Source organism: Staphylococcus sp. OJ82, assembly GCF_000294465.1.
Lineage (GTDB): Bacteria > Bacillota > Bacilli > Staphylococcales > Staphylococcaceae > Staphylococcus > Staphylococcus equorum.
In genome coordinates, this window is the sequence record NZ_ALPU01000005.1 from 57,672 (window position 1) to 115,000 (window position 57,329).

Here is a 57,329-nt window from a genome sequence, read left to right on the forward strand (position 1 = left end):
ATAACTTTTAGTAGGGAATAAATAAAGGGGCGTGTTAACTTGTTTTCTTTTCGCCCAATTTTTAAGTTCTTTGCGTGCTGACTTAATGCTTTTTAAAGTGAATCCAATCTCGGTTGCATAAGCTTCCACTTTGTTTTTTCCTAAATCTTTTTGAAGTGCGTCGAGTAATTCATTTTCATGATTTTTAATACTTTTACCCAAGAGTTTGAGTTGTTTTTTTCTAAACTTAAGATCTTTGGTTTCGTGAGTATTAAAATATTGTTTACTATTATGGAAAGTTTGCTCTATTGAATTCAAATGATATTCCTCCTATTATGAGATGTCGCTATGCTTATGCAAATGGGTAAAAAACTGGAACATATTTACTATGTTCCAGAATACTGAGCGGTTAGGTGTTTAGTTTCTTTGTCCACTCAGTGTTTATCATATACTATTAAACGACTTCGTTTAAAGCTTCTGTAATTTGAGGTACAACTTGTTTTTTACGAGAAACTACTCCAGGTAAGAATGCAGTATTGTTTTCAAGTTCAACATTGAAAGCTTTACCTACTTTGTCTGTTTCAGGTCCTACTACTAAAATTTTAGAATCACTATTAATGATGTCAGTCACGACTAACACAAATAAATCATATTTTTCATTTGCACTTGTTTCTAACATAGCTTTTGTTAATTCTTCTTGACGTGCAAAGACTTCATCAATATCCACAGTATTAACTTGTCCAATATGAGTTGAATAATCTCCCATGTTGAAAGATTTTGCATCCATAGATAAGATATCTGAAATTGATTTGTCTGTTGTAGACGCACCTGCTTTTAACATATCTAAACCGTAAGATTCTAAGTCAACATTGGCGATCGCTTTCAATGCTTCTGCAGTTTGCACATCTTCTTCAGTACATGTAGGTGATTTGAATAATAAACTATCTGAGATAATTGCAGAAATCATTAAGCCAGCAATTTCAGGTTTAATTTCAAAACCGCGTTCTTTATACATTTTGTATAAAATTGTTGCTGTACAACCAACTGGTTCAGCACGGTAATATAAAGGTGCTGCAGTTTCAAAATTAGAAATTCTATGGTGATCTACGACATGTTGAATTGTAGCGTCAGCAATTGAATCTGCGCTTTGTTGGAATTCATTATGGTCAACTAAAATAACATTTTGATCAGCTAGATTATCGTTAAGTAATTCTGGCGCTTCTACTTTGAAATGATCTAAAGCAAATTGCGTTTCAGGACCTATTTCGCCTAAACGGTAAGACGCAGCCTCCGAATTACCTGTTTGTTGTTCAAAATCTGCCATGATGATGGCAGATGCAATAGCATCTGTATCTGGATTTTTATGTCCGAAAATATAAGTTTTTGCCATATCTAAATTCTCCTTATTTATATAGTTAATATTATTTTATCATGAGTTTGCATAGTTATTCTACTTCAGCACCTAAGGAATTTTTAAAATGATCTAAAGCCCAATCATGACCTGTTGGATTAAATGAAGCAACGCCTTTATGAGAAATACTGATAGAATAACCTAAATTATAGGCAGTAATCGCTGTATGTAATACACAAATGTCGGTACATACACCAACAATTTCTAAATGTGTTACATTTCTTTCTCGTAGCAAAATATCTAACGAAGTACCGCAAAAAGCATCATAACGTGTTTTATCTAAAAAATGTATGTGATCATTAAATAATATATTTTGATAGATATCATTTACTTTGCCGTAAAGTTCTCTCCCAGATGTTCCTAGAATATTGTGAGGAGGGAAGAGCTTGTTCTCAGGATGATAACTATTTTCTTCAAAATGTAAATCCATCATAAAGAAAATGTTCTGTTGTTTTTTATTATATACTTCAATTCTTTCCACAATATAATGTTCAATTTGCTGGGCTGGAATGCCACAAGTCATTTTTCCGTTATCTGCAACAAAATCATTTGAATAATCCACTACAATAAGTGCACTTTTTTTCATAATTTGTGAACACTCCTAATATTAAAGATAATAAGTATTATATACTAAGTAGATAAATCAATAAAGCTACAACAAACGCGTTTGAAAATTCTTAATTAAGTTTATTATAAAGTATTGAGAAAGAGAGGGATTGTCCTATGATGATTAATGCAAAGGAATTTGGATTAAAAGGTAAAAGTAAAAGCGCAGATACACGAGCAATGCAACGTGCATTGAATTATGCAAAAAAATATCCTTCGATAACAATATATGTACCTAAAGGTGAGTTTCATATACGCAAGTCACTGGTTATTTATGAGTCTACAACATTATTGCTAGATAAAGGCGCAGTTCTTAAAAGATGTGGGAAAGATGCCTTACTAAAAAATGGTAGAAGGTTTAAACCTTACTATGGTTATAACGGCAACAGCCATATTTATATTGCAGGAGGAACATTTGATATGAATGGCTATGATTTCCCTTATAATAATACAGCAATGTGTATAGGACATGCCCAAGATATTCAAATTGTCGATGTGACCTTTAAAGATATTATAGGTGGTCATGGACTGGATGCATGTGGGGTAAATGGATTATATATAAATAATTGTAAATTTTTAGGATTCAATGATAGTGATGGGACAAGAACTTTTTCAGAAGCAATTCAGTTAGATATTCAAGTACCAGGTGCGTTTCCTAAATTTGGGACGACAGACGGAACGATTACAAAAAATGTAATAATAGAAAATTGTTATTTTGGCAATTCAGATACGCCTACGATGCAGTCCTGGAACAGGGCGATTGGTTCTCATGCAAGTCGTTATAATCAATTTTATCAAAATATCCATATTCGTTTTAATACATTTGAAGGGATAAAGCAATATGCACTAACACCTTTAAAATATAAAGATACGTATATTCATCATAATATTTTTAAAAACTGTGCTGGTGGTGTTCGTTTTTTAGCAGTTAAAGATGGTAAAAATGCAAAAGATTTAAAAGGGAAACAAAGATCAACTCAAGCAGGGTGTAATTTAAATATTTATCAAAATAAATTTGTTGGAACGATAGAGAAATATGCAATTCGGATTCAAAGTTATAATAATATAAAACATAAAAATATTTTTATTGCTCAAAATGAGTTTGATGAATCGCCACCTAAAATGTATTTGAAAGACATTAAAAATTTATTTTTATCTTATGATGATAAAATTTAAAATAATGTTAAGTCTAATTAAACAGGATTAGAATGCTACATTGACATTATAAAGGATGTGTTTGTAAGCGGTTTAGCATTGATATTTCATTAAGATTATATTATGTTATAAACTAAGAAATGTTATGAATATTCAGAAAAGTAACTTTAGAGGGGGACGAATATGAACAATTTGAACAAAGGGGATATGAGAAGGTCACAATATTTAATGTTTTTTTCTAACAAGAAAGAAAAGAAGTCTTATAACAGTGGACAATTAATAGGCTTAATATTGGGGCCACTATTATTCGTTTTAACATTACTATTTTTACAGCCTGAAGGTTTATCAAGTAAAGGTATATTTGTTTTAGCAATAACACTTTGGATTGCAACGTGGTGGATTACTGAAGCTATTCCGATTGCAGCAACGAGTTTGTTACCATTAATATTGATGCCAATTGGACATGTATTAAGTCCAGAAGAAGTTTCATCACAATATGGTAATGATATTATCTTTTTATTCTTAGGCGGTTTCATTTTAGCGATTGCCATGGAAAGATGGAATTTACATACCCGAGTTGCTCTAACGATTATCAATACATTAGGGACAAGTACAGGAAAGATTTTACTAGGATTTATGATTGCGACAGCCTTTTTATCCATGTTTGTGTCGAACACTGCCGCTGTTATGATTATGATTCCGATTGGTTTAGCAATTATTAAAGAAGCCAGTGAATTAAAAGATAAAGGCATTAAAGATTCAAGTATTACTAAGTTTGAGCAATCCATAGTTTTAGCAATTGGTTATGCCGGTACAATCGGTGGTCTTGGCACGTTAATTGGGACACCGCCTCTGATTATTTTAAAGGGACAATATCAATCTGCATTTGGTGAAGAAATTAGTTTTGCTAAATGGATGATTATTGGTGTACCAACGGTTATTGTTTTACTATTCTTAGTTTGGGCATACATACGATATATAGCTTTTAGACATGATATGAAAGCATTACCAGGTGGTAAAGCGTTAATTAAAAGAAAATTAGATGAATTAGGCAAGATGAAATATGAAGAGAAAGTAGTTCAAGCTGTGTTCATGCTTGCTAGTTTCTTATGGATAAGCAGAGAGTTTTTACTGAAAAATTGGACATATACTTCAGAAATAGATGATGGAACTATAGCTATGTTTATTGCAGTCTTACTCTTTTTAATTCCTGCGAAAAATAAAGAACAACATAAACGTATTATAGATTGGGATGTGGCTAAAGATTTACCATGGGGTGTATTAATTCTCTTTGGTGGGGGTCTAGCGCTAGCGGAAGGGATATCATCAAGTGGTTTAGCAGCATGGCTTGGCGATCAGTTGAAACTGATAGAAGGTGTGAGTCCTTTAATCATTGTAATAGTCATTACCGTATTTGTACTGTTCTTAACTGAAATTACATCTAATACTGCAACTGCAACGATGATATTACCAATTCTTGCAACATTATCAGTTGCAGTAAACGTTCATCCGTTATTGCTGATGGCACCTGCTGCAATGGCGACGAACTGTGCATTTATGTTGCCAGTAGGTACGCCACCGAATGCAATTGTATTTGGTACAGGACGTATTAGTATTAAAAGAATGGCGTCTGTCGGCTTTTGGATAAACATACTAAGTATTATCGTTATAGTACTCGTTGTTTACTTCCTAGTACCACCAGTATTAGGTATAGATGTAACCAAGCCATTGCCACTTAAATAATAATATAGATAAATAAAACTCTCCATTTCTAAATAATGAAATGGAGAGTTTTTGGTTTGTTTAATTGAGTTATATAAAAATAAACTTAACTTAATTTATTAAATGAACCAATAATTGAGACTTGGAAGTCTAGCGTGTTTAAAATTTTAATAACCTTAGCCAAATCTTCATTGATTGGTGTGTCTGCTTGTACAAAAAAGTGGTACATTCCGAGTTGTGTTTTTAAAGGTCTAGATTCAATCCAAGACAAGTTAATATTAAATAAAACAAAAGTATTTAATATGCTTGCTAATAAACCAGGTTTATCAAATTGAGGCGTGATGAGCAATAATGTATCGCTCGCATCCTCTACATCCTCGATGCTACTCGGTTGGTTACTAACGACTAAAAAGCGCGTTACATTATGTGGGAAGTCTTGTATGTTTTCCTCAATAGGTGAATAGCCGTATGCTTCACCACTACCTAAAGGTGCAATGGCACCAACGTGATTAGTTATTTTTTCCAAACTTTTGATTGTACTGTCTACATAGTCATACGTGAACCCTTGCTTTTGTATGTACTGACTCGTTTGACTAATCGCAGGCGCAATAGAATAAACTTTTGAGATATCATTTACTGTAGCACCTTGAGAACCATACAACGCGAATTGAATATCTAAATGAAGTTCACCTTGTGCAAAAATATTTTGTTGTGTTAATGCATCTGCGACAATATTAATCGTCCCTTCAATTGAATTTTCAATTGGTACTACGGCGATACTGTTATCATCGTTAGAAACAGCTTGTACTACTTCGTACAGGTTAGATTTGGCTTCAAAATCCATTTCAGATTCTGATTTATATTGTTTTGCTGCTAAGTATGAAAAGGTCCCTTTTGGGCCTAAATAATAAAGTTTCATGTGACGTTACCCCTTGTTTATATGTGTAAGGATAGAGTGTTTAATGGAATGGACAACCCGTAGATGTTGATTTCTTATAAAAGAAATTAGGTTCTCGAATTTCATTTTTATAACCATGATGATAATTTGCCACCAATGTTGGAGATAACGAAGGTGATAACCATGACCATTTACCAGTAACATCTCTTCCTTCTTTTGTTTCATTCTTTTCAAATCGTTCAAACTGCTTAGAAGCAGTCAAATGATCAACAATAGAGACGCCTTCATTTTTAAAGGAATGATACACTGCATCGTTTAGTTCGACAAGTGCACGATCTTTATTGAAAGAATTATTCTTAAGTGTATCAAATTCAAATGCTTCTGCAACACTTTCTAGCAAATTATAACGATAACTATCTGTAAAATTACGAACAGCAATCTCATTTACCATATACCAACCGTTAAATGGTGCTGTTGGGTATGTAATGCCGCCAATTTTTAAATCCATACTTGATATAATAGGAACGGCATACCATTTTAAACCGAGTTGTTTTAACTTTGGATAGCGGTCATGTGTTATAGGAACTTCCCTAATTAATTCTGGGTTATAAGTATGATATTTTAAATTACCTTCAGGCATCTTATAAATTAAAGGTAAGACATCAAAGTGAGTATGTTCTCCTGTCCATCCAAGATGTTCAGCGAGTTGCGTTATACTTCGTTCAGCAGGGTCGCCTAAATCTGAATAACCTGCATATCTGATTAATTGATTATTATAAATTTGTGGTGGTTGGTGCTGTGAAAAGATAGTGATATAAGGTTTGATTTTTCCATTATTTGTTGCAGTTGTTATGTGATTTTCAATTGTAGCTATAAATTCATCTTCAGTTTGAATATCTCTTGCGTCTGCTACAGTTAATGAATTCCAAAAAAATCGACCAATACAACGATTAGAATTCCTCCAAGCCAATTTAGCACCATAAGTAAGTTCTTCAATTGTATGTTCATACGTGCCATTTGTTTGAATAGCAATTTCAATTTCTTTAATTCTATCTAATGTAACATGTTCATCGTAACTTAATTCTTTATGCATTGTTTTAATAAATGATTTAGCTTCATTTAACATATAAACACCTCACTTAGTATTATAAGTGATTACAGTTAATTTATAATTATAAAACTATAAATGTCACTACTTTGTCGTTAGTAATGTCACACTTTTATCAAAATTTAAAATAATGAACAATAGCAAACTGAAAATGTTGCACGAATGCTATTAAATAGGATGGTATTTCAGGTGCTAACAACGTTTCTTTTATGCTAAACTAATAGAAAAGCTGATTGGAGAGATTTTTGTGTACCAATACGAAGACGATACATTAGTATTGCATAATGATTTATATCAAATAAATATGGCTGAAAGTTATTGGAATGATGGTATTCATGAACGATTAGCAGTCTTTGATTTGTATTTTAGAAATATGCCATTCGACAGTGGCTATGCGGTTTTTAATGGATTAAAGCGTGTGATTGAATATATAAATCAATTTCATTTTTCAGAATCAGATATAGAATATTTAAAATCTATTGGCTATCAAGAGGATTTCTTGAGTTATTTAAAAGACTTGAAATTTACTGGTAATATTCGCTCAATGCACGAAGGTGAGCTTTGTTTTGGTAATGAACCATTAATGAGAGTAGAGGCGCCACTAATACAAGCTCAATTAATAGAAACGATGCTATTAAATATAGTGAATTTCCATACTTTGATTACAACAAAGGCGAGTCGTATTCGACAAGTTGCGCTGGATGATATGTTAATGGAATTTGGTACACGCCGTGCGCAAGAAGCGGGCGCAGCATTATGGGGAGCCAGAGCATCATACATTGGTGGCTTCAATTCTACAAGTAATGTAAGAGCAGGAAAGTTATTTGGCATTCCAGTATCTGGTACACACGCCCATGCAATGGTGCAAACATATGGTGATGAATATATTGCTTTTAAAAAATACGCCGAGCGACATAAGGACTGTGTGTTTTTAGTAGATACATTCCATACGCTAAAATCTGGTGTTCCAACAGCAATTAAAGTTGCAAAAGAATTAGGGGACAAAATTAATTTCGTAGGTATTCGATTAGATTCAGGAGATATTGCTTACCTTTCTAAAGAAGCGCGACGTATGTTAGATGAAGCTGGATTTACAGATGCCAAAATTATTGCTTCAAACGATTTAGATGAACAGACAATCACGAGTTTGAAATCACAAGGTGCAAGAGTTGATTCATGGGGTGTAGGTACTAAATTAATTACAGGCTATGACCAACCAGCACTTGGTGCAGTTTATAAGCTCGTTGCTGTTGAAGATAGTTCTGGCGCATATGTTGATCGTATTAAACTCTCAAATAATGCAGAAAAAGTAACGACGCCAGGCAAGAAAAAGGTATACCGTATCATTAATAAAAAAACGAACAAAGCTGAAGGAGACTACATTACATTGGATCATGAAGATCCATATGAAACGACGCCGCTTAAACTTTTTCATCCTGTCCATACCTACAAGATGAAATTTATAAAATCATTTATAGCGAAAGATTTGCATCATGATATTTATAAAGACGGTAAATTAGTATATGATTTACCAAGTGAACAAGAAGCACAAACTTATTTGAAAGAAAATCTTACCTATTTATGGGATGAAAATAAGCGTCATCTTAACCCACAAGAATACCCTGTAGATTTAAGTACAGCATGTTGGGAAAATAAACATAAACGTATATTTGAAGTCGCAGAACATGTAAAGGAGATGGAAGAAAATGAGTAATTTACAAGAAATCATTGTTAAAGAAATGAATGTCCAACCAATGATTGACAGTGAACAAGAAGCGCGTAGCATAATTCAATTTATTAAAAGCTATGTACAATCTCACTCATTTATCCAATCTTTAGTGTTAGGTATTTCAGGTGGCCAAGATTCCACTTTAGCTGGTAAACTGTGTCAAACTGCAGTTAATGAGTTAAAAGAAGAAAAAATTCATTGCCAATTCATTGCTGTTAAATTACCATATGGTGAACAAAAAGATGCAGCCGAAGTGGAAGATGCATTGAAGTTCATCCAACCGGACGCAGTAGTAACGATTAATATTAAATCAGCTGTAGATCAGAGTGTGCAATCACTAAAAGGTGCTGGTATTTCACTTACTGATTTTCAAAAAGGAAATGAAAAAGCACGTGAACGTATGAAAGTACAATTCTCAATTGCTGCAAATAAACAAGGTATAGTAATCGGTACGGATCATTCGGCTGAAAGTGTAACGGGTTTTTATACGAAATATGGTGATGGTGCTGCTGATATTGCACCGCTATTTGGTTTGAACAAACGCCAAGGTAGACAATTATTAAAGTATTTAGAAGCGCCGAAGCACTTATATGAAAAGGTGCCTACTGCAGATTTAGAAGAAGACAAGCCACAATTACCAGATGAAGAGGCACTAGGTGTGAGTTATGATCACATAGATGATTATTTGGAAGGCAAATCGGTACCAGATGATGCACAAGAAGTTATTGAGCGTCATTATATTAAGAGTGCACATAAAAGAGAATTAGCTTATACAAGACACACATGGCCTAAAAATTAACTACTATAACCGTAAGTTTTTAGTGACAAAATATAAACTTACTGATAGAATTACTTGAATTTAATGTAACAGAAAGGAAAATGGACATGTCAGTGATAACATCTACGCCATGGTTAATGGTTTTAGCCATTTTTATAATCAACGTTGCTTATGTAACATGCTTAACGATGAGAACAATATTAACCCTTAAAGGTTATCGCTATGTTGCTGCAATCGTGAGCTTCTTGGAAGTCCTTGTATATGTTATTGGTTTAGGTATGGTAATGTCTAGTTTGGATCAAATCCAAAATGTACTTGCATACGCCTTTGGTTTTTCAATAGGTATTATTGTTGGTATGAAGATTGAAGAAAAACTAGCACTTGGTTATACAGTAGTCAATGTAACTTCATCTGAGTATGAGTTAGACTTACCAAGACAATTAAGAGATTTAGGGTATGGTGTGACACATAATACTGCATACGGCCGAGATGGCAAACGCTTGATTTTACAAATACTTACACCGAGACGTTTTGAAGCTAAATTAATTGAGACGATTAAACAAATTGATGCAAAAGCATTTATGGTCGCATATGAACCGCGTACAATTCATGGAGGGTTCTGGGCGAAAGGTGTTAAAAGTAAAAAACTTAAACAATATGATACGGATGAAGTTGAAAGCATATGAAAAAACAACAAAAATTCAAAGTCGAAGAACACGAGTCAATTCAAGATTGTTTGGGTCGCATGCGTGAAGCTGGCTATACACCAGTTAAACGTTTTGAAAAGCCTGTTTACAAAGAAAATAAAGACGGCAGCGTAGAGGTACTTAAACAAGAAATTGAGTTCGTAGGCAAATTACAAGAATGATAAATATGGGAGCCTGATACATGTATTTATGTTTCGGGCTCTTTTTTTAATATTTTGATTCTAAATAATTTCTATAGTAGGCTTAAAAGGCTTATACATTTCAAAGTAATTCTGTTAAACTAGTATTGAAAAGAATAAACACGAACTTTAAAGTGAAAATGAACTTAAATGTGCATGTTTTGAGGTTTGTGAACTAAAACTTATGTAAGATAGGAGCTAATTTCAATGATTGAACGCTATTCTAGAGAAGAAATGTCTAATATTTGGACTGATCAAAATCGCTATGAAGCTTGGTTGGAAGTAGAGATACTTGCTTGTGAAGCTTGGAGTAAACTAGGGGATATACCTGAGGCAGACGTCAAAAAAATACGTGAAAACGCCAAAGTTGATGTTGAACGTGCACAGGAAATTGAACAAGAAACACGTCATGATGTAGTCGCATTTACTAGACAAGTTTCTGAAACACTTGGTGAAGAACGTAAGTGGGTTCATTATGGTTTAACTTCAACTGATGTAGTAGATACTGCGTTAAGTTATGTGATTAAACAGGCAAACGACATTATTGAAAAAGATTTAGAAAGATTTATTGAAGTATTAGCGAAAAAAGCAAAAGATTACAAATATACATTAATGATGGGTCGTACACACGGTGTGCATGCTGAACCAACAACGTTTGGTGTCAAAATGGCGCTTTGGTATACAGAAATGCAACGTAATTTAGAACGTTTTAAACGCGTAAGAGAAGAAATTGAAGTTGGAAAAATGAGTGGTGCAGTAGGGACTTTTGCTAACATACCACCTGAAATAGAAGCACATGTGTGTGAAAATTTAGGCCTGGGTGCAGCTCCAGTATCAACACAAACGCTACAACGTGATCGTCATGCTTATTATATTGCGACACTTGCACTTATCAGTACTTCAATGGAAAAATTTGCCGTGGAAATACGTAATTTACAAAAAACTGAGACACGTGAAGTAGAAGAAGCATTTGCTAAAGGACAAAAAGGTTCATCAGCAATGCCACACAAACGTAATCCAATTGGTTCTGAAAACATTACAGGTATTGCACGTGTGATAAGAGGTTATGTGACAACAGCTTATGAAAACGTTCCGTTATGGCATGAACGAGATATTTCTCATTCTTCAGCTGAACGAATTATGCTCCCAGATGTTACGATTGCATTAGACTACGGCTTGAACCGTTTTACAAATATTGTTGATAGACTTACAGTATTTGAAGATAATATGCTTGGAAATATTGATAAAACGTTTGGTTTAATCTACTCACAACGTGTATTATTAGCTTTAATTAATAAAGGTTTGGCACGTGAAGAAGCATATGATAAAGTACAACCTAAGGCGATGGAGTCTTGGGAAACTAAAACACCATTTAGAACATTAATAGAACAAGACAATTCAATTACAACATTATTATCTGAAGCAGACTTAGATGAATGTTTCAATCCAAAACACCATTTAAACCAAGTTGACACTATTTTTGAAAGAGCTGGTTTAGAATAATCAGGAATAATTGAATTTTTCAAGGGAAATCGTTACACTTTAATGTATTAGTACGTTAAACTGAGATTAAATTGAAAGATACAGGGGTTGTTTTGAATGCAAATAGAAAAATTAAGAGGAAAAGCATTAGATGAATTGTTCGATGCGATTTTGACGCTTGAAAATAGAGAAGAATGTTATGAATTCTTTGATGATTTATGTACTGTTAATGAAATACAGTCATTGTCACAACGATTACAAGTCGCAAAAATGATTAAACAAGGCTTCACTTATGCGACAATTGAACAAGAATCTGGTGCATCAACTGCAACAATTTCTCGTGTGAAAAGATCGTTGCAATGGGGCAATGATGCTTATACCGTAATTCTAGATCGCATGAATATTGAAACGGCTGATTAGATAATTTTATATGAGAAGTAAGGTTAACTATTTAAGTTAACCCTAGCTGTCGATAGAGTATAATACTTTGTCGGCAGCTTCTTTATGTTTTGTAAAGTGATAGAATGGTAATTGAGACGTATCAACTACATCTTTGTTAAATGCATTCTTTGAAAATATTATTATATGTACACATGTTGGAGGGGAAATTACTGTGTTTAAGAAGTGGATAATTGTAATTGCGACTTTATTATTTATCGGTAGTGTCATACGAATGTTGCTTATTATAGCTTCTAATCATCAACAACCTATGCATTCAAATATCGTCGAACCTAAAAATGCATTACCAATTATTGTTGGAAGACAAGGCGTGACGAAAGTGAATGGACATGTCATTGTTAACAAAACATATCAATTACCGCAACACTATAAACCTGCTGAAAATAAAAAAGCCAGACGTAAATTAAATGAAATGTTAGATAAAGCTGAACAAAAAGAATTAGATTTAAAATATATTAGTGGCTATAGAAGTTATAAAGATCAACAAAAAGTAGTGAAATCATATCTTGAAAATGATGGAAAAAAAGTCGCGAAACAATATACTGCTAAACCAGGACATTCAGAACATCAAACAGGATTAGCATTCGATGTAGGCACGCAAAGGTCACTCGAAAATTTCTACGAAGATTTTGAACATACAAAAGAAGCACACTGGTTAGCTCAAAACGCTTCTAAATATGGATTTATTATTAGGTATCCTAAAGGGCAATCAAAGCACACTGGCTATGCATATGAAGCATGGCATTTGCGATATGTAGGACCTGAATTAGCTGGAATTATAGACAACCAAGATACAAATTTAGAAAGTTATTACCAGTTAAATTAAATAATTACCGTAAAAAGGAAACTAAATTATAAAAATCATCTCAGAAATATTGGGGTGGTTTTTTTCGACATCATTTTAGAACTCACAGACTAAAAATGATATAATCATATGTATGTTTAAAAAAGGAGTAACATATCATGTATGACATTAAAAAGTGGAAACATATTTTTAAATTAGACCCTGCAAAGTTAATATCTGACGAAGAATTAGAAGCAATTTGTTTATCTAATACGGACGCAATTATCATAGGTGGAACAGATGAAGTTACTGAAGATAATGTGTTTCATTTAAAGCGACGCTTAAACCAATTTTCATTACCCATAGCATTGGAAATTTCAAATGTAGATAGCGTAATGCTTGGCTTCGACTTTTATTTCGTGCCTACCGTGTTAAACAGTTCAGATGTTAAATATCATAATGGCATATTGTTAGATGCACTCAAGTCATTCGGACAAATAATTGATTTTGATGAAGTCATATTTGAAGGCTATGTCGTACTTAATCCTGATAGTAAAGTCGCGAAAGTGACGCAAGCAAATACAAACTTAACGGATGAAGATATTGAAGCTTATGCATTAATGATTAATGATATGTACAAATTACCGGTTATGTATATAGAATATAGTGGTACATATGGAGAAGTAGAAATAGTAAAAGCAGCAGCAAATCAATTAACAGATACACAACTATTTTATGGTGGTGGTATTAGTGATTATAATGATGCAAAACAAATGGCTTCAATCGCAGACACTATTATAGTTGGAGACATTATATATAAAGATATAGAAAAAGCATTAAAAACAGTTGAGATAAAGGAGTCACATAAATGAACGCATTAGTTAATAAGATGAATGAGGAACAAAGCCAAGCAGTACGTACAACAGAGGGGCCATTGCTTATAATGGCAGGTGCAGGTTCAGGCAAAACACGTGTCTTAACACATCGTATAGCTTACTTGCTTGATGAGAAAGACGTGTCTCCATATAACGTATTAGCCATCACATTTACAAATAAAGCTGCCAAAGAAATGAAAGCACGTGTTGAGACATTAGTTGGAGAACAAGCTCAAGTGCTATGGATGTCTACATTTCACTCTATGTGTGTGAGAATACTTCGAAGAGATGCAGATAGAATTGGTATAGAACGCAATTTTACAATTATTGATCCAACTGATCAAAAATCAGTAATTAAAGATGTATTAAAAAATGAAAATATCGATAGCAAAAAGTTTGAGCCTAGAATGTTTATAGGCGCTATTAGTAATTTGAAAAACGAATTAAAAACGCCGGAAGATGCACAAAAAGAAGCAAATGATTATCATGCACAAATGGTTGCTACTGTTTATAAAGGTTATCAACGTCAACTTTCAAGAAACGAAGCACTAGATTTTGATGATTTGATTATGATTACAATACGTCTATTTGAACGAGTTCCAGAAGTATTAGATTATTATCAAAACAAATTCCAGTATATTCATGTGGATGAGTATCAAGATACGAATAAAGCACAATATACATTAGTTAAACTCCTTGCAAATAAATTTAAAAACCTTTGCGTTGTAGGTGACTCAGATCAATCTATATACGGATGGCGTGGCGCAGATATACAAAATATCCTTTCTTTTGAAGAAGATTATCCAGAAGCAAAAACGGTTTTCCTAGAGCAAAACTATCGTTCTACAAAAAATATTTTAAATGCGGCTAATGAAGTAATTAAAAATAATTCAGAGCGTAAACCTAAAGGATTATGGACGGGCAATACTGACGGCGATAAAATACATTATTATGAAGCAACAACTGAACGAGATGAAGCGGAATATGTTGTACGCGAAATTATGAAACATCAGCGTAATGGAAAGAAATATAAAGATATGGCTATTTTATATCGTACGAACGCACAGTCACGTGTACTTGAAGAAACGTTTATGAAATCAAATCTTCCCTATACAATGGTTGGCGGTCAAAAATTCTATGATAGAAAAGAAATTAAAGATTTATTAAGTTATGTACGAATCATTGCCAATAGTAATGATGATATTAGCTTGCGTCGTGTAATAAACATTCCAAAACGTGGTATTGGACCAACTTCAGTAGATAAAATTCAAACTTATGCAATGCAAAATGATTTAAGCATGTTTGATGCATTAGCTGAAGTAGACTTTATTGGATTATCTAAAAAAGTAACGCAAGAATGTATTAATTTTTATGATGTAATGCAAAATCTTATCAAACAACAAGAATTTCTTGAAATTACTGAAATTGTTGAAGAAGTGCTAGTTAAATCAGGTTACCGTGATATGTTAGAACGTGAACAAACGTTAGAATCTAGAAGTAGACTTGAAAATATTGATGAGTTTATGTCTGTTCCCAAAGATTATGAAGAGAATACACCATTAGAAGAACAGTCATTAATTAACTTTTTAACAGATTTATCATTAGTTGCAGATATAGATGAAGCGCAAATTGAAGATGGTATCACGTTGATGACAATGCACTCTGCTAAAGGTCTAGAATTTCCGATTGTATTTATCATGGGCATGGAAGAGTCTTTATTCCCACACATTAGAGCAATTAAGAGCGATGAGGAACATGAAATGCAAGAAGAGAGACGTATTTGTTATGTAGCTATCACACGTGCTGAAGAAACATTATATTTAACACATGCAACATCAAGAATGTTATTTGGACGACCACAATCCAATATGGCTTCTAGATTTTTAAGAGAAATACCTGAAGATCTATTGGAAAATGAAACTAAATCTAAAGCAAAAGCTAAAACACAAGGCACTAGCTTCCGTTCAGCAACAAAAGAACCAGCTAAAAGAGGTTATAGCCAACGTGCTACAGCTACTAAAAAAACACAAGTGTCTTCAGATTGGAAAGTTGGAGATAAAGTTGTTCATAAATCATGGGGCGAAGGCATGGTTAGTAATGTAAAAGAAAAAAATGGTTCTGTAGAATTAGATATCATCTTTAAATCAGAAGGACCGAAACGCTTACTTGCACAATTTGCGCCAATTGAGAAAAAGGGGGAATAAAATGTGGCTGATTTACAATCACGCGTCGATGAATTGCATCAACTGTTAAATCGCTATAGTTTTGAGTACTATGTTCAAGATAATCCATCAGTGCCAGACAGTGAATATGATAAATTGTTGCATGAGTTAATAGACATTGAAGATACTCACCCAGAATATCGAACGCCTGACTCTCCAACGGTAAGAGTCGGTGGTTCTGCTCAATCAACTTTCGAAAAGGTAAGACATAATACCCCGATGCTCAGCTTAGGCAACGCATTTAATGAAGAAGACTTAAGAAAATTCGATCAACGTATACGCGAACGTATAGGTGACGTAGAATATATGTGTGAATTGAAAATAGATGGTTTAGCAGTATCTTTGAAATATGAAAATGGCCGATTTGTACAAGGGTTAACACGTGGAGATGGTACTACAGGTGAGGATATTACAGAAAATTTAAAAACGATTCATGCTATCCCTTTGAAAATCAAAGAAACTAGAACATTTGAAGTTCGCGGCGAAGCATATATGCCTAGACAATCATTTTTTAATTTAAATGAAGCAAAAGCTAAGAATGATGAACAAGCGTTTGCGAATCCGCGAAATGCTGCTGCCGGTTCACTTAGACAGTTAGATTCAAAGCTCGCAGCTAAACGTAAACTAAGTGTTTTTCTATATAGTGTCAATGATTTTACTCAATTTAATGCGAATACGCAAAGTGAAGCGTTAGATGAATTAGATGAGTTAGGCTTTAAAACAAACCAAGAACGTCAACGTGTACAAACGATTGATGATGTGATTGCATATATTGAACATTGGACTGAAAAAAGAGAAGCATTACCATATGATATTGATGGTATTGTAATTAAAGTGAATATGGTAGCGCACCAAGAGGAACTTGGCTTCACTCAAAAATCACCGCGTTGGGCGATTGCATATAAATTCCCAGCAGAAGAAGTAATTACAGATTTAGTGGATATTGAATTAAGTATAGGTAGGACAGGTGTCGTCACACCTACAGCTATTCTTGAACCAGTAAAAGTTGCTGGAACTACTGTTTCTCGCGCTTCTCTACATAATGAAGATTTGATTCATGACAAAGATATTAGAATTGGCGACAGTGTAGTAATTAAAAAAGCAGGGGATATTATACCTGAAGTTATTAAAAGTGTATTAGATAGACGTCCAGATAATGCGGAAGTTTATCATATGCCAACACATTGTCCAAGTTGTGAACATGAATTAGTACGCATAGAAGGCGAAGTAGCTTTGCGCTGTATCAATCCTAAGTGCCAAGCACAACTTGTGGAAGGCATGATTCATTTTGTTTCTCGACAAGCAATGAATATCGACGGTTTAGGTACAAAAATCATTCAACAACTGTATGATAATGAAAAAATAAAAGACATTGCAGATATTTTCTACTTAACAAAAGAAGATTTATTACCGCTTGACCGCATGGGAGAGAAAAAAGTAGATAACTTGATTAATGCTATTGAAGTGTCTAAAAACAATTCTTTAGAAAAGCTATTGTTTGGTTTAGGTATCAGACATCTTGGCGTAAAAGCAAGCCAAGTCATAGCTGAAAAATACGGCACAATGGATAAATTATTCGAAATAACAGAAGAAGACTTTGTTGGTATACATGACATCGGGCACAAAGTAGCCCAATCTGTAGTCACGTATTTAGAAAATGAAGATATTCGTGCACTTATTAATAAATTAAAAGAAAAAAATGTTAATATGACATATAAAGGTATAAAGACAAGTGATTTAGAAGGCCACCCAGACTTTAAAGATAAGACAATTGTACTTACTGGTAAGTTATATCAAATGACTAGAAACGAAGCTTCAAAATGGTTAGAACTTCAAGGTGCAAAAGTTACGAGCAGTGTAACTAAAAGTACAGACTTAGTTATCGCTGGTGAGGATGCAGGCTCCAAATTAACAAAAGCTGAAAAATTTGATACAGCAATATGGTCAGAAGAAGACTTTGTTCAGAAGCAAAATGAAATCGAGGGATAGAGGAGATAATGCATGAAACGGAAGGTTATACTATTCATCTCAGCAGTTTTTTTATTATCAGCATGTGGCAATGATGATGATAACAAAAGCAAAGAACAATCTAATGAAAATGAACAACAACAGCAGCAAGATTCTGGTTCTGTAAAAGATATTGCAACGGATAAAAATGTAGCAGGTGACAATTACAGAACAATATTACCATTTAAAGAAAGCAAAGCACGTGGTGTATTACAAGAAAATATCGCAAATAGTTATAATGGTGAAGATTTCGAGAGTGGTCTATTAGATTTAAGTAAAGAAGTCTTTCCAACTGAAGATTATTTATATCAAGATGGCCAATATCTAGATAAAGATACGATTAACGCATATTTAGGACCTAAATATACTAAAGCTGAAATCGATGATATGGATGAAGACGAACGTAAAGAGAAAAAAGCAAATGAGAATTTAGGATTAAATCCATCTCATAATGGTGAAACAGATCCTGAAAAAATTGCAGAAAATTCACCAGCATATCTTTCTAATATTTTAGAACAAGATTTTTATAATAGTGGCGATACAAAAGGTAAAAAATTAAAGGTATGACGATTGGTTTAGCGATGAACAGTACATATTATTACCAAAAAGAAAAAGATGGAGAGACCTATAGTAAGAAATTGGATGACAAAGAAATTAAAAAACAAGGTAAGAAAATGTCTGAAGAAATACTTACTAGATTACGCGAAAATAAAGAACTGAAGGATATTCCAATTCATTTTGCTGTTTATAAACAATCTGGAGAAAACTCAATTATACCTGGCGAGTTTATCGCTGGTACGACAGTTGAAGGTGATAAAACACGTATTAATGAATGGAAAGATATTCAACAGAAAACTGCTTTATTACCATCTGGAGAGGCTGCAGATTTAGATGAAAATTTAAACTCTGATTTCAAACAGTTTAATGATAATCTCCAAACATATTTTAATAATTTCACTCAAGCAGTAGGTACTGTTAAATTCGATAATAAAGAAGCTAAGCAATTATCTGTAGATGTACCAATTGATTATTATGGTAAAGCCGAAACTATAGGTATTACGCAATATGTCACTGAACAAGCAAGAAAATATTTCGATGATATAGATGAGTATGAAATTCACATTAAAGATGGTAATAACCCTAAAGCACTAATCAGTAAAACAAAAGAAGATAAAGAACCACAAGTTCATATTTATAAAAACAACAATTAGTCATCTTTGTGAGGGTGGGACTACGAAATCAAATTTAAAATTTTGATTTCTGTCCTGCTCTTTTTATTTTAAAGCTTTCCGATTTTGAAAGTGCATGTTTGCCTGAGGTATGGATCGAGCCTGTAGTCTCTCGCTCATACTATTCCCCTAGGCGTAAGCCCTTTACAAAATCGGTTTATTACATAAATTTATACAAAAAATTTTAGTATAGAGAAGTTACCTTAACATATCTTTAAAACGAGATGGCTTATGTTTTAGAATTATAATCTGACTCAATAGATACTATCATTGGAACTGAGATACTAATCACTAACAATGAAGGGTTATATTTTGATTTCTATCCCGCTCTTTTTTTGAAACATGAATGGTTATACAAGAGGATTCATAATAGCGTAAAGATAAATATTAAGTAATTTTATGATTTCACTCGATATTTGCTAAGTGTTAAACGCTTACAATTTTTATAGACTAAGTTCTTTTTTTAGAAATAATAGAATTATTATACATATAAAAGTGATAAATACTTATATCCATATTGAAAACATAGCTATAAAAGGGTTGTGAAAATATATAGTTTTTGAAAAAGTTTAAAAATAAATCACTGTAATTTACTGTTATTATCGAAAAGCTTAGATTTTTGGGCGGAATTTTGGTACAATTTTGTAATGAATGAGTAAAAAGGAGGCTTTTATTTAATGGCTAAAGTTACACGTGAAGAAGTAGAGCATATAGCAAATTTAGCTAGACTTGAAATTACTGAAGATGCAACTGCAGAGATGCAAGAAACATTAGAAAGTATTTTAAACTTTGCTAATCATATAGATTCAGCAGATACAAGTGAAGTAGAACCAACATATCACGTATTAGATTTACAAAACGTATTACGTGAAGACAAAGCAGATGAGGGTATTCCTCAAGAGCTTGCATTAAAAAATGCTAAAGAGACGGAAGATGGACAATTTAAAGTCCCATCTATCATGAATGAGGAGGACGCTTAAGATGACCATCCGTTATGAATCTGTGGAAAATTTGATCAACTTAATAAAAAACAAAGAAATTAAGCCTTCACAAATTGTGAATGATATTTATGATGCAATAGAAGAAACTGATCCAACAATCAAATCATTTCTTGCATTAGATAAAGAAAATGCAGTTAAACAAGCGCAAGAATTGGATGAATTACAAGCTAAAGACCAAATGGAAGGTCAACTTTTTGGTATTCCTATGGGTATAAAAGACAACATTATTACTGAAGGCGTTGAAACAACTTGCGCAAGTAAAATGTTAGAAGGATTTGTGCCTATTTATGAATCAACAGTAATGAATAAATTACGAAATGAACAAGCAATACTTATTGGTAAACTAAACTTAGATGAATTCGCTATGGGTGGTTCAACTGAAACTTCATACTTTAAAAAGACAGTTAATCCATTTGATCACACTGCAGTACCTGGAGGTTCATCAGGTGGTTCAGCAGCAGCCGTAGCAGCAGGATTAGTTCCGTTCAGTTTAGGTACAGATACTGGTGGTTCAATTCGTCAACCAGCGGCTTACTGTGGCATCGTAGGTATGAAACCTACATATGGCCGCGTATCACGTTTTGGATTAGTTGCGTTTGCATCATCATTAGACCAAATCGGACCACTTACACGTAATGTTAAAGATAATGCTTTAGTATTAGAAACAATTACTGGTTTAGATGAAAATGACTCTACAAGTGCACCAGTTGAAGAGTCAGATTTCACTACTGATATCGGTAAAGATATTCAAGGTCTTAAAGTTGCGTTACCAACAGAATACCTTGGTGAAGGTGTATCAGAAGATGTTAAAGCTTCTGTTAAACAAGCTGTTGAAACACTAAAAGAATTAGGTGCAACAGTTGAAGAAGTGTCATTACCAAACACTAAATATGGTATCCCTTCTTATTACGTTATTGCTTCATCAGAAGCTTCATCAAACTTATCTCGCTTTGATGGTATTAGATATGGTTACCATTCACCTGAAGCGAACTCATTAGAAGACTTATACAAAATGTCTAGAAGTGAAGGCTTTGGTGACGAAGTTAAACGTCGTATTTTCTTAGGTACTTTTGCATTGAGTTCTGGTTATTATGATGCATTTTATAAAAAATCACAAAAAGTAAGAACATTGATTAAAAATGATTTTGACCGCATATTTGAAAACTACGATGTTATTGTAGGACCAACGACACCAACACCAGCGTTTAATATAGGTGAAGAAATTGATGATCCGCTTACAATGTATGCGAATGATTTATTAACAACACCAGTAAACTTAGCTGGATTACCAGGTATTTCTGTTCCTTGTGGTAAATCAAACGGACGTCCAATTGGTTTACAATTTATTGGAAAACCATTTGATGAAAAGACGTTATATCGTGTCGCTTATCAATATGAAACAAAATTCAATTTTCATAATGAATACGAAAAATTATAAGGAGTGGAAATCATGCATTTTGAAACAGTTATTGGACTAGAAGTCCATGTTGAGTTAAAAACAGAATCTAAAATGTTCTCTGCATCACCAGCACATTTTGGAGCAAAACCTAACTCAAACACAAGCGTAATTGATCTTGCATATCCTGGTGTGTTACCGGTTGTAAATAGACGCGCTGTTGATTGGGCTATGAGAGCTTCAATGGCAATCAATATGGATATTGCAACAGAATCTAAATTTGACCGTAAAAACTATTTCTATCCAGATAATCCAAAAGCATATCAAATTTCACAATTTGATCAACCTATTGGTGAAAATGGTTATATTGATATTGAAGTTGACGGTAAGACAAAACGTATAGGCATTACACGTCTTCACATGGAAGAAGATGCTGGTAAATCAACGCATAAAGATGGATACTCTTTAGTAGATTTAAATAGACAAGGTACACCATTGATTGAAATTGTTTCTGAACCAGACATTCGTTCACCAGAAGAAGCATATGCATACTTAGAAAAACTACGTTCTATTATTCAATATACTGGTGTTTCTGACTGTAAGATGGAAGAAGGCTCACTACGTTGTGATGCTAACATCTCATTACGTCCATATGGTCAAGAAGAGTTTGGTACAAAAGCAGAGTTGAAAAACTTAAACTCATTTAGTTTTGTACGTAAAGGTCTTGAATATGAAGAAAAACGTCAAGAAGAAGAACTGTTAAATGGTGGGGAAATCCTACAAGAAACACGTAGATATGATGAGTCAACTGGTAAAACAATTTTAATGCGTGTTAAAGAAGGCTCTGATGACTATCGTTACTTCCCAGAACCAGACATTGTGCCATTATATGTGGATGAAGCTTGGAAAGAGCGTGTGCGTCAAACAATCCCAGAATTACCAGACGAAAGAAAAGAAAAATATGTGAACAACTTTGGCTTACCTGCTTATGATGCACATGTTTTAACACTTACAAAAGAGATGTCTGATTTCTTTGAAAGTGCTATTGCTGAAGGTGCAGATGCTAAATTAACTTCTAACTGGTTAATGGGCGGCGTGAATGAGTATCTTAATAAAAATCAAATTGATTTATTAGATACAAAATTAACGCCTGAAAACTTAGCTGGAATGATTAAGTTAATTGAAGACGGTACAATGAGCAGTAAAATCGCTAAAAAAGTATTCCCAGAACTCGCTGAGAATGGTGGGGACGCCAAACAAATTATGGAAGATAAAGGTTTAGTTCAAATTTCTGACGAAGCTACACTTTTAAAATTCGTAAATGAAGCGTTAGATAATAATGCACAATCAGTTGAAGATTATAAAAATGGTAAAGGTAAAGCAATGGGCTTCTTAGTCGGTCAAATTATGAAAGCTTCAAAAGGCCAAGCCAATCCTCAATTAGTAAATCAATTGTTAAAACAAGAATTAGATAAAAGATAATTAAAGCCGCGTTGGATTTTAGTGTAATGTAAGGATTAGATAATGCATTACATCAATAGATATAGCAGAACCTGTAGAACGTTTTTGTCTACAGGTTCTTTTACTATTCATACGATATTATATATATTCTGTAAAATTTGGCCTAAATGCTTTTATCATTTATCTAAATCATATAATATAGATATTGAGTATAAGAAGTCGAGGGATAAAATATGAGAAAACGAGCTAGAATCATTTATAATCCAACATCTGGTAAAGAATTGTTTAAACGTACCTTGCCAGATGTTTTAATTAAATTAGAAAAAGCAGGGTTTGAGACAAGTGCATATGCAACTGAAAAAGTTGGAGACGCAACTTCTGAAGCAGAACGCAGTTTAGAACAAAACTATGATGTATTAATTGCTGCCGGTGGTGACGGTACGCTTAATGAAGTCGTAAATGGTATTGCAGAGCAGCCGAACAGACCAAGTATAGGCATTATACCTATGGGTACAGTAAATGATTTTGGACGTGCGCTACATTTACCAAATGACATTATGAGTGCAATTGATGTGATTATAGAAGGCCATACAACTCGGGTTGATATTGGCAAGATGAATAGTCGTTATTTCATAAATTTAGCAGCCGGTGGTCAATTAACACAGGTTTCTTATGAGACGCCAAGTAAATTGAAATCCATTGTTGGACCGTTTGCCTATTATATAAAAGGCTTTGAAATGTTACCCCAAATGAAAGCTGTTGATATTCGTGTAGAATATGACAATGAAGTTTTTCAAGGGGAAGCATTGTTGTTCTTATTAGGTTTAACGAATTCAATGGCTGGTTTTGAAAAATTAGTGCCAGATGCTAAATTAGATGATGGTTATTTTACATTGATTATCGTTGAAAAAGCAAACCTTGCTGAATTAGGACATATAATGACACTAGCTTCTAGAGGAGAACATATAAAGCATCCCAAGATTCATTATAAGAAAGCTAAATCTATTAGTGTATCATCATTTGTAGATATGCAGTTAAACGTAGATGGTGAATATGGTGGTAAATTACCAGGTAATTTCTTGAATTTAAAACAACATATCGAAGTATTTACGCCAAGTGATGTTAATAATGATGAAATAGTCGAACAGTAAAAGTACGCTTCGTATAATATTACAAATTCAGCTTGAAGAACTTAAGCATTTCAAGTTAAAATGAATAGTCGAAAAAATTAAAGATACAGAATAAACTGAGAGGTTAGGTAAAGACATCAAATATCCTAACCTCTTTTAGTGTGGGGTGAAGTTATGGATGCAATTCAAAAAAATGAGGTCATAGAAGGAAAAGTTATAGATTTAACACATGAAGGGCATGGTGTTGTTAAATTAGATCGCTATCCTATATTTGTACCAAATGCGTTGATAAATGAAACAATAGAATTCAAAGTGATAAAAGTTAAGAAAAATTTTGCAATAGGTAAGTTACTTGAAATTAAAAAAGAGAGTGAAGAACGTGTAGAACCACCATGTGTTTATTACCATAAATGTGGTGGATGTCAGCTACAACATATGACCTATCAAGCACAGTTGAATATGAAAAAAGAGCAAGTTGTCAATTTGTTCCACCGTAAAGCAGATTTTAAGGATACGATTATCCACGATACGATTGGTATGGATAATCCGTGGTTTTATCGTAATAAATCTCAAGTACCAGTAGGTAAGAACAATGAAAATAAAGTGATTACAGGATTTTATCGTCAAAGAAGTCATGACATTATAGATATGGATGAATGTTTAATACAAGACAATATGCATCAAGACGTGCTAAATCAACTCAAATTATGGTTCAATGAATTAAATATCAGTATATATAATGAGCGTAAAAAGCAAGGTCTTATGCGTCATGTCGTTATTAGAACAGGACACCATTCTAGAGAACTGATGGTTGTATTTGTTACAAATGGGAAGAAATTCAAACAAAGTGATGTACTTACAGAAAAATTAGTAGCAGCATTTCCAGAAATAGTAAGTGTCAAACATAACGTGAATGATACACATTCGAATGTCATCATGGGTGAAACGTCATATACGCTATATGGTAAAGCTGAAATTCAAGACACACTTTCAGATGTAACATTCAAAATCAGTGATCAATCTTTTTATCAAATCAATTCTATTCAAACTGAAAAATTATATCAACGTGCAATTGAATATGCTGAACTTAAAGGTGAAGAAACAATACTAGATACTTATTGCGGTATAGGTACGATTGGATTATACATGGCACCGAAAGCGCAACATGTCTATGGTGTTGAGATTGTCCCAGAAGCGATTGCAGACGCAAAGCAAAATGCGACCTTAAACCAGTTCGAAAATACAACTTTTGTCTGTGGTAAAGCTGAAGAGGTTATTCTAAAATGGAAAGCACAAGGCATTAAACCAGATGTAGTAATGGTTGATCCACCTCGAAAAGGCTGTGACGAAACTTTCTTGGAAACACTTTTAGAATTGAACCCAAGAAAGATTGTCTATATTTCTTGCAATCCATCAACGCAACAACGTGATGCGCAACAATTAGCACAACGATATAAATTAACACAAATTACACCAGTAGATATGTTTCCACATACCACGCATGTTGAAACAGTAGCACAATTTGAAAGACGCTAAATTATAATATTTTATATTTAGGTGATTATACGTGAATATAGGATTTGTGTGAATTTAATTAATAAGTTGTTTACTAATTATTGCAAAATATTGCAGAACAAGTAAGTTTGTTAAAATTCAATTACAAGCAACTAACTTACTTGAAAAGCCCATCATTAGTGGTTACAATCGTTGTATAGTCTAGGTAATAACGATGACGATGACACGGAGGGTTGACACATGTTCAAGATTGATTTGTTCTCTAGCAAGAAAATGTTAGAAGGATTTATACTTTTTCAATTTACAATAGTGATGGTTAGTATATTATTATCTTATAAATTTGCTTATTCATTTACACACATTATAGAACAAAATATTATATTAAATTTAGTATACGGTATATTAGGATTTGCAGTTGTTTATTTCTTACATGAATTTATTCATAATATAATGTTCCGCTTTTTGTCAAAAGGCAACAAACCTACTTTCCGAATCCGCCAAGGTTTAATTACTACCCATATGCCAAATGTATATTTTAAAAAATGGCAATATATCACTATCATGTTAGCTCCCTTAGTCGTTATTACAACAGTGTTGATTATATTATTCTCATTTTTTGCATATTCATCTATGATATTTATTGCGAGTCTTCATATTGGATATTGTGTAATGGACATGTATTTCTTAACAGGCGCACTTAATAACAAAGTGCAATATATTGAAGATACAGAAGAAGGTATTATATTTTATTCAGATAGTCCAGTGCCACAAATTCAGACTCAAAACGAAGTGAAATAATTGAATTTATAAATTTTAAAAACTGAGTTAGTTGTTTACTTACAGAGAGATGCTGATGATTGCGTTTAGCAGTCGTTTGTTCTGATAAGAGATGACTGACTCTTTTTTCGTGTTACTTGAGCAAATTTAAAGAAAATACATATTTTAAAAGGTAAGATTAAACTAATATTATTCATTGTATATAGACGATGAAGGAGGTGAGTGCATTGTCAGAAAGACGTATTATCCATATTGATATGGACTATTTTTTTGCGCAAGTAGAAATGAGAGATAATCCAAAGTTAAAAGGGAAGCCTGTGATTGTAGGTGGAAAAGCAAGCGGTAGGGGCGTAGTTTCAACAGCCTCATATGAAGCTAGAAAATATGGTGTACATTCTGCAATGCCCACTGCACAAGCGCATAAGTTATGCCCAAATGGTTTTTATGTTACTCCAAGATTTGAAGCATATAAAGCAGCTTCAGAAAAGATTATGAAGATATTCAAAAGTTATACTGATGTTGTAGAACCATTATCATTAGATGAAGCGTATTTAGACATTACACATCTAGTTAGAGCAGATTTACCCGCATCAAGTATTGCTCAATATATACGTAAAGATATTTTTGAAGCTACACAACTAACTTCTTCAGCTGGGGTATCTTATAATAAATTTTTAGCTAAATTGGCGAGCGGAATGAACAAGCCGAATGGGTTAACAGTAATTGATTATCGTAATGTACACGAGATATTAATGGGATTAGATATAGGCGATTTCCCTGGCGTGGGTAAAGCCTCTAAACAGAAAATGCACGATAACGCAATATACAATGGTAAAGATTTATACGAACAAAGCGAAAGAGAATTAATAAGACTTTTTGGTAAACGAGGCCATGGGCTATATAACAAAGCGAGAGGTATAGATTATAATCCTGTTAAACCAACAAGAATAAGGAAATCAGTTGGTACAGAGCGTACTTTTGCGACGGATATGAATGATGATGATCAAATATTACAAAAAATATGGGAATTGAGTCATAAAACAGCAGAACGTTTAGCTAAATTACAAAAATCCGGTAAGACAGTTACAGTAAAAATAAAGACGCACAAATTTGAATCATTATCGAAACAGCGAAGCTTAAGAGACTCTGTCAGAGATGAAACGGATATTTATAATATAGCTTATACTTTATATACAGAATTAAAAGATCCAGATGTACCCATTAGACTAGTAGGTGTAACAGTAGGTAATTTAGAAAAAGCATCTTATGAAAACATGACAATTTATGATTATATTTAAAAAGTGAGTTCAAATTTGAAGCTAAGTTTATTAATCTTTATCCTTTAAATCTTTGCCATAAATATTAAGCATACTACTTAAATCATCATAGTGTTTTAAAAGGCGAAATGTGATCATTGCACAAGCTTTTGCATCATTTAATGCATCATGATGACCATGAAAATCTAAATTATAATATTGCATCATATAATTCAAGCCGTAGCGGTGGTTCTCTATTGTTCTTCTTGATAGTTGTAATGAACAGAAGTATTTCATATTTGGCGTATCACTACCTATAGCTTTAATACTTTCATGCAGGACACTCATATCAAAAGCAGCATTATGTGCGACAACTGGTAGGTCGTCAATGAATTGCATCATAAAAGGGTATACTTTTTCAAACGTAGGTGCATCATGGACCTCATTCGGTTGTATACCATGTACAGCAATATTTTGTTGTGAAAAGTAATCGTTTGGATTGACTAATGTGTAAAATGATTCAGTGATTTGGTGATTAACAACTTTGACCATACCGACTGAACAGATACTAGTACGTTTACCATTGGCAGTTTCAAAATCAAGGGCAATAAATGCGTCAGAATTCATTAAGCAAGGTTCCTTTCTCATGTGTGAATATGATATGACTTTATATAAATATGTGCTTAGAGTCAAGTTAATCAGACTTTAACAAGCCAAATTACAAGCATATAATAAACATAAAAACTCATCCCAGATTTATATTGGGATGAGTTTTTTGAGACAATAAACTTAAGTTTTAATATGAAGATTACTCTTCGTCAAATGAACGTGCAGCTAATTCTTTCTCGTATAGGTAAAGTGTATTGCTGTCATCACCGATACGTTTTAGGTAATCAAGGTGTGTCTCAAACATCGCTTCTTCTTCTACTTGTTCATCTAAGAACCAATTCAAGAATGAAATAGTGGCATAATCTTTCGCTTGATTAGCTAGATCTGATAAATTATAAAATCTACGTGTAACATCTTGTTCTTGCGCTAAGCCATCTTGAAATGTTTCCAAGATACTTGAGAAGTCTGATTTTGGCGCAGGAATCGTTGCAAATAAAGCGTGTTCTCCACGATCATTGATATAATCATATATTTTTTTACCATGGAATCTTTCTTCTTTTGCTTGTTGAACATAGAAATTTGCAAAACCTTCGTATGATTCTTTGTCGCAAAAAGCGGCCATTGCCATATACGCATGTGCTGCAAAATATTCATGGTTCATTTGTTCATTTAATGCATTTAACAATTCTTTGTTTAACATAAGTAATAGCCTCCATGTATGTTTTTTTTCAGTATAGCAAATCTATTCTCATTAGTAAATAATAATAATTATAATCTAGGAAAAAGACATGATTATTTCAATTGAGAATTGTTTGGAATACAACTTAATCATGTTATAATATTTGAGTGAAGAGTGAAGGAGGAAGTACATGAGACATTGGACTGCAACCCACTTAGCAAAATTGGCTAAACAAGCAAGTAAAGCTGCTGGGAAAAAGGGCACAGACTTGCCAGGTCAAGTTGCTAGAAAAGTGGATAAAAATATTTTAAGAAAATTAGCATCACAAGTTGATGAAATTGTCTTTATAAGTGGCACAAATGGGAAAACAACCACTTCAAATTTAATTGGTCATACATTAAAAGTAAATGATGTCGACATCATACATAATAATGAAGGCGCAAATATGGCTGCAGGTATTACTTCAGCATTTATTTTGCAAATTAAACAAAGTACAAAAATTGCAGTCATTGAAATTGATGAAGGCTCGATTCCAAGAGTACTCAATGAAGTAACACCAACAATGATGGTGGTTACTAATTTCTTCCGTGATCAGATGGACCGTTTTGGGGAAATAGATATTATGGTAAATAATATTGCAAATGCAATTAATAATAAAGGGATTAAGTTATTGTTAAATGCGGACGATCCATTTGTGAGTAGATTGAAGATAGCTAGTGATACAGTTGTATATTATGGGATGAAAGCACATGCACATGAATTTGAACAAAGTACAATGAACGAGAGTCGCTATTGTCCAAATTGCGGTCGTTTATTACATTATGATTATATTCAGTATAATCAAATTGGGCATTATCATTGTGAATGTGGATTTAAACGCGAAGATACTAAATATGAAGTGTCTGAATTTAATTTAAATCCCTTCATTAATTTAAATGTAGGAACTGCCACATTCAATATGAAAATTGCGGGAGACTTTAATGCTTATAATGCGATTGCAGCTTATACAGTACTAAAAGAATTAGGACTCAATGATGAAGGTATAAAACGTGGATTTGAAACATATACGTCGAATAATGGACGTATGCAGTACTTTAAACAAGACAGTAAAGAAGCAATGATTAACCTTGCCAAAAACCCTGCCGGAATGAATGCTAGCCTTTCTATAGGAGAACAACTAGAAGGTAGTAAAGTTTATGTTTTAGGGTTGAATGATAATGCAGCTGACGGTAGAGATACTTCGTGGATTTATGATGCTGATTTTGAAAAATTAGCCAAACAACAAATCGAAGTAATTATTGTTACAGGGCTACGTGCAGAAGAATTGCAGTTAAGATTAAAATTAGCAGGTGTAGAAGCACCAATCATTTTAGAGAGAGACATATATAAAGCGACAGCAAAAACGATGGACTATAAGGAAAGCTTTACAGTAGCTATTCCTAACTATACTTCTCTAGCACCTATGTTAGAACAATTAAATCACTCTTTTGAGGAGGACAAAGCTAGATGAATGAATTAACTGTTTATCATTTTATGCCTGATAAATTAAATTTATACAGTGATATTGGGAATATTATCGCGCTAAGACAACGTGCAAAAATGCGTGATATTAAATTAAATGTTGTAGATATAAATGAAACAGAGGGTGTTACTTTTGATCAATGTGATATTTTCTTTATTGGTGGCGGTAGTGATAGGGAACAGGCACTAGCTACTAAAGAATTAAGCAAAATCAAAACGACATTAAAAGAAGTAATTGAAGACGGTATGCCTGGTTTGACAATTTGTGGTGGCTATCAATTTCTAGGAAGTAAATATATTACGCCTGATGGTACTGAGCTTGAAGGACTTAATATTTTAGATTTTTATACTGAGTCACAGAAAGACCGTCTCACTGGCGATATTGTAATTGAGAGCGACACATTCGGTACAATTGTTGGTTTTGAAAATCATGGTGGCCGCACATACCATCCATATGGCACATTAGGTAATGTCACACATGGTTATGGTAATAATGATGAAGATGCTAAAGAAGGTATACATTATAAAAACCTATTGGGAACTTATCTACATGGACCAATTCTACCTAAGAACCATGAAGTGACTGATTACTTACTAGAAAAAGCATGTGAACGTAAAGGTATACCATTTACACCTAAGCAGGTAAATAACACTGAAGAAGAAGCTGCCAAACAAGTAATCGTTAATCGTGTAACACAAAAATAGAATAAGCTTAATAAAATAAAGTGGCTGTTAGAAATCCAATTGGAAATCTGACAGCCACTTTTTAAATTTTACTGAATAAGACTTATATACGCTAAGTGTTATGCAAAGCGATGGTCTAATATACGATAGATTAATAGAATTTCATAAATAAGGTGACTTTTTAATTGATTATCATCAAATTCATCTAAGCCCTTAACAGAAGTTTTCAATAATGAAGCAGATTGTTGTTGTCGTTCAAAAGATCCAGTTGTGTATATGTCATTAATACTTTGAGCAATACTTAAGATAGAGATTTTTTCTTCATTCGTAAATTGGATATGCGTGCCTTTAGGTAAATAGACTAAGTTTGATAAATGGGTGATGAACAATCTGTTTGTATGTGTACGTGTTGTTAATGATTTTAAACGTATCCATTCTGAATCATGATGTTTGTGATAGCTCAGTTCATCCTTTTGATAAGAAAGTAATGTCTCAACTTTTTGATTTAAATCTAACAATACATTTAATTGTTGGTAGGGTGCGCCTTTAGTAAATTTGCCTAACAGTAACTGACGCATACGGTGATGAAAAAGCCCGTACATTTTAGACTCTACGTCATTTATTGAAGATTCAAGTTGGTCATAATATTTTGGTGGGAACACAACAAAGTTGACTAAACCTGCAGTAACCAGACCAATAATTGCAGTTAATAATCTTGAGAAAAAGTTAAAGAAATAAGCATCATGTATACCGGGTATCATAGCCATTGCTGTTAATGTTGCAACAGTTGTTCCAGCTTGAAGTTTTAACTTAGTACAAAATATTATTGTAAATGTAGCACTAAAAGCATATGCAAAAGCAGATTCGTCACCAAAAACAAATGTGAAAATAACTGCAAAGAGTGCTCCAATTACTGTAGCTGGCAGTCTACGATATCCTTTTTTTAATGATGCCTTTGCAGTGGGTTCAATTGTGACAATAGCAGTTAAAATTGCGAAAATAGGATTTAAATCTAATGCTAAACAAAAAAAGGCAGTTAAAAAAGTAGCCAACCCCGTTTTAATCGTTCGTGCACCTATAAGTCCTTTATACCAATTGTTGCTCATAAAAAAACTCCTAGTCATGTTATGTATCAAAAGAGAATTAACAGAATTACAGAAAGTAGCCATGTTATTCATATAATCAAAATGTTAAACTATACGTGTTCAAATATTCTAATTTATTATATCAAAAAAAGTCTGCTATAATAAGGAAGAATATAATTTACAAAAAGGAACGGGATAATATGATCGTAAAAACAGAAGAAGAATTAACAGCTTTAAAAGAAATTGGTTATATTTGTGCATTAATTAGAGATACTATGCAAGCAGAAACGAAGCCAGGTATCACAACAAAAGAGTTAGACGATATTGCAAAAGAGTTATTTGAAAAACATGGCGCACTTTCTGCTCCAATCCATGATGAAAAATTTCCTGGACAAACATGTATTAGTATTAATGAAGAAGTAGCGCATGGTATTCCAGGCAAACGTAAAATACGCGAAGGTGATTTAGTGAATATCGATGTTTCAGCATTGAAGAACGGCTATTACGCCGATACAGGCATTTCATTTGTCGTTGGCGAAGCAGACAATCCATTGAAACAAAAAGTCTGTGACGTAGCGTTAGAAGCATTTGATGCGGCTATGACAAGAGTTAAAGTAGGTGGGAAGTTAAGTCAAATCGGTAAAGCAGTCCATGCTACTGCACGAAAAAATGATTTAACAGTTATTAAAAATTTAACAGGTCACGGCGTAGGACAATCACTTCATGAAGCACCAAGCCACGTGATGAACTATTATGATCCCAAGGATAAAACTTTACTTAAAGAGGGCACAGTGATTGCAGTTGAACCGTTTATTTCTTCAAAAGCAACATTTGTGACAGAAGGCAAAAATGAATGGGCATTTGAAACAAAAGATAAAAGTTTTGTTGCTCAAATTGAGCATACTGTCATCGTTACCAAAGATGGACCAGTGTTAACTACTAAAATAGATTAGATAGTGTTTCGGTCTAAAGTCCTAATATAAGATGGTTCCGGAGCCTATACCAATGGTTCCGGATATTTTTTATAATAGAGTCTAATCGATCATGAGGTGATTCTATGAATTATATTACGTCTTATTTAGAAAAAATGACAAAACACACATTTCGCACAAGCATAGTGGAGTACCAACGATTTCTTGATAAAAAATTGAGAAGTGTTGAAATGTATATTAAATACTTAATTGAAAGAAAAGGTAATGTAGGCAGTTTAATTGATAGACTGACATTATCATTAGAAAATAAATATATTGATATGTTGGATAAAGAGTACATTGATTGTGCTGAAGAGATAGAACATAAAGATATTGAGCAAATAAAATGTGAATTAAATGAAATGGAAGCAGACTACGCTCGTATTGAAGCCGATTTATCACAACAAGCAACAGAGAGAGCTAATATTGAAACTGAGTGTGATCTAATCGAACGCATTAGTTTAGTCGCTTGAAGAAAGGTGGCGAAACATGACTCATAAATATATATCGACTGAGATGTTAATTGTTTTTACAACATTATTGATTATTGCCAATTTTTATTATATATTCTTTGAAAAAATTGGTTTCCTACTCGTGTTATTACTTGGCTGTATCTTAGCCTATGTCGGTTATTTGTATTTCCATAAAATACGGGGACTTTTATCATTTTGGATTGGTGCTTTGTTGATTGCATTCACTTTATTATCCAACAAATACACAATTATCATTTTATTTATCTTTTTAATAATGCTAATCATAAGATATATTATTTATAGGTTTAAACCATTTAAAGTAGTCGCTACAGATGAAGCAGTTGAGTCCCCAAACTTCATTAAACAAAAATGGTTTGGAGAGCAACGCACACCAGTATATGTATATAAATGGGAAGACTTACAAGTGCAACATGGCATAGGTGATATTCATATAGATATGTCTAAAGCTGCTAATATTAAAGAAAATAATACTGTAGTGATACGACATATTATAGGTAAAGTACAAATTATTGTACCTTTAAATTATAATATTATTTTAAACTTCACTGCCTTGTATGGGAATGCTTATGTTAATGAAACTTCTTATAAAGTAGAAAATAATAACATTAAAATCGTGGAAGAAACGAAAGAAGAAAACTATGCTGTAAACATTTATGTTTCGACGCTAATTGGCGATATTGAGGTGATTTATAAATGAATCACTACATAAGAGCAATAGGATCCATGTTGATATTAGTTTATAGCACATTTTTTGCTCTGTTTTTTATCGATAAAGTATTTGTAAACATAGTATATTTTCAAGGTATGTTTTATACACAAATTTTTGGAATACCAGTTTTACTATTTTTAAACTTATTAGTTATTTTTCTTTGTATTATTGTAGGATCGGTATTAGCATATAAAATAAATCAACAAAATCACTGGTTACAAGACCAAATAGAACGTTCTATTGAAGGTCAAACAGTAGGTATTAATGATCAAAACATTGAATTATATAATGAAACAATTGAATTGTATCAAACGTTAGTTCCATTAAATCAAGAAGTTCACAAATTACGTATGAAAACGCAAAACTTAACAAATGAATCATATAATATAAATGATGTGAAAGTTAAAAAGATTATAGAAGATGAACGACAAAGGCTTGCACGTGAATTACACGATTCAGTAAGTCAGCAATTATTTGCAGCGAGTATGATGCTTTCAGCTATTAAAGAAACACAGTTAGAAGCACCTTTAGATCAACAAATTCCGATATTAGAAAAAATGGTACAAGATTCTCAGTTAGAGATGAGAGCTTTACTATTACATTTAAGACCTATTGGATTAAAAGACAAATCATTAGGTGAAGGTATTAAAGATTTAGTCGTTGATTTAAAGAAAAAAGTACCTATGAAAGTTGTACATGATATTGAAGAATTTGAAGTACCTAAAGGTATTGAAGATCATTTGTTCAGAATTACGCAAGAAGCTTTATCTAATACTTTGAGACATTCAAAAGGTACCAAAGTAACAGTAGAATTGTTTAATATGGCAGATTACTTATTATTACGCATTCAAGACAATGGTAAAGGGTTCAATGTTGATGATAAGGTAGAACAAAGTTATGGTTTAAAAAACATGAGAGAACGTGCGCTTGAAATTGGTGCAACGTTTCATATTGTTTCTTTACCAGATTCAGGTACAAGAATTGAAGTAAAGGCACCATTAAATAAGGAGGATTCATATGACGATTAAAGTTTTGTTTGTTGATGATCATGAAATGGTTCGAATTGGAATTTCTAGTTACTTATCTACACAGCCAGATATTGATATTGTAGGGGAAGGTCAGTCAGGAAAAGATGCGATTGAAAAGGCTCATCAACTAAATCCAGATTTAATCTTAATGGACTTGCTTATGGACGATATGGATGGTGTCGATGCTACCGAGCAAATTAAAAAAGACTTACCCCATATTAAAGTTGTAATGTTAACAAGTTACATTGAAGATAATGAAGTATATCGTGCTTTAGATTCTGGCGTAGACAGCTATATTTTGAAAACGACTAGTGCTAGTGATATAGCCGAGGCTATTCGTAAAACGTATAAAAATGAGTCTGTATTTGAAGCTGAAGTGCTTGTGAAGATGAGAAATAGAATGAAACAACGTGCCGAATTATATGAAATGTTAACGGAACGAGAAATGGAAATTCTATTACTTATCGCAAAAGGTTACTCAAACCAAGAAATTGCGAGTGCATCACACATAACGATTAAAACAGTAAAAACACATGTAAGTAATATATTAAGTAAATTAGAAGTACAAGATAGAACACAAGCAGTTATTTATGCATTCCAGCATAATTTAATACAGTAATGAATTCTATTTTAAGTATTTCCAAAAGGCTAAAACCGAAACGTAGATGATAGACATTTACGTTTCGGTTTTAGTCTTTTTACGTGCTTTAAGGGCTCTATACTAAACAGGACTGATATAAATTAGAAAGCAAAAATAGCTGATAGACATCATGATTTAGATACCTATCAGCTATTTAGCAAAGTTTATATTAAATTATAATTTTTTGTTGTTTGAGTCTGAAATATTATGATTGGAATCAGTAGCATGTGTGGATTCATTTTCAGCATTGATATCAGCTTCGCTACCAACGTGAGTTGTTTCGTTCTCTTCTATCTCAGCCATTGTATGTTCCTCTGGTGTTTTACCAGCGACTACTTTACGTTGGTGGATAATCGCGTTGATTTCAGCGCCGATAATAATAATAAAGCCTGTAATGTATAACCATAACATTAAAATAATGATACCAGCGATACTACCGTATGTTTTAGAATAGTTAGCAAAATTTGATATATATATACCAAATAAGAATGAGCCACCTAAAAATACAATCGTAGCGAATATTGCACCTGGTATTACAGATTTCATTTTAATTTTAACATTTGGCGCTAACGTATATAAAACCATAAACGCTATGAAAATAATGATTAATGGTAATACCACACGTACTAAATTAAAAATCCATTTAATTTGATCACCTAAACCAAGTGTGCCAAATAAAAGCGAACCGATTTGTTCTCCAAAGGTAGGTAATATCAGCGCGATAGGTAAGACGATAATCATAGCAAGTGTAAATAACACACTAAATAATTTAGAAACAATAAAGTTTCTACTATCTTCAACGTCATATGCGACGTTGAAAGAGTTCATAATTGCTGTCATACCGTTTGAAGCAGACCAAAGTGCTAAAATCAAACCTACAGATAATATACTGCCACTAGCATTACTCATAATATCACCAATGATTGATGATACTTGTCCTGCATAATCTGGTGGGACGTGCTCTTTAATCATATCTCTAATCGTTGATTGTTCAACACCTATTACAGGTACTATTGATAATAAGAATAGGAGCATAGGGAACAGTGACAACATGAAGTAATAGGATAATTGTGCAGATAAACCGGATGCATCATCTTTACCTATTCTATAAATAAGATAAGAGAAAAAATTAGGGTTTTTTGTATATTTTGCTGGTTTATTGATACGTGATACAAAGAATTCTTGATTGTCTTTCTTAGGTGATTTTGATTTGAATTCATTAGGCGTGATATACGTACGATCACGCCCGATTTGTTCATCTTTTGATTTCTTAGACTTCTTATCTTCATCCTTTTTAGTTGAGTTTAGAAACTTTGAAGTTGTTTTCTCTTTTTTAGACATATCAAATCTCCTTATGTATTGATATTTTCAGTATATTGTTTAATATACTTTAAAAGTTAAAGAAGGTAAATAACTGTTTATATTCTTTTTTAAAAATTGTTTTTAGATTTTTAAAATATCGCACATTACAAGTTATATACAAAAGACAATACCTAAACATGTAATATTAGGTATTGCCTTAATTTAATTATTTAAACATGTGGAATCAAAAATACTATACTATAAACAAATTAATTGTTTAAGCGATTGTTTTTACGCTCAACGAATGTATTTTTCGCATCTTTTAAAGAACGTTCTAATTCTGGATTATTACGGCGAATTTCTTCTACCACATCTTTCCAATATACTATCTCGTCTTTTACGTTGTTGATCGCTGAAGGTTTTTGAGAACGATTGCCTTCTTTTCTATCTTTAATTGATTGTTTTAATGATTGGCGAGTTGATTTGTCAGCCAATGTTGCTGCGCCTCCAATTACGGCACCTAATAGAATTCCTGGAATTAATTTATTTTGCATGATGTTTTACCCCTCTCTTAGATTTGCATCTTTAACTATAAAATCAATTAAGTTATCACAAGATGATTGTACCATTTTATAAACACCTTCGAAATTATTTGTATAATAAGGATCAGGTACGTCAGTCTCATTCATATCACTAAAGTCTAATAGTTTATACAATTGTCCATTAATGTTTGAATTGATCTGTTTAATATTCTCTACATTACTTTGATCCATTGCAATGATATAATCAAAGTCATCATCAGCTTTAAATAGTTCACTGATCATGTTATCAAAGGGTATATCATTTTTAGTGAGAATATCTTGCGTACCCTCATGAGGTGGCTGACCTAAGTTCCATTCACCTGTACCTCTAGAGGTTACGTTTAAACCTGTTATCTTTCGATCTAGTAATCTTTGTCGCATAATAGCTTCTGCCATTGGTGAGCGACAAATATTGCCTAAACAAACGAATGCTACTGAAATCATGTGACTACCTCCAAATTATATATTGCTAATTCCCATTTTAAAGCTTTTTTAATCATTTCTAAAGCATTATTGTGATAAAAGTTTTACAAGAAACGTAAATTTGATAAAATAAGTTGATAAAAGGGGTGAACGAAGTGACAAATACTAATGAACAAATGATAGTAGAAATAAGAGAACGTTTAAATCTTGTGAATCAAAGCTTGATTGATCCAGATAAATATGAAGAAGCAGATAAGCAAGAAATAGCTGAAATTCATGAATATGTAACATCAAAAGCGTCATTTACACCAAGTGAAGCAGCTGCAATTGCAGACGCACTTGGTCAAATACGCAAATAAAAGGAGTGTATAAATATGACTCAATTACAAGAAAAATTAAAACAATACGCCGGACTTTTAGTTGGTGTAGGAATGAATGTACAAGAAGGTCAACCAGTATTTATTCGCTCAAGTGTTGATGCTATTGAATTAACACATTACATAGTAGAAGCTGCATATAAACGAGGTGCATCTGATGTTAAAGTTGACTATAGTGATGATCGACTTTCTCGCCTAAAATTCGAATATGAACCAGTAGAACATTTTGAAAGTAATGAAGTGAAAGATTATGAAGTGGCTAAGCGCATGGATTATGTAGATAGAGGCGCTGCAAATTTAGCACTCATAACACAAGATCCTGATTTATTAAATGGCATTGACCGTGATAAATTATCAACTTTCCAAAAACAGTATGCTACTGCATATAAAGGATATATGGAAGCAAGTCAGAAAAACCAATTTCCATGGTGTGTGGCAGCCTATCCATCAAAAGCTTGGGCAAGTCGTGTTTATCCAGAACTATCAGAAGAAGCAGCTTACAACACGTTCATTGATGAAGTATTAGATATCGTTCGCGTAGATGGAAATGATCCAGTGGCTAATTGGAAAGACCATGTTGCTAATCTAAGTAAACATGCAGATAAATTACAAAGTAAAAATTATAAAGCACTTCACTATATTTCTGAAGGTACAGATTTAGAAATTGGTTTACCAGAAGGTCATATATGGGAAGATGCAACAAGTTATGCGAGTGGTGGTCAAGCCTTTGTAGCTAATATTCCAACTGAAGAAGTGTTCACTGCACCTCATAGATTAAAAGTAAATGGCTATGTGACGAATAAATTGCCATTAAGTCATAATGGTAATATTATAGATGGTTTTACATTAACTTTTAAAGATGGAGAAGTAATTGATTATAAAGCTAAGCAAGGCGAAGAGGTTTTACGTGATTTATTAAATACAGACGAAGGTGCTAAGCGATTAGGTGAAGTTGCACTAGTACCTGATGATTCACCGATTTCTAACCGCAATACCATTTTTTATAATACATTGTTCGATGAAAATGCATCTTGTCACATTGCATTAGGCTCAGCTTATGGTTTTAATATAGAGGGTGGTACAGAAATGACTACAGAGGAAAAGTTAGCACAAGGATTAAATGATTCACTTATTCATGTGGACTTTATGATTGGTAGTAAAGATTTAACGATTTATGGCGTGACACAAGAGGATGAAAAAGAACTCGTCTTCGAAAATGGTAACTGGTCAAAATAGAGAGAGAGGGATGAGTTGTCAGTGTTCTGAAATAGTCTACTATATTCAGAGCACTCACTTTTTGTCTGATAAAAGAAAAGGGATTGATTAAATTATGGAAAGACCAAAACGTAAATCGATGTCTGAAGCACGAAGTATTAAAGAGAGACAAGTATTCCCACAGGAAACGAATCATTTAAAGACAATGTTTGGCGGTATGTTGATGGCGAACATTGACGAAATTTCTGCTATAACAGCAACGAAACATAGTAATTCACAGGTGGTCACAGCTTCAACTGATTCGGTAGACTTTTTAAAACCAATTAAAACAGGTGGTGTAGTTTCTTATGAAGCTATGGTCTCATATGCGGGAAAATCTTCGATGGAAGTCTGTGTTCAAATTATTATAGAAGATGTGCTTAAAAATGAAAGACATTTAGCAGCATTAAGTTTTTTAACATTTGTAGCACTCGGTGAAGATGGTAAGCCAATAGAAGTACCTCAAGTATATCCAGAATCACAGACAGAAAAGTGGTTTTATGATACGGCACCTGCTCGAGTCAAGAGAAGGAAAGAACGTAGAGAAGAAAGTAAAAGCACGATTGAGTTCTTATCAAGCGTGCAACAATTAGGATAATACAAATCGAGGGTGCATATCGGATTAATACAAGCCGATATGCACCTTTATCACTTTATATATTTTTTTAAAATGGCAGTGATTTATGCCGATTACTGAGTAGTTAATAAAGCACTAGCTAAAAACTACAAGATAAGATTGTGCCTGAGCACAACGAGCACAAAAAGAGTGTCAACAAAGTCAGAGACGCGTTGACACTCTGAAACACTACACTTAGTATTTCGTTATAATATTATTCTGCTACTATCAAAAGTTGTTAATTCCATGTTAGGATAATAATATCTTATAAAAAGGAGTCTCATTAGATAATGAATGAAAATCAAACAATTGATCAAATAAAAGAAAGATTAGAAAAGTTTATTGACGATATAGACCAAGTTAATCCAAACGAAGTAAAAGTGGAAGACATTGATGAGTGGATTGGTTTATTAGATCAGTTAGAAGAAAAAGTAAAAACTGTATCAAACACATCTGAATAAGTTCAGTCTGTCCATAAGTGAGATTGAGCTACTGTATGTTTAACTTTTCTTAATTTCGTCTATACATAATGTAGAACGCAAATAGGAAAGGTGATTATACATGGCTAAAAAAGTAGCAATCATAGTAACAAATGAATTTGAAGATGTTGAATTAACAAGCCCTCAAGAAGCAATTGAAGAAGCGGGGCATGAAACAGTAATTATTGGCGATACAGCGAATAGTGAAGTTGTTGGTAAACATGGTGCAAAAGCTACAGTAGAAGTTAGTATTGCAGATGCTAAGCCAGAAGATTACGATGGATTATTAATTCCAGGTGGATTTTCTCCAGATCATCTACGTGGTGACTCAGAAGGTAGATATGGTACATTTGCTAAGTATTTCACAAAAAATGATGTTCCAACATTTGCAATTTGCCACGGACCTCAAATTTTAATAGATACTGATGATTTGAATGGACGTACTTTAACAGCAGTGTTAAATGTCCGTAAAGATTTATCTAACGCAGGCGCACAAGTTGTAGACGAATCTGTAGTTGTAGATAAAAATATAGTTACGAGTCGTACACCTGATGACTTAGATGATTTTAATAGAGAAATTGCAAATCAATTAACAGATTAATTGAAATTTATTAATTAACGTAAACTTTGGACGTGATTGTCCATAATATATAACTGGAAAAACGTATGGTAATGATTATATTTTATAGGTTGAATTTAAAGTTCAATCTTTTAGATATATTCTGACGCTATGGGTTTTTCCAGTTTTTATATTTTACAATGATAATTATCGCGATAGTATATATGGTGAGGATGGGACATAAATAGATATCCCATCCTCATATCTTATGGTTGTATAATGCTTAATAAACCCAAACATATATGAAATATGCTTACAATGAAACTCTATGCGTAGCGTGACATACACCCTTGGACTGATATTTTCAATTTGGTGTAGATAAACATTTAAACTATTGATAAACTCACTTATAATGATATGAGAGCAACATAAAGGAGCTAGCGCATGAAAAGAAGCGATCGTTATAAGCAAACTAAAAAACAAACCAGTCAAAAAAATTCAAATATACCGCAGCATAATACCTATTTCCAACCAGTAAATAAACCACCAAAAAAGAAAAAAGGAAAAGGTTTGTTGATAAAGATATTAATACCTATCATCATTTTAATCGCTGCGTTTATAGCTACAATGTATGCATTTTCTTTACGAGCAGATGTTGATGAATTGAGAAGTATTGAAGATAAAGAAACATTCGTCTCAGTTTCAAATATGCCAGACTATACTAAGGGTGCATTTATAGCAATGGAAGACGAAAGATATTATAAACATAATGGATTTGATTTCAAAGGTACGTCACGCGCACTATTTTCAACAATAAGTGAGAATAGCGTGCAAGGTGGAAGTACCATTACGCAACAAGTAGTGAAAAACTATTATTATGATAATGAACAATCACTAACAAGAAAAATCAAAGAATTATTTGTAGCACATCGCGCAGAAAAAACGTATGATAAAAATGAAATTTTAAGTTTTTATGTAAACAACATTTATTTTGGAAGTGATCAATACACTGTTGAGTCAGCAGCAAATCACTTTTTTGGGGTAACAACAGATAAAAATAATCCTAATTTACCTCAAATATCTGTATTACAAAGTGCAATTTTAGCTAGTAAGATTAATGCACCAAGTGTATACAATGTGAATAACATGTCGGATAATTTTATCAAGCGTGTAAAAATAGATTTAGAGAAAATGAAACAACAGGATTATATTACTGATGAGCAGTATGAAAATGCAATCCAAGAACTCGGCGTGTAATAAACTAAGAGAATAGAATACTACAGTCTAAATTCAGTAGGTGCATGATTTATACATGTTTCAGCCTCAATTATTAAATTGTCAGTAGTTGACAGAATTGAAAATGCGCTTATATCAAGCTATTAAAGAACTACTACTTCGTTTATGAAGACAAGTAGTTCTTATGTAAGTGTTTTAGCTTTTTCTAATCAGTTTTGTGGGAGTGGGAATACGAAATCAAATTTTGATTTCTATCCTACTCCTTTTTTGATGTTATAATTTAAATATACATACAGGGATTAATAGCAATTTCAAATATGCTATACACTATAATTCCATTCATAATCAATATAAGTTATTCTTATAAGTGGAGTGAATAATATGCCTAAAATAACAAAGATAGAAGTGCAAAAAAAGAATAAAGAACGTTTTAATCTATATTTAGATGATGAATTTGAAATGGGAATCGATATTGATACCTTTGTCTATTTTAATTTAAACAAAGGTCAAATTGTTGAAGCTAAAGATATGGAAGAAATCCAAAGCTATGAACAATACAGGCAAGCAGTTAACGCAGCTATTCAATATATTTCATATAGAAAAAGAACTGACCATGAAGTAATCAAACATCTTACAAAGAAAGAAATTTCAGAGTCAGTTATTGCTAAAGTCATAGATTACTGTCATGAGCAAAAGCTCATAGATCATAATGATTATGCGAATAGTTTAAAAAACACCATAATCTTAACGACAGATAAAGGTCCTGGAATATATAAACAAAAATTACGAGAAGCTGGTATTGAACAATTAATTATTGATGAATATAGCCAGATTTATGAACAGGAGCAATCTATGGAAGATATATTAAAAGTTGCAAATAAAATTTTGAAACAGAAAAAAGGGCCATTAGTAAAAAGAAAAGAGAAATTAACACAATCATTAATGCAAAAAGGTTATTCTTTTGAGAAAATTAAAGAAGTAATGGATGAAATGGATTTTTCACAACCTGAAGAACAATTAGATGAGTTATTACAAAACGAATTAGAAAAAGCATATAATAAATATTCAAGAAAATTTTCAGGTAGAAAATTAATTAATAAAACAATAGAAGCACTTATGAGAAAAGGCTATAAATATGATAAAATTAAAGCTAAATTAGAAGAGAGTGGAATAGTAGATGGAACAGAAGAAATTGAGTGAAATGAGTGAAATTGAATTACGTCATGAGATACAAGGTTATAAAGAGAAAATGCGTAAAGCAGAAATGAATGGCATTTTTAATGAATATGACGTATATGCAAGTAAAGTAATTATTGCAGAAAGCTATCTAGTAGATAGAAACAAAGTAGAATTAGGTAAAATATACAAATTAAATGATGGCACAGAAAGCTATTTCAAAGTTGAACGGTTAAAAGGCGTTTTTGCGTGGGGCTTTAGAATTAAAAGTTCAGAACCTGAAGAAGGTTTACCACTCGCATTATTAAAATTGTAGAAGGATGAAGATAGGATGGGTAGTTCAATTATATTAAAGTTACTAAATGTAACTCATTATTATAGAAATAAAAAATCCTCCAAATGGTATTTACCATTTGGTTATGATGAAGAAGATATAGAATTGAATAATTTTAACCTCCATATCTATCAAGGTGAAGCTTTAGGGATAATAGGTGAACCGGGTTCTTCTAAATCATTAATAGGGCGTTTATTAAGTGGTGAAATACAACCCGATAAGGGAAAAGTCGTTATAAAAAGAGACTTGTTTTTTGCTGATATTGAAGATAAATTATTGCAACATACTTCTGTAAATGAGTTTGTGGCTAATGCAGTCATATTGTTTCAATATAAAACTTCGGATCATAAAGTAGAGCAAATTATAAGGTATGCACACCTTGAAGATAAAGCGGATGTTAAAGTTAACCGATTAACTGATTCACAATATGCACAATTATTATTTGCATTAGCAAGAACTTCAAAAGCAAGTATTATTATTTTTAATCATATATTACAATTTTTAGATGAATCTTTTATCGAAAAAGCAATTGGACTTACAGAAGAATACATAAATCAAAATTCAACAATTGTGATGATCGATGATGATGTTCAACGTATAGCTCAGACGAGTAATTACATTGCCTGGGTCTCTCATGGTCAACTTAGAATGGAAGGCTCTTTAAATCAAGTATTACCAGTATTTAAAGACCATGAGAAAGATAGATTGTCATTGGAAGATGAACAAGAGAAGGCGAACTTTGATGTTGATTGGAAAAAAAGTAGAACAAGAACGCCGGAATTAACATACAATTTCAAACGTATAGAAAGATATAATCATGTGAAACCACCTGTTGCATTCGTTAGATTTTGGACGTGGCTTTCAGTATTTGTAGTTGGCTTATTATTTATGGCAGTTTTAATGTTTAATAATGTTGGGAAGTTACAGATTGGACAAAATATTGATCAAGCCTCAATACAAAACCAAAATAAAGATCCATATGAAGAAATGCTAGGTTACGCTATCGTATTAGATGAATCTATTACTGTGGAAGATATGGAAAATGGAAATAAACAAAAAATAAATCAGTATGGTTTTGTAACAATTACTGCTGAAAATAATGAGAATTATAGAATTGATGTAGACAATAAACATTATAAGGTTGCTAAAAATAAAGTGCGATTCTTTGAACCAGCAGCTTTATATGAAGAACATAGTTCTAAATCATTAGCACCATACATGCATAATAACTATATTAATTTTTATGAATTTTTCAACAGTCATTTGCATAAAAAACATAGTACAGTAACAGAAGGGCTTGTTCCAGAAAATAATAAGGACAATCGCTTTGTAGTACCTATAGTACAACAACCTATTTCTATGATTTTTAATGACGAAAATAAACTTAAAGGCTTTACATTCCCTATTAAGAAGAAGGAAGAATTAAAAGAAAAGTTCGATATTGAAAATAATTTCTGGATTACTAAATCTGGAGAAGGCTATTTTATGGCTGATTTAAAAAATAATAAATGGATATATATTGAATTGTAGGTGTAAAGAATGATTGATAGTATAATTAGTTTTTTTAAAAACGTGCCATATCTTAGCACACAAGCATATCACCGATTAAAATCACAGTGGGTATGGCTTGTCATACCATTTTTATCAAGCTTGGCATTGCTATTTTTATTAATGTTAATATTTAAAATAAAAGGCACTGAAGAACTAATTCAAGCTCGTGCCTATTTTAGATTGGCTGGGTTAACAACTTTTGCTTATATTTGGATTGCTGTATATCGAAGCTATAACACTTACAAAATTGATTACTTTACTGGTAAGCTATTTAACTTGAATCCAATATTTCAAAATGTTGTTATAGCAATCATTACGAGTATAACAATGTTTATAACTTTAATTATTATGATATATGCAACACCTGTTAATATTGAAAGTTCTATACCCTCTACGTTTTATTACGTTGTAATGTCGATGCTATTCATGATACTTGTATCGACAATATTAGGTCTTTCAGCTATTGTTCGTCGCAAAATCAATGTCATGTTTTATGTGATTTCATTAGTGATGTTTTTTATTGTTCCAATACTCTTTATACCAACAAGTAATACGACACTGATCTCGCACATATTAATGTTGAATCCACTATATTACCTTATTGAAGGTGTTTCACAGTCGGTCGTACTTGGTGCGTTAAGCTTGAATAATATACCTTATCATTTATATTATATATTATTTTTAGCAATACTTTGTGTAGTTATTTTTGCTAAATATCGAATAATGGCACACAGAAAATATTTGTACGCAATTCCTGATGAAACCATTGTTTCGCATTCAGATACAGATGAAAATATGATTGAAGCGGATGACTTAAACGAAAAAGATTAAAGATTATGGATTATTAATTAAACTAAAATAAGAAAAGAACTGGAAAGATTCGTTATCAATCAACGAATCTTTCCAGTTCTTATTGTATTTAGAGGTATTAAATTCTTTAACGTGTTACTTTGCAAATAATTTTTTCTGTAATTTATCTTCGCTAAAGACCCAGCCGATATAAGAATGATCGATAGTCATTTCATCGTCTAAATGGGCAATAGCTACAAAAGAATAATGTCCATTTTTTAAATAACGTAAATCAATTAATCTGATTTCGGTTGTTTCATCATCTAATTTTCTAGCTTCCCAACGATAAATAGTTGAGAAGTTAAGGAATGTTTTAATATATTTATCACCTTCAACATATTGCATTAAATCATCACTTGGAAATGGGTGACGTTTTGATTTGTCACTAAATACAATGTTTCTACCAAAACTACGTCCCACATAATCATGTTCTTCAGTTTGTATTGCAACACGCCATTGCATGAAGCGAATTGTCGGAGCTACAAATACTTTTACTGGATTATGTTCTTGTTGAATTTGTTTTAGAGCTTGTTGTTTAATCACAGCTTGCATTCTAAAGCGAATGATATAATATACTACAAGAATAGCGATAATTGGGAAAAACACAAGATATGGATGAATCCCAACTAACCAAAGCAGTATTCCGATACACCACAAGATAAATATAATTGGATCAAACGTATTAATTACACTGAGTTGTATCCATTTGTTAGTAATAGGCCTTAGCGCTTGTGTACCATAAGAATTGAAAATATCTACAAACACATGTAGAAATACTGCAAGCTGAGCCCATAGCCAAACATGTGTTATATCAACGTTTTTGAAAAATGTAAAAATTAATAAAGTAATTAATAAAGGCCATAATATCGTAAAGGGTATTGAATGTGTAATACCTCTATGATTTGATATATAGGTAGCGTTATCTTTTAATTTAAAAACAGTGTCGCCATCAGGTATTAAAGAGCCAACTACTAATGTGGTAGCTGTGGCTACAAATGATCCTGCCATTGCCGGGTCTTGAGTAGCTAAAGCTGTTAAACCGATACCCATGACAATATGTGTGCCTGTATCCATAAGTATTCAACTCGTTTCATGTCAATAATATATATTCATTATAATCTAATATCATAAATAATAAAAATAACATACTAAAATTTATTTTGAAATTTTTAAGAATTACTAATAGAAAGAGATGTGTAAAATGTTTAATGAGTCAAAATTCAAGAATAATCTCGTTACATGGTTTGACGAACATCAACGTGAAATGCCCTGGAGAGAAACCTCTAATCCATATTATATATGGTTGAGTGAAGTAATGTTACAACAAACCCAAGTTAAAACGGTTATAGATTACTATCATAGATTCATTCATCGCTTCCCAACTATTACTGAGTTAAGTCAAGCACATGAAGATGAAGTGCTCAAATATTGGGAAGGCTTAGGCTATTATAGTAGAGCACGTAATTTTCACACGGCAATAAAAGAAGTACATGAAAGTTACAACGGTGTCGTACCAGACGAACCGGTGACATTTGGAAAGTTAAAAGGTGTAGGCCCTTATACACAAGCAGCAGTTATGAGTATTGCTTTCGACAAACCTTTAGCAACTGTGGATGGAAACGTCTTTAGAGTATGGTCACGACTAAACAATGATGAGAGAGATACGAAATTGCAATCAACACGTAAAGCATTTGAGAATGAATTACAACCATACGTTGAGCAAGATGCCGGTACATTTAACCAAGCAATGATGGAATTAGGTGCATTGGTATGTACACCGAAAGCTCCATTATGTTTATTCTGTCCGGTTCAAGATCATTGTGAAGCATTTGAACAAGGGACTGTTCAATCATTGCCTGTAAAAACAACAAAAGTTAAGAAGAAACATATAAAACAGCATGTTTATCTTCTTCAAAATGAAGATAATGCTTATTTAATTGAAAAACGTACACAAAAATTATTGAATAATATGTGGGAATTTCCAATGTACGAAGCAGAGGAAGATAAGCATATCAACACAGTATTAGGGACACAAGTGATATTTGATCAAACACCTGCATTTAAATTAAAACATCAATTTACACATATCACATGGGATATTGAAGTGTTTATATCTCAAGAAAATGTGCATAAAGATGACATTATTTTACCAGAGAATATGGTGTGGATGCAGTTAACAGAAAAAGAAGACTTTAATTTTCCTGTAAGTATGACAAAAATATATAATTTCATAACTAAACATTGTTAGATTCGGTGTTGTATCTTGAGGTATGTTATAATTCTATATGTGAAATTAAGAAAAGGTGGTGTGGAGCATGGTAAAAGAATCCATACCTAAAGAAGGTCAGACAATTAAGATTCAAAGTTATAAACATGATGGTAATATTCATCGTGTTTGGTCTGAAACTACTATATTAAAAGGTACGGAAGATGTTGTTATCGGTGGGAATGATCATACGCTCGTCACAGAAAGTGATAGTCGTACATGGATTACGAGAGAGCCTGCAATTGTATATTTTCATTCTGAATATTGGTTTAACGTGATATGTATGTTTAGAGAAGATGGCGTTTATTATTATTGTAATTTATCTTCACCATTTGTTTGTGATGAAGAAGCTTTAAAATATATCGATTACGATTTAGATATTAAAGTATATCCAAACGGTAAATATCATTTACTAGATGAAGATGAATACGAGCAGCATATGAAACAAATGAATTATTCATCTGATATCGACGTGATTTTAAGAAGAAATGTAGATATTTTACAGCAATGGATTGAACAGAAGAAAGGTCCGTTTGCTCCAGACTTTATTAAAGTTTGGCGAGAACGATACAAAAAAGTTAGAAATTATTAAGCAGATTTAATGTTTTTAATTTAATTATCATTTATAGTGATATGAATGTGAACAATACAAACAAGAAAAAATTAAGTTTGCTATAAAATATTCGTATTCGCAAATGAAATTGTCAAACAACTTTAGATAGTGCATAAATTAGCAGCCTAGTTGGACCATCAACATAGGCTGTTTCATTTGCAAATATAGTGTGGGGAGGAATCGTTTTATGATTCGCAGATATTTACAATTTGTTCGACCATATAAATGGCGAATCATTGCCACTATACTTGTAGGTATTCTAAAATTTGGTATTCCGATGCTGATTCCATTATTAATTAAATATGTCATTGACGATATTATCAATAATGGTGCGATAACAGTAGAAGAAAAAATCACAAAATTATTAGTTGCAATGGGTATAGCAGCGTTTATCTTTGTGATAGTAAGACCACCAATTGAGTTTTTAAGACAATATCTAGCACAGTGGACAAGTAACAAAATTTTATATGATATACGTAAAAAGCTTTATCATCATTTGCAAGCTTTGAGTTCAAGATTTTATGCGAATAACCAAGCAGGTCAAGTTATTTCAAGGGTTATTAATGATGTTGAGCAAACTAAAGACTTTATATTAACTGGTTTAATGAATATATGGCTTGACTGCATAACTATTATTATTGCATTAACTATTATGTTCTTCTTAGATGTCCAGTTAACTTTAGCCGCACTTATTATATTCCCTGTATATATTTTAACTGTGTATTTCTTCTTTGGTCGTTTGAGAAGTTTAACAAGAAAGAGATCACAAGCATTGGCAGAAGTACAAGGATTCTTACATGAACGTGTACAAGGGATGTCAGTTATAAAAAGTTTTGCGATTGAAGATAATGAAGCAGGAAACTTTGATAAACATAACCAAAATTTCTTACAAAGAGCGTTTAATCATACGCGTTGGAATGCTTATTCATTCTCAGCAATTAATACGGTTACAGACATTGGACCTTTAATCGTTATTGGTACAGGAGGGTTCTTAGCAATCAATGGATCAATAACAGTAGGTACTTTAGCTGCTTTCGTGGGCTATCTTGAACAACTATTTGGTCCTCTTCGTAGATTAGTTTCTTCATTTACAACATTGACACAAAGTTTTGCGTCAATGGACCGTGTATTCCAACTTTTAGATGAAGATTACGACATTAAAAATAAAAAAGGTGCACTGCCAATAGAAATAAAACAGGGACACATCGAATTAACTAATGTTAAGTTTAAATATGATCAAAATGAAGCAAATATCCTTAAAGATATTAATTTAGAAATTAATCAAGGTGAAACTGTGGCATTTGTTGGTATGAGTGGTGGAGGAAAATCTACTTTAATCAATTTAATACCTAGGTTCTATGATGTTACCGAAGGCGAAATAAAAATTGATGGTACCAATATCAAGTCATATTTAACAGGTAGCTTGAGAAGACAAATTGGCTTAGTTCAACAAGATAATATATTATTCTCGGATACAATTAAAGAAAATATATTATTAGGTAAACCAGATGCTTCAGATGAAGAAGTTATTAATGCTGCTAAAATGGCCAATGCGCATGATTTTATCATGGAATTATCTCAAGGTTACGATACAGAAGTAGGCGAAAGAGGGGTTAAACTCTCTGGTGGACAAAAACAACGTGTTTCTATTGCCCGTATTTTCCTAAATAATCCGCCAATTATTATTTTAGATGAAGCGACGAGCGCACTTGATTTAGAAAGTGAGTCTATTATTCAAGATGCCTTGAGTGTATTAAGTGCAAATCGTACAACACTTATTGTTGCACATAGATTATCTACAATCACACATGCTGATAAAATTGTTGTTGTAGAAAATGGTGAAATTGTTGAAAGTGGTTCACATTCAGCATTATTAGCTAAAAAAGGTGCATACGAACATCTATATAGTATTCAAAATTTATAGTCAGTAAATATTTAAAAGCGCACTCGGTATTTTAATGTATACTGAGTGCGCTTTTGTGTTAAACGATAAAAATACCCTCTGAGCAGATGGAAATTAAGCTCAAAGGGTATTTTATTTATAAATCGAAGTCTTCTTCTAGTATATCAATTTCATTATCATTTCGATGGTACGTGAAGAAACTAATACGTAGTCTATCTAAATGTTCTAAAATATAACGATATTCTTCAATTGCTGAAATAATTTGCATAATATTAGTATATAAGTACATTGATTGATAAGGATTTTGAATGATTTCTTTTTGAAATGCATCCATCAAATCTTTCTTCTGTGGATTTGAAATCTGACTATCAAGTTGATCTACATCATACCGTGCCTTTTTTGAAAGACTGATGAAGATTTGTTCGTGATATGCAATCAATGTGTCGATTTCTAATTTAATCTGCAAAAGTAATTCATTATTTAAATTATGAAGGTCATTTTGATAACGATTCATTTTTCTCAACACTTCATACGCTCTCCGAGTGCTACGGACTAATTCTTTAAAAAGAATTTTTTTCCTATTTTGTGCATACAGTTGCTTTTTAGTCCATGGTTTTTCTTCTGAATAATAACCTAAAGTTTCTTCGAGTTTATCAATACGAGTAACAATTAACCCTCTATCTTCTTTAATATGATGATACTCAGAGGTGTCATTTAAAACCAATTTAAACCATACAAAAATATCAGAACAGATATTCAATGAATTATAGTAAATTTTAGATTCAAATTTAGGTGGTAGAAATAAAAGGTTTACTGCTGAAGAACTAAGCACACCAACCATAACAAGTACAAATCTATAAAAGGCAGAAACATAAAAGTTACCAGTATGTTGTCCCATAATAATTAAAGCAGTTATACTTGCTAGCGTAGCAACATGTTCCAATTTGAAACGAAACAGGATTGCAATTAATAAAATTACTGTAACACCCATGATTACAATATTATTACCAAATATCGTAACCATCACTACTGCTAAAACAGCACCAACAAGGTTACCTATTGCTCGTTCCCCAATTGTTTTTATTGAACGAAAAACACTTGGTTGCATTGCAATGACAGCACTGACTGCAGCAATGGCTTTTAAACCAGCTTCATCAGGTAATAGAGAAGCGATAAACAAAGCAAGTATAATTGCGATACCTGTTTTGAGAATACGGGCTCCTAATTTCAAATGTACCGCTCCTTAATATATTTAATAAAATAATGTTTATACTTGTTATACAACGATTGGGTGTAAAATTCAAGTTTATACCATTTGACTAAATGCATAATCTACCGCTTTTAATGTTGAATCAATGTCTTCATCCGTATGTTCAGTAGTTAAAAACCAAGCTTCAAATTTAGAAGGAGCAAGATTAATACCTTGGTTTAGCATTAATTTAAAGAATTTAGCAAATGCGTCTCCATCAGTATTTTCAGCCTGAGTATAATTTTCTACTGTTTCATCTGTAAAATATAATGTTAGGGCACCATACACTCTATTTACTGTAGCAGTAATATTATGTTTTTTAATTAATGAAAGCAAACCATCCTCTAAACGTTTACCTAATGCATCTAATTTTTCATAAACGCCATCTTGCTCTAATACTTCTAGAAGTGCAATACCAGCTTTCATGGATAGTGGGTTTCCTGCCATGGTACCAGCTTGGTATGCTGGACCTAAAGGTGCTACTTGTTCCATAATATCTTGCTTTCCTCCATATCCACCTATAGGTAAACCGCCACCAACAATTTTACCGAAGGCTGTTAAATCAGGATATACATTATAAAGATCTTGTGCGCCACCGTAATGGAAACGGAATGCTGTAATGACTTCATCATATATAACTAAGCTTCCATTATTATGAGTAAGTTCATTTACTTGTTCTAAGAAACCAGGTTTAGGTTTAACCATGCCAAAATTACCAACAATAGGTTCAACCAATACGGCAGCAATATCTTCACCCCAATAGTCAATAGCTTCCTTATAAGCATCAATATCATTGAAAGGAACTGTGATTACTTCTTGAGCGACACTTTCAGGAACACCAGCAGAATCAGGTGAACCTAGTTGAGAAGGCCCACTACCCGCAGCAACTAAAACTAAATCAGAGTGACCGTGATACTGACCAGCAAATTTGATAATTTTAGTTCTTTTAGTATAAGCACGGGCGACACGGATTGTAGTCATAACTGATTCTGTACCTGAATTAACAAATCTAATCTTTTCTAATGAAGGCATAGCATCACGTAATTTTTTAGCAAATTCAATTTCTAGTTCTGTAGGCGTACCATATAATACACCTTGTGCAGCCTGTTCTTGAATAGCTTTAGTAATATGTGGATGTGCATGACCAGTAATAATAGGGCCATAAGCTTGTAAATAATCAATGTACTTATTTCCATCTACATCAAACAAATATGCACCTTGACCAGAGCGCATCATAACTGGTGCGCCACCGCCAACTGCCTTATATGAGCGAGAGGGTGAATTGACTCCTCCTAGAATATACTCATTAGATAATTTTTGAAGTTTTTCACTTTCAGTAAATTTCATACATATCAACCTCTTTTAATTTAATAATTTCGTCTATTATCGTATCATAAAATTAAGAATAAAAAGGAATAGGGTGAGTTAAATGTTAAGAAAAGGCGATCAATTTCCATCATTTAAACTAGAAAATCAAAAGGGAGAGTTTATTTCTAATGAATCTATAAAAGGAAGTAAAGCTGTACTTTACTTTTATCCAAGAGATAATACACCTACATGTACTACTGAAGCATGTGATTTTAGAGATAATTTAGCAATCTTTAATGATTTAAATGCCAAAGTGTATGGTATTAGTGGAGATAGTAAAAAGAAACACGAAAATTTCAGCCAAAAACTAGATCTAAACTTTGATTTATTAGTGGACGAGAATTATGAACTGTCAGAAGAAGTGGGTGTCTATCAATTGAAGAAATCATTTGGTAAAGAATCGATGGGGATTGTAAGAACTACATTTGTTATTGATGAAGATGGTATTATAATAGATGTAATTGAAAAAGTTAAAGTTAAAACACAAATGGATGAACTAAAAGAAATCTTGGGGTGAACATAGATGAAAGCTGTCAGTTTGAAACGAATGGGAGATTTAGAATCTAAATTAATAGAAGCATATCCAGCTGTCGAATTTGTATTTACAAAGGGTGTTTCTGAAATAGAAGAACAAGATAAGAAAGATTTAGATATAATATTCGGCTATGATGGTAAACTTAATCAATCATTTTTAGAAAATTGTCCAAACCTTAAATGGATGGCATGGTATTCAACAGGTGTGAATAGTTTACCTTTAGATTATATTGATAAACATAATATATTACTTACTAATGGTAAAGGTATACATGCCAAGCAAATGTCAGAATTTATTATAGCTTATATACTAGATGACTATAAAAAAATGAGGACTTCCTATATTAATCAACAAAATAGATATTATGATTCAAAACTTACGGGCTCAAGAGTGAGTGGAGAAACAATTTTATTTCTAGGTACAGGAAGTATCGCTCAATATACGACAAATATTGCAAACGCAATGAATATGAAAGTCATTGGTATCAATACAAATGGTCATTCAGTAGAGGGATTTAGTAAAACCTTCGCATTAAATGAACTTTCTAATGCTTTAACCGAAGCGGACATAATTGTTAACACGCTACCTGAAACTGAGCAGACTATACACCTCATAACAAAAGCGCATTTCGAATTAATGAATGAAACAACATTATTTATAAATGTAGGCAGAGGGACAATTGTTGATGAAAGTGTATTAATTGAAGCTTTAAAAGAAAAACAAATTAGACACGCATATATAGACGTGTTCGAAAATGAGCCTTTAAATCCAAGTAATGAATTATATTCATTAGATAATATTACTATTACTGCCCATATCACAGGTAACGGCAAAGAAAATATGAGTGAGGTTACGGATATATTCATTAAAAATCTCAACCATTTTCTCAATAAGGGGTTTTTAATTGAGAATGAAGTGGATCCTAAACAAGGCTATTAAAGACTTTTAAGCAATGAAGATTGACATTTCACACATCAAACAGTTATATTTATATTAAGTAATAATTATTCTTAAATAGAAAGATGGTGAGTGAAATGAGTGCAGAGATGGAAACAGTTGAACATCAACTAGAACATTCAATTGCGTCTTTAAGAAATAACGGTATTAGAATAACACCTCAACGACAAGCAATATTGAAATTTTTAATTGCTTCAGAGACACATCCTACAGCCGATGAGATTTATCAAGCACTTTCACCTGATTTTCCAAATATAAGTGTTGCTACAATATATAATAATTTACGTGTTTTTAAAGATATTGGTATAGTAAAAGAATTACCATACGGAGATTCTTCAAGCCGTTTTGACTTCAGTACACATAATCATTATCACGTTATCTGTGATAATTGTGGAAAAATAGTGGATTTCCATTATCCACAACTTGATGAAGTAGAACAATTAGCGCAGCACGTAACAGACTTTAATGTAACGCATCACCGTATGGAAATATATGGGTTATGCAAAGACTGCCAAGATAAAAGAAACAGCCAATAGAAGAAAGAAAACATTATCTAGTATCTAGTTATACTAATGATATAAGAAAAGGGAAAACTCATTTTTAAAACAAATGAGTTTTCCTTTTTCTTTGTTCTTACTTCTTTATATTGAATATGTTGAATGATGCTAAACTAGAAAAGTTGAGTACATACGGTAGTGGTGCCGTTTCTTATTGGTATGCATTCTAGTTCCTTCTATAGATAACAGAAGGTAAAACAACTTCATTAAGTTAAGAAATATGCCGATATATTTACACTAAATAAACTTTTAATACATAAAAACAATAAATAGACATCACAAAGGTAAAATTTAACTAAAAAGATTGCTGAAAATTATTGACGGTTGTGAATAAACTTGATATTATAAAAAAGTCGTCGAAACAAGACACAATAGCAAAACAACCGAGTCAACGAAGTTTTTACAAAGTGTAAATTTGACACTTGTTAAATCAGTTAAAAGGATATACAATATTAAATGTTGAGTTAAAAACGCAACAAACTTAATAAATAAAAAAAGAAATTTATTATTGACTTAACAAAAACTTAATGTTATAATTAATTCTTGTAACGCATTAACGCAGTAATGAACATTGAAAACTGAATTGCAATATGTCAACGTTAATTCCGAACGCAACATTAAATTGTTGGTTCAAACGTGTTAGAGATAACACACAAATTAGTATTTTATGAGCTAATCAAACATCATAATTCATTTATGGAGAGTTTGATCCTGGCTCAGGATGAACGCTGGCGGCGTGCCTAATACATGCAAGTCGAGCGAACAGATAAGGAGCTTGCTCCTTTGAAGTTAGCGGCGGACGGGTGAGTAACACGTGGGTAACCTACCTATAAGACTGGAATAACTTCGGGAAACCGG

Annotated in this window: 56 protein-coding genes, 1 rRNA gene and 1 pseudogene (2 of these 58 cut by a window edge); 44 read left to right on the plus strand and 14 right to left on the minus strand. The window is 32.6% G+C overall.

The window, feature by feature from the left end:
- From SOJ_RS05860 to SOJ_RS05870, 3 genes are all read right to left on the minus strand, one after another.
- Positions 1 to 297, minus strand: the 5' end (the start) of a protein-coding gene (locus SOJ_RS05860; protein WP_002507171.1) for an aldehyde dehydrogenase. Its footprint begins 1,083 nt before the window's first position; 297 of the gene's 1,380 nt are visible here — the first part of the coding sequence; it begins with the start codon at positions 295 to 297; its stop codon lies off the left edge, out of view.
- A 136-nt stretch (positions 298 to 433) separates the two neighbouring features.
- Positions 434 to 1,369 carry a manganese-dependent inorganic pyrophosphatase gene (locus tag SOJ_RS05865; RefSeq protein WP_002507172.1) on the minus strand — a complete coding sequence of 312 codons (936 nt, stop codon included), beginning with the start codon at positions 1,367 to 1,369 and terminating at the stop codon, positions 434 to 436.
- Positions 1,370 to 1,424: 55 nt separating this feature from the next.
- Positions 1,425 to 1,976 carry a cysteine hydrolase family protein gene (locus SOJ_RS05870; RefSeq protein WP_002507173.1) on the minus strand — a complete coding sequence of 184 codons (552 nt, stop codon included), beginning with the start codon at positions 1,974 to 1,976 and terminating at the stop codon, positions 1,425 to 1,427.
- Positions 1,977 to 2,113: 137 nt separating this feature from the next.
- Here SOJ_RS05870 and SOJ_RS05875 point away from each other — a divergent pair, with 137 nt between their 5' ends.
- Both SOJ_RS05875 and SOJ_RS05880 read left to right on the plus strand, forming a co-directional pair.
- Entirely contained in the window at positions 2,114 to 3,172 is a 1,059-nt protein-coding gene (locus SOJ_RS05875; protein WP_002507174.1) for a glycosyl hydrolase family 28-related protein, read from the plus strand.
- Between the two features lie 162 nt (positions 3,173 to 3,334).
- On the plus strand, positions 3,335 to 4,894 hold the full coding sequence (locus tag SOJ_RS05880) for an SLC13 family permease (protein WP_002507175.1): 1,560 nt from the start codon (positions 3,335 to 3,337) through the stop codon (positions 4,892 to 4,894).
- Positions 4,895 to 4,979: 85 nt separating this feature from the next.
- Here SOJ_RS05880 and SOJ_RS05885 read toward each other — a convergent pair whose 3' ends face one another.
- The gene (locus SOJ_RS05885; RefSeq protein WP_002507176.1) at positions 4,980 to 5,792 is read right to left on the minus strand and encodes a prephenate dehydratase; all 813 of its coding nucleotides are present in this window, start codon (positions 5,790 to 5,792) and stop codon (positions 4,980 to 4,982) included.
- A 40-nt stretch (positions 5,793 to 5,832) separates the two neighbouring features.
- On the minus strand, positions 5,833 to 6,897 hold the full coding sequence (locus SOJ_RS05890; RefSeq protein WP_002507177.1) for a nitric oxide synthase oxygenase: 1,065 nt from the start codon (positions 6,895 to 6,897) through the stop codon (positions 5,833 to 5,835).
- 229 nt (positions 6,898 to 7,126) lie between these two features.
- On the opposite strand from SOJ_RS05890, the gene SOJ_RS05895 reads away from it, so the two are divergent.
- From SOJ_RS05895 to dinB, 18 genes and pseudogenes are all read left to right on the plus strand, one after another.
- On the plus strand, positions 7,127 to 8,593 hold the full coding sequence (locus SOJ_RS05895) for a nicotinate phosphoribosyltransferase (RefSeq protein WP_002507178.1): 1,467 nt from the start codon (positions 7,127 to 7,129) through the stop codon (positions 8,591 to 8,593).
- Complete coding sequence (gene nadE / locus SOJ_RS05900) at positions 8,586 to 9,407, plus strand: ammonia-dependent NAD(+) synthetase (RefSeq protein ID WP_002507179.1); 822 nt, start codon at positions 8,586 to 8,588, stop codon at positions 9,405 to 9,407. Before SOJ_RS05895 ends, nadE begins: the two co-directional genes overlap by 8 nt.
- A gap of 86 nt (positions 9,408 to 9,493) precedes the next feature.
- Positions 9,494 to 10,072 (plus strand): DUF2179 domain-containing protein, encoded by a 579-nt coding sequence (locus SOJ_RS05905; protein WP_002507180.1) that lies wholly within the window; start codon positions 9,494 to 9,496, stop codon positions 10,070 to 10,072.
- Entirely contained in the window at positions 10,069 to 10,254 is a 186-nt protein-coding gene (locus SOJ_RS05910; protein WP_002507181.1) for an NETI motif-containing protein, read from the plus strand. Before SOJ_RS05905 ends, SOJ_RS05910 begins: the two co-directional genes overlap by 4 nt.
- 225 nt (positions 10,255 to 10,479) lie before the next feature.
- Entirely contained in the window at positions 10,480 to 11,775 is a 1,296-nt protein-coding gene (gene purB / locus SOJ_RS05915) for an adenylosuccinate lyase (RefSeq protein WP_002507182.1), read from the plus strand.
- 96 nt (positions 11,776 to 11,871) lie between these two features.
- Positions 11,872 to 12,174: a YerC/YecD family TrpR-related protein gene (locus SOJ_RS05920; protein WP_002507183.1), complete on the plus strand. Its 303-nt coding sequence runs from the start codon at positions 11,872 to 11,874 to the stop codon at positions 12,172 to 12,174.
- Positions 12,175 to 12,367: 193 nt separating this feature from the next.
- Entirely contained in the window at positions 12,368 to 13,039 is a 672-nt protein-coding gene (locus SOJ_RS05925) for a M15 family metallopeptidase (RefSeq protein WP_002507184.1), read from the plus strand.
- Between the two features lie 137 nt (positions 13,040 to 13,176).
- Positions 13,177 to 13,869 (plus strand): heptaprenylglyceryl phosphate synthase, encoded by a 693-nt coding sequence (locus tag SOJ_RS05930; RefSeq protein ID WP_002507185.1) that lies wholly within the window; start codon positions 13,177 to 13,179, stop codon positions 13,867 to 13,869.
- Complete coding sequence (pcrA, locus tag SOJ_RS05935; RefSeq protein ID WP_002507186.1) at positions 13,866 to 16,076, plus strand: DNA helicase PcrA; 2,211 nt, start codon at positions 13,866 to 13,868, stop codon at positions 16,074 to 16,076. Before SOJ_RS05930 ends, pcrA begins: the two co-directional genes overlap by 4 nt.
- 3 nt (positions 16,077 to 16,079) lie before the next feature.
- Entirely contained in the window at positions 16,080 to 18,083 is a 2,004-nt protein-coding gene (ligA, locus tag SOJ_RS05940) for an NAD-dependent DNA ligase LigA (RefSeq protein ID WP_002507187.1), read from the plus strand.
- A gap of 12 nt (positions 18,084 to 18,095) precedes the next feature.
- Positions 18,096 to 19,312, plus strand: a pseudogene (locus SOJ_RS05945) (CamS family sex pheromone protein).
- A gap of 695 nt (positions 19,313 to 20,007) precedes the next feature.
- On the plus strand, positions 20,008 to 20,310 hold the full coding sequence (gatC, locus tag SOJ_RS05950; RefSeq protein WP_002507190.1) for an Asp-tRNA(Asn)/Glu-tRNA(Gln) amidotransferase subunit GatC: 303 nt from the start codon (positions 20,008 to 20,010) through the stop codon (positions 20,308 to 20,310).
- 1 nt (position 20,311) lies between these two features.
- Positions 20,312 to 21,769, plus strand: coding sequence for an Asp-tRNA(Asn)/Glu-tRNA(Gln) amidotransferase subunit GatA (gene gatA, locus SOJ_RS05955; protein ID WP_002507191.1), 1,458 nt, complete (start codon positions 20,312 to 20,314; stop codon positions 21,767 to 21,769).
- A 12-nt stretch (positions 21,770 to 21,781) separates the two neighbouring features.
- Positions 21,782 to 23,209: an Asp-tRNA(Asn)/Glu-tRNA(Gln) amidotransferase subunit GatB gene (gene gatB, locus SOJ_RS05960; RefSeq protein WP_002507192.1), complete on the plus strand. Its 1,428-nt coding sequence runs from the start codon at positions 21,782 to 21,784 to the stop codon at positions 23,207 to 23,209.
- A gap of 212 nt (positions 23,210 to 23,421) precedes the next feature.
- Positions 23,422 to 24,339, plus strand: a complete 918-nt coding sequence (locus tag SOJ_RS05965) for a diacylglycerol kinase (protein WP_002507193.1) — start codon at positions 23,422 to 23,424, stop codon at positions 24,337 to 24,339.
- Between the two features lie 153 nt (positions 24,340 to 24,492).
- Positions 24,493 to 25,854: a 23S rRNA (uracil(1939)-C(5))-methyltransferase RlmD gene (rlmD, locus tag SOJ_RS05970; RefSeq protein WP_002507194.1), complete on the plus strand. Its 1,362-nt coding sequence runs from the start codon at positions 24,493 to 24,495 to the stop codon at positions 25,852 to 25,854.
- Between the two features lie 219 nt (positions 25,855 to 26,073).
- Positions 26,074 to 26,631, plus strand: coding sequence for a DUF3267 domain-containing protein (locus SOJ_RS05975; RefSeq protein ID WP_002507195.1), 558 nt, complete (start codon positions 26,074 to 26,076; stop codon positions 26,629 to 26,631).
- Between the two features lie 206 nt (positions 26,632 to 26,837).
- Positions 26,838 to 27,908, plus strand: a complete 1,071-nt coding sequence (gene dinB / locus SOJ_RS05980; RefSeq protein WP_002507196.1) for a DNA polymerase IV — start codon at positions 26,838 to 26,840, stop codon at positions 27,906 to 27,908.
- Between the two features lie 30 nt (positions 27,909 to 27,938).
- Here dinB and SOJ_RS05985 read toward each other — a convergent pair whose 3' ends face one another.
- Together SOJ_RS05985 and ftnA are read right to left on the minus strand one after the other, a co-directional pair.
- Complete coding sequence (locus SOJ_RS05985) at positions 27,939 to 28,493, minus strand: 3'-5' exonuclease (RefSeq protein ID WP_002507197.1); 555 nt, start codon at positions 28,491 to 28,493, stop codon at positions 27,939 to 27,941.
- Between the two features lie 181 nt (positions 28,494 to 28,674).
- Positions 28,675 to 29,175: an H-type ferritin FtnA gene (ftnA, locus tag SOJ_RS05990; RefSeq protein ID WP_002507198.1), complete on the minus strand. Its 501-nt coding sequence runs from the start codon at positions 29,173 to 29,175 to the stop codon at positions 28,675 to 28,677.
- A 169-nt stretch (positions 29,176 to 29,344) separates the two neighbouring features.
- Between ftnA and SOJ_RS05995 the strand changes: the two genes are divergently transcribed.
- Both SOJ_RS05995 and SOJ_RS06000 read left to right on the plus strand, forming a co-directional pair.
- The gene (locus SOJ_RS05995; protein WP_002507199.1) at positions 29,345 to 30,664 is read left to right on the plus strand and encodes a Mur ligase family protein; all 1,320 of its coding nucleotides are present in this window, start codon (positions 29,345 to 29,347) and stop codon (positions 30,662 to 30,664) included.
- Entirely contained in the window at positions 30,661 to 31,380 is a 720-nt protein-coding gene (locus SOJ_RS06000) for a type 1 glutamine amidotransferase (protein WP_002507200.1), read from the plus strand. Before SOJ_RS05995 ends, SOJ_RS06000 begins: the two co-directional genes overlap by 4 nt.
- A 98-nt stretch (positions 31,381 to 31,478) precedes the next feature.
- Here the strand turns inward: SOJ_RS06000 and SOJ_RS06005 are convergent, their stop codons facing one another.
- Complete coding sequence (locus SOJ_RS06005; RefSeq protein ID WP_002507201.1) at positions 31,479 to 32,465, minus strand: FUSC family protein; 987 nt, start codon at positions 32,463 to 32,465, stop codon at positions 31,479 to 31,481.
- Positions 32,466 to 32,644: 179 nt separating this feature from the next.
- Between SOJ_RS06005 and map the strand changes: the two genes are divergently transcribed.
- The 5 genes from map to vraR all read left to right on the plus strand — a co-directional run bounded on the left by map (position 32,645) and on the right by vraR (position 36,265).
- Complete coding sequence (gene map / locus SOJ_RS06010) at positions 32,645 to 33,397, plus strand: type I methionyl aminopeptidase (RefSeq protein WP_002507202.1); 753 nt, start codon at positions 32,645 to 32,647, stop codon at positions 33,395 to 33,397.
- A gap of 104 nt (positions 33,398 to 33,501) precedes the next feature.
- Positions 33,502 to 33,888 carry a hypothetical protein gene (locus tag SOJ_RS06015; protein WP_002507203.1) on the plus strand — a complete coding sequence of 129 codons (387 nt, stop codon included), beginning with the start codon at positions 33,502 to 33,504 and terminating at the stop codon, positions 33,886 to 33,888.
- A 16-nt stretch (positions 33,889 to 33,904) separates the two neighbouring features.
- Entirely contained in the window at positions 33,905 to 34,606 is a 702-nt protein-coding gene (gene vraT, locus SOJ_RS06020; RefSeq protein ID WP_002507204.1) for a cell wall-active antibiotics response protein VraT, read from the plus strand.
- Positions 34,603 to 35,646 (plus strand): sensor histidine kinase VraS, encoded by a 1,044-nt coding sequence (gene vraS / locus SOJ_RS06025; protein WP_002507205.1) that lies wholly within the window; start codon positions 34,603 to 34,605, stop codon positions 35,644 to 35,646. Before vraT ends, vraS begins: the two co-directional genes overlap by 4 nt.
- On the plus strand, positions 35,636 to 36,265 hold the full coding sequence (vraR, locus tag SOJ_RS06030; protein WP_002507206.1) for a response regulator transcription factor VraR: 630 nt from the start codon (positions 35,636 to 35,638) through the stop codon (positions 36,263 to 36,265). The genes vraS and vraR overlap by 11 nt, the downstream gene beginning before the upstream one ends.
- 195 nt (positions 36,266 to 36,460) lie before the next feature.
- Here the strand turns inward: vraR and SOJ_RS06035 are convergent, their stop codons facing one another.
- From SOJ_RS06035 to SOJ_RS06045, 3 genes are all read right to left on the minus strand, one after another.
- On the minus strand, positions 36,461 to 37,627 hold the full coding sequence (locus SOJ_RS06035; RefSeq protein WP_002507207.1) for a YihY/virulence factor BrkB family protein: 1,167 nt from the start codon (positions 37,625 to 37,627) through the stop codon (positions 36,461 to 36,463).
- Positions 37,628 to 37,857: 230 nt separating this feature from the next.
- Complete coding sequence (locus SOJ_RS06040; protein WP_002507208.1) at positions 37,858 to 38,142, minus strand: hypothetical protein; 285 nt, start codon at positions 38,140 to 38,142, stop codon at positions 37,858 to 37,860.
- 6 nt (positions 38,143 to 38,148) lie between these two features.
- A complete protein-coding gene (locus SOJ_RS06045) occupies positions 38,149 to 38,613 on the minus strand; it encodes a low molecular weight protein-tyrosine-phosphatase (RefSeq protein WP_002507209.1) in 465 nt (154 codons plus the stop codon).
- 155 nt (positions 38,614 to 38,768) lie between these two features.
- Between SOJ_RS06045 and SOJ_RS06050 the strand changes: the two genes are divergently transcribed.
- The 10 genes from SOJ_RS06050 (at position 38,769) to SOJ_RS06090 (ending at position 47,005) form a co-directional block, all read left to right on the plus strand.
- Positions 38,769 to 38,951: a DUF1128 family protein gene (locus tag SOJ_RS06050; protein WP_226956897.1), complete on the plus strand. Its 183-nt coding sequence runs from the start codon at positions 38,769 to 38,771 to the stop codon at positions 38,949 to 38,951.
- Positions 38,952 to 38,966: 15 nt separating this feature from the next.
- Positions 38,967 to 40,205, plus strand: coding sequence for an aminopeptidase (locus SOJ_RS06055; protein ID WP_002507211.1), 1,239 nt, complete (start codon positions 38,967 to 38,969; stop codon positions 40,203 to 40,205).
- Between the two features lie 94 nt (positions 40,206 to 40,299).
- Positions 40,300 to 40,821 carry an acyl-CoA thioesterase gene (locus tag SOJ_RS06060; protein WP_002507212.1) on the plus strand — a complete coding sequence of 174 codons (522 nt, stop codon included), beginning with the start codon at positions 40,300 to 40,302 and terminating at the stop codon, positions 40,819 to 40,821.
- Between the two features lie 308 nt (positions 40,822 to 41,129).
- Positions 41,130 to 41,300, plus strand: a complete 171-nt coding sequence (locus tag SOJ_RS14365; protein ID WP_002507213.1) for an SE1561 family protein — start codon at positions 41,130 to 41,132, stop codon at positions 41,298 to 41,300.
- Between the two features lie 100 nt (positions 41,301 to 41,400).
- Positions 41,401 to 41,919 (plus strand): type 1 glutamine amidotransferase domain-containing protein, encoded by a 519-nt coding sequence (locus SOJ_RS06065; protein WP_002507214.1) that lies wholly within the window; start codon positions 41,401 to 41,403, stop codon positions 41,917 to 41,919.
- A gap of 402 nt (positions 41,920 to 42,321) precedes the next feature.
- On the plus strand, positions 42,322 to 43,134 hold the full coding sequence (gene sgtB, locus SOJ_RS06070; protein ID WP_002507215.1) for a monofunctional peptidoglycan glycosyltransferase SgtB: 813 nt from the start codon (positions 42,322 to 42,324) through the stop codon (positions 43,132 to 43,134).
- A gap of 360 nt (positions 43,135 to 43,494) precedes the next feature.
- Positions 43,495 to 44,313, plus strand: coding sequence for a recombination regulator RecX (recX, locus tag SOJ_RS06075; protein ID WP_002507216.1), 819 nt, complete (start codon positions 43,495 to 43,497; stop codon positions 44,311 to 44,313).
- Positions 44,291 to 44,605 (plus strand): YfhH family protein, encoded by a 315-nt coding sequence (locus tag SOJ_RS06080; protein ID WP_002507217.1) that lies wholly within the window; start codon positions 44,291 to 44,293, stop codon positions 44,603 to 44,605. Before recX ends, SOJ_RS06080 begins: the two co-directional genes overlap by 23 nt.
- A 15-nt stretch (positions 44,606 to 44,620) precedes the next feature.
- Entirely contained in the window at positions 44,621 to 46,153 is a 1,533-nt protein-coding gene (locus tag SOJ_RS06085; RefSeq protein WP_002507218.1) for an ATP-binding cassette domain-containing protein, read from the plus strand.
- Between the two features lie 9 nt (positions 46,154 to 46,162).
- Positions 46,163 to 47,005: a hypothetical protein gene (locus tag SOJ_RS06090; protein WP_002507219.1), complete on the plus strand. Its 843-nt coding sequence runs from the start codon at positions 46,163 to 46,165 to the stop codon at positions 47,003 to 47,005.
- A gap of 114 nt (positions 47,006 to 47,119) precedes the next feature.
- On the opposite strand, the gene SOJ_RS06095 is transcribed toward SOJ_RS06090, so the two are convergent.
- Positions 47,120 to 48,097, minus strand: coding sequence for a metal-dependent hydrolase (locus SOJ_RS06095; RefSeq protein ID WP_002507220.1), 978 nt, complete (start codon positions 48,095 to 48,097; stop codon positions 47,120 to 47,122).
- A 127-nt stretch (positions 48,098 to 48,224) separates the two neighbouring features.
- Here SOJ_RS06095 and mutY point away from each other — a divergent pair, with 127 nt between their 5' ends.
- The 3 genes from mutY to SOJ_RS06110 all read left to right on the plus strand — a co-directional run bounded on the left by mutY (position 48,225) and on the right by SOJ_RS06110 (position 51,826).
- Positions 48,225 to 49,271 (plus strand): A/G-specific adenine glycosylase, encoded by a 1,047-nt coding sequence (gene mutY, locus SOJ_RS06100; RefSeq protein WP_002507221.1) that lies wholly within the window; start codon positions 48,225 to 48,227, stop codon positions 49,269 to 49,271.
- 67 nt (positions 49,272 to 49,338) lie between these two features.
- On the plus strand, positions 49,339 to 49,881 hold the full coding sequence (gene ntdP / locus SOJ_RS06105) for a nucleoside tri-diphosphate phosphatase (protein WP_002507222.1): 543 nt from the start codon (positions 49,339 to 49,341) through the stop codon (positions 49,879 to 49,881).
- A gap of 208 nt (positions 49,882 to 50,089) precedes the next feature.
- Positions 50,090 to 51,826 (plus strand): ABC transporter ATP-binding protein, encoded by a 1,737-nt coding sequence (locus SOJ_RS06110; protein ID WP_002507223.1) that lies wholly within the window; start codon positions 50,090 to 50,092, stop codon positions 51,824 to 51,826.
- Positions 51,827 to 51,941: 115 nt separating this feature from the next.
- Here SOJ_RS06110 and SOJ_RS06115 read toward each other — a convergent pair whose 3' ends face one another.
- Together SOJ_RS06115 and SOJ_RS06120 are read right to left on the minus strand one after the other, a co-directional pair.
- Complete coding sequence (locus tag SOJ_RS06115) at positions 51,942 to 53,036, minus strand: FUSC family protein (RefSeq protein WP_002507224.1); 1,095 nt, start codon at positions 53,034 to 53,036, stop codon at positions 51,942 to 51,944.
- A 75-nt stretch (positions 53,037 to 53,111) separates the two neighbouring features.
- Complete coding sequence (locus SOJ_RS06120; RefSeq protein WP_002507225.1) at positions 53,112 to 54,401, minus strand: glutamate-1-semialdehyde 2,1-aminomutase; 1,290 nt, start codon at positions 54,399 to 54,401, stop codon at positions 53,112 to 53,114.
- 82 nt (positions 54,402 to 54,483) lie between these two features.
- On the opposite strand from SOJ_RS06120, the gene SOJ_RS06125 reads away from it, so the two are divergent.
- The 4 genes from SOJ_RS06125 to SOJ_RS06140 all read left to right on the plus strand — a co-directional run.
- Positions 54,484 to 54,939: a peroxiredoxin gene (locus SOJ_RS06125; RefSeq protein WP_002507226.1), complete on the plus strand. Its 456-nt coding sequence runs from the start codon at positions 54,484 to 54,486 to the stop codon at positions 54,937 to 54,939.
- A 6-nt stretch (positions 54,940 to 54,945) separates the two neighbouring features.
- The gene (locus tag SOJ_RS06130; protein WP_002507227.1) at positions 54,946 to 55,896 is read left to right on the plus strand and encodes a phosphoglycerate dehydrogenase; all 951 of its coding nucleotides are present in this window, start codon (positions 54,946 to 54,948) and stop codon (positions 55,894 to 55,896) included.
- 95 nt (positions 55,897 to 55,991) lie between these two features.
- The gene (perR, locus tag SOJ_RS06135) at positions 55,992 to 56,450 is read left to right on the plus strand and encodes a peroxide-responsive transcriptional repressor PerR (protein ID WP_002512518.1); all 459 of its coding nucleotides are present in this window, start codon (positions 55,992 to 55,994) and stop codon (positions 56,448 to 56,450) included.
- A gap of 714 nt (positions 56,451 to 57,164) precedes the next feature.
- A 16S ribosomal RNA gene (locus SOJ_RS06140) occupies positions 57,165 to 57,329 on the plus strand; it runs 1,388 nt beyond the window's last position.

Coding starts and splice junctions, on each gene's coding strand:
- SOJ_RS06080 (WP_002507217.1), top strand. CDS start 44,291: ATGGAACAGAAGAAATTGAGTGAAATGAGTGAAATTGAATTACGTCAT.
- perR (WP_002512518.1), top strand. CDS start 55,992: ATGAGTGCAGAGATGGAAACAGTTGAACATCAACTAGAACATTCAATT.
- SOJ_RS06050 (WP_226956897.1), top strand. CDS start 38,769: ATGATAGTAGAAATAAGAGAACGTTTAAATCTTGTGAATCAAAGCTTG.
- SOJ_RS06045 (WP_002507209.1), bottom strand. CDS start 38,613: ATGATTTCAGTAGCATTCGTTTGTTTAGGCAATATTTGTCGCTCACCA.
- SOJ_RS05920 (WP_002507183.1), top strand. CDS start 11,872: ATGCAAATAGAAAAATTAAGAGGAAAAGCATTAGATGAATTGTTCGAT.
- SOJ_RS05880 (WP_002507175.1), top strand. CDS start 3,335: ATGAACAATTTGAACAAAGGGGATATGAGAAGGTCACAATATTTAATG.
- SOJ_RS06120 (WP_002507225.1), bottom strand. CDS start 54,401: ATGAAATTTACTGAAAGTGAAAAACTTCAAAAATTATCTAATGAGTAT.
- SOJ_RS06090 (WP_002507219.1), top strand. CDS start 46,163: ATGATTGATAGTATAATTAGTTTTTTTAAAAACGTGCCATATCTTAGC.
- SOJ_RS06035 (WP_002507207.1), bottom strand. CDS start 37,627: ATGTCTAAAAAAGAGAAAACAACTTCAAAGTTTCTAAACTCAACTAAA.
- SOJ_RS06065 (WP_002507214.1), top strand. CDS start 41,401: ATGGCTAAAAAAGTAGCAATCATAGTAACAAATGAATTTGAAGATGTT.
- SOJ_RS06000 (WP_002507200.1), top strand. CDS start 30,661: ATGAATGAATTAACTGTTTATCATTTTATGCCTGATAAATTAAATTTA.
- SOJ_RS05905 (WP_002507180.1), top strand. CDS start 9,494: ATGTCAGTGATAACATCTACGCCATGGTTAATGGTTTTAGCCATTTTT.
- SOJ_RS05995 (WP_002507199.1), top strand. CDS start 29,345: ATGAGACATTGGACTGCAACCCACTTAGCAAAATTGGCTAAACAAGCA.
- map (WP_002507202.1), top strand. CDS start 32,645: ATGATCGTAAAAACAGAAGAAGAATTAACAGCTTTAAAAGAAATTGGT.
- nadE (WP_002507179.1), top strand. CDS start 8,586: ATGAGTAATTTACAAGAAATCATTGTTAAAGAAATGAATGTCCAACCA.
- SOJ_RS06085 (WP_002507218.1), top strand. CDS start 44,621: ATGGGTAGTTCAATTATATTAAAGTTACTAAATGTAACTCATTATTAT.
- SOJ_RS05890 (WP_002507177.1), bottom strand. CDS start 6,897: ATGTTAAATGAAGCTAAATCATTTATTAAAACAATGCATAAAGAATTA.
- SOJ_RS05910 (WP_002507181.1), top strand. CDS start 10,069: ATGAAAAAACAACAAAAATTCAAAGTCGAAGAACACGAGTCAATTCAA.
- SOJ_RS05875 (WP_002507174.1), top strand. CDS start 2,114: ATGATGATTAATGCAAAGGAATTTGGATTAAAAGGTAAAAGTAAAAGC.
- SOJ_RS14365 (WP_002507213.1), top strand. CDS start 41,130: ATGAATGAAAATCAAACAATTGATCAAATAAAAGAAAGATTAGAAAAG.
- gatB (WP_002507192.1), top strand. CDS start 21,782: ATGCATTTTGAAACAGTTATTGGACTAGAAGTCCATGTTGAGTTAAAA.
- rlmD (WP_002507194.1), top strand. CDS start 24,493: ATGGATGCAATTCAAAAAAATGAGGTCATAGAAGGAAAAGTTATAGAT.
- SOJ_RS05930 (WP_002507185.1), top strand. CDS start 13,177: ATGTATGACATTAAAAAGTGGAAACATATTTTTAAATTAGACCCTGCA.
- SOJ_RS05865 (WP_002507172.1), bottom strand. CDS start 1,369: ATGGCAAAAACTTATATTTTCGGACATAAAAATCCAGATACAGATGCT.
- SOJ_RS05885 (WP_002507176.1), bottom strand. CDS start 5,792: ATGAAACTTTATTATTTAGGCCCAAAAGGGACCTTTTCATACTTAGCA.
- gatA (WP_002507191.1), top strand. CDS start 20,312: ATGACCATCCGTTATGAATCTGTGGAAAATTTGATCAACTTAATAAAA.
- ntdP (WP_002507222.1), top strand. CDS start 49,339: ATGGTAAAAGAATCCATACCTAAAGAAGGTCAGACAATTAAGATTCAA.
- SOJ_RS06060 (WP_002507212.1), top strand. CDS start 40,300: ATGGAAAGACCAAAACGTAAATCGATGTCTGAAGCACGAAGTATTAAA.
- SOJ_RS06110 (WP_002507223.1), top strand. CDS start 50,090: ATGATTCGCAGATATTTACAATTTGTTCGACCATATAAATGGCGAATC.
- SOJ_RS05975 (WP_002507195.1), top strand. CDS start 26,074: ATGTTCAAGATTGATTTGTTCTCTAGCAAGAAAATGTTAGAAGGATTT.
- vraR (WP_002507206.1), top strand. CDS start 35,636: ATGACGATTAAAGTTTTGTTTGTTGATGATCATGAAATGGTTCGAATT.
- SOJ_RS06005 (WP_002507201.1), bottom strand. CDS start 32,465: ATGAGCAACAATTGGTATAAAGGACTTATAGGTGCACGAACGATTAAA.
- SOJ_RS06125 (WP_002507226.1), top strand. CDS start 54,484: ATGTTAAGAAAAGGCGATCAATTTCCATCATTTAAACTAGAAAATCAA.
- ftnA (WP_002507198.1), bottom strand. CDS start 29,175: ATGTTAAACAAAGAATTGTTAAATGCATTAAATGAACAAATGAACCAT.
- vraS (WP_002507205.1), top strand. CDS start 34,603: ATGAATCACTACATAAGAGCAATAGGATCCATGTTGATATTAGTTTAT.
- SOJ_RS06015 (WP_002507203.1), top strand. CDS start 33,502: ATGAATTATATTACGTCTTATTTAGAAAAAATGACAAAACACACATTT.
- SOJ_RS05870 (WP_002507173.1), bottom strand. CDS start 1,976: ATGAAAAAAAGTGCACTTATTGTAGTGGATTATTCAAATGATTTTGTT.
- vraT (WP_002507204.1), top strand. CDS start 33,905: ATGACTCATAAATATATATCGACTGAGATGTTAATTGTTTTTACAACA.
- SOJ_RS06055 (WP_002507211.1), top strand. CDS start 38,967: ATGACTCAATTACAAGAAAAATTAAAACAATACGCCGGACTTTTAGTT.
- purB (WP_002507182.1), top strand. CDS start 10,480: ATGATTGAACGCTATTCTAGAGAAGAAATGTCTAATATTTGGACTGAT.
- SOJ_RS06095 (WP_002507220.1), bottom strand. CDS start 48,097: ATGGATACAGGCACACATATTGTCATGGGTATCGGTTTAACAGCTTTA.
- pcrA (WP_002507186.1), top strand. CDS start 13,866: ATGAACGCATTAGTTAATAAGATGAATGAGGAACAAAGCCAAGCAGTA.
- sgtB (WP_002507215.1), top strand. CDS start 42,322: ATGAAAAGAAGCGATCGTTATAAGCAAACTAAAAAACAAACCAGTCAA.
- SOJ_RS05965 (WP_002507193.1), top strand. CDS start 23,422: ATGAGAAAACGAGCTAGAATCATTTATAATCCAACATCTGGTAAAGAA.
- SOJ_RS06130 (WP_002507227.1), top strand. CDS start 54,946: ATGAAAGCTGTCAGTTTGAAACGAATGGGAGATTTAGAATCTAAATTA.
- gatC (WP_002507190.1), top strand. CDS start 20,008: ATGGCTAAAGTTACACGTGAAGAAGTAGAGCATATAGCAAATTTAGCT.
- SOJ_RS06040 (WP_002507208.1), bottom strand. CDS start 38,142: ATGCAAAATAAATTAATTCCAGGAATTCTATTAGGTGCCGTAATTGGA.
- recX (WP_002507216.1), top strand. CDS start 43,495: ATGCCTAAAATAACAAAGATAGAAGTGCAAAAAAAGAATAAAGAACGT.
- SOJ_RS05985 (WP_002507197.1), bottom strand. CDS start 28,493: ATGAATTCTGACGCATTTATTGCCCTTGATTTTGAAACTGCCAATGGT.
- mutY (WP_002507221.1), top strand. CDS start 48,225: ATGTTTAATGAGTCAAAATTCAAGAATAATCTCGTTACATGGTTTGAC.